This is a genomic window from Haloplanus ruber (assembly GCF_024494725.1).
GTDB classification, from domain to species: domain Archaea; phylum Halobacteriota; class Halobacteria; order Halobacteriales; family Haloferacaceae; genus Haloplanus; species Haloplanus ruber.
In genome coordinates this window covers 1,107,748-1,162,705 of sequence record NZ_JANHDK010000001.1, presented here as the reverse complement: position 1 = coordinate 1,162,705, position 54,958 = coordinate 1,107,748, and the positions used below count along the sequence as shown (strand labels likewise).

Annotated in this window: 61 protein-coding genes (1 of these 61 cut by a window edge); 25 read left to right on the top strand and 36 right to left on the bottom strand. The window is 69.1% G+C overall.

Going from position 1 to position 54,958, the window contains the following annotated elements:
* The 6 genes in view from NO878_RS06245 to NO878_RS06220 are tightly spaced (at most 47 nt apart) and all read right to left on the bottom strand, a layout consistent with a single transcriptional unit that may run on beyond the window.
* A protein-coding gene (locus NO878_RS06245; protein ID WP_256405099.1) for an AAA family ATPase crosses the window boundary here: on the bottom strand, positions 1-508 show its 5' portion. The gene continues 422 nt to the left of window position 1, outside the view; the window shows 508 of its 930 coding nt (coding positions 1-508); its start codon is at positions 506-508; its stop codon lies beyond the left edge, outside the window.
* Entirely contained in the window at positions 505-1,539 is a 1,035-nt protein-coding gene (locus NO878_RS06240) for an XdhC family protein (RefSeq protein WP_256405098.1), read from the bottom strand. The genes NO878_RS06245 and NO878_RS06240 overlap by 4 nt, the downstream gene beginning before the upstream one ends.
* A gap of 47 nt (positions 1,540-1,586) precedes the next feature.
* Positions 1,587-4,082 (bottom strand): aerobic carbon-monoxide dehydrogenase large subunit, encoded by a 2,496-nt coding sequence (locus tag NO878_RS06235; RefSeq protein ID WP_256405097.1) that lies wholly within the window; start codon positions 4,080-4,082, stop codon positions 1,587-1,589.
* Positions 4,079-4,729 carry a (2Fe-2S)-binding protein gene (locus NO878_RS06230; protein ID WP_343218048.1) on the bottom strand — a complete coding sequence of 217 codons (651 nt, stop codon included), beginning with the start codon at positions 4,727-4,729 and terminating at the stop codon, positions 4,079-4,081. Before NO878_RS06230 ends, NO878_RS06235 begins: the two co-directional genes overlap by 4 nt.
* Positions 4,726-5,613 carry an FAD binding domain-containing protein gene (locus NO878_RS06225; protein WP_256405096.1) on the bottom strand — a complete coding sequence of 296 codons (888 nt, stop codon included), beginning with the start codon at positions 5,611-5,613 and terminating at the stop codon, positions 4,726-4,728. The genes NO878_RS06230 and NO878_RS06225 overlap by 4 nt, the downstream gene beginning before the upstream one ends.
* Complete coding sequence (locus NO878_RS06220; protein ID WP_256405095.1) at positions 5,610-6,206, bottom strand: SRPBCC family protein; 597 nt, start codon at positions 6,204-6,206, stop codon at positions 5,610-5,612. Before NO878_RS06220 ends, NO878_RS06225 begins: the two co-directional genes overlap by 4 nt.
* Before the next feature lie 145 nt (positions 6,207-6,351).
* On the opposite strand from NO878_RS06220, the gene NO878_RS06215 reads away from it, so the two are divergent.
* Both NO878_RS06215 and NO878_RS06210 read left to right on the top strand, forming a co-directional pair.
* On the top strand, positions 6,352-7,572 hold the full coding sequence (locus NO878_RS06215) for a molybdopterin molybdotransferase MoeA (RefSeq protein WP_256405094.1): 1,221 nt from the start codon (positions 6,352-6,354) through the stop codon (positions 7,570-7,572).
* Complete coding sequence (locus tag NO878_RS06210) at positions 7,569-8,174, top strand: nucleotidyltransferase family protein (protein WP_256405093.1); 606 nt, start codon at positions 7,569-7,571, stop codon at positions 8,172-8,174. Before NO878_RS06215 ends, NO878_RS06210 begins: the two co-directional genes overlap by 4 nt.
* On the opposite strand, the gene NO878_RS06205 is transcribed toward NO878_RS06210, so the two are convergent.
* Together NO878_RS06205 and NO878_RS06200 are read right to left on the bottom strand one after the other, a co-directional pair.
* On the bottom strand, positions 8,171-8,320 hold the full coding sequence (locus tag NO878_RS06205) for an AbrB/MazE/SpoVT family DNA-binding domain-containing protein (protein WP_256405092.1): 150 nt from the start codon (positions 8,318-8,320) through the stop codon (positions 8,171-8,173). The genes NO878_RS06210 and NO878_RS06205 overlap by 4 nt on opposite strands.
* 55 nt (positions 8,321-8,375) lie before the next feature.
* The gene (locus NO878_RS06200) at positions 8,376-8,663 is read right to left on the bottom strand and encodes a hypothetical protein (protein WP_256405091.1); all 288 of its coding nucleotides are present in this window, start codon (positions 8,661-8,663) and stop codon (positions 8,376-8,378) included.
* A gap of 151 nt (positions 8,664-8,814) precedes the next feature.
* Between NO878_RS06200 and NO878_RS06195 the strand changes: the two genes are divergently transcribed.
* Both NO878_RS06195 and nreA read left to right on the top strand, forming a co-directional pair.
* On the top strand, positions 8,815-9,783 hold the full coding sequence (locus tag NO878_RS06195) for a transcription initiation factor IIB (RefSeq protein WP_256405090.1): 969 nt from the start codon (positions 8,815-8,817) through the stop codon (positions 9,781-9,783).
* Between the two features lie 76 nt (positions 9,784-9,859).
* On the top strand, positions 9,860-11,110 hold the full coding sequence (gene nreA / locus NO878_RS06190) for a DNA repair protein NreA (RefSeq protein WP_256405089.1): 1,251 nt from the start codon (positions 9,860-9,862) through the stop codon (positions 11,108-11,110).
* A 72-nt stretch (positions 11,111-11,182) separates the two neighbouring features.
* On the opposite strand, the gene NO878_RS06185 is transcribed toward nreA, so the two are convergent.
* The 3 genes from NO878_RS06185 to NO878_RS06175 form a co-directional block, all read right to left on the bottom strand.
* Positions 11,183-11,623 carry a DUF302 domain-containing protein gene (locus NO878_RS06185; RefSeq protein WP_256405088.1) on the bottom strand — a complete coding sequence of 147 codons (441 nt, stop codon included), beginning with the start codon at positions 11,621-11,623 and terminating at the stop codon, positions 11,183-11,185.
* 196 nt (positions 11,624-11,819) lie between these two features.
* A complete protein-coding gene (locus tag NO878_RS06180; protein ID WP_256405087.1) occupies positions 11,820-12,482 on the bottom strand; it encodes a CPBP family intramembrane glutamic endopeptidase in 663 nt (220 codons plus the stop codon).
* A 1-nt stretch (position 12,483) separates the two neighbouring features.
* A complete protein-coding gene (locus NO878_RS06175; RefSeq protein WP_256405086.1) occupies positions 12,484-12,771 on the bottom strand; it encodes a DUF5789 family protein in 288 nt (95 codons plus the stop codon).
* A gap of 124 nt (positions 12,772-12,895) precedes the next feature.
* On the opposite strand from NO878_RS06175, the gene NO878_RS06170 reads away from it, so the two are divergent.
* Positions 12,896-13,807, top strand: coding sequence for a cell division protein CdpA domain-containing protein (locus tag NO878_RS06170; RefSeq protein WP_256405085.1), 912 nt, complete (start codon positions 12,896-12,898; stop codon positions 13,805-13,807).
* Between the two features lie 39 nt (positions 13,808-13,846).
* Here the strand turns inward: NO878_RS06170 and NO878_RS06165 are convergent, their stop codons facing one another.
* From NO878_RS06165 to NO878_RS06150, 4 genes are read right to left on the bottom strand one after another with little or no spacing between them, the layout of a single operon-like run.
* Complete coding sequence (locus tag NO878_RS06165) at positions 13,847-14,296, bottom strand: Mut7-C RNAse domain-containing protein (RefSeq protein ID WP_256405084.1); 450 nt, start codon at positions 14,294-14,296, stop codon at positions 13,847-13,849.
* Positions 14,293-16,083, bottom strand: coding sequence for a DNA polymerase/3'-5' exonuclease PolX (locus NO878_RS06160; protein WP_256405083.1), 1,791 nt, complete (start codon positions 16,081-16,083; stop codon positions 14,293-14,295). Before NO878_RS06160 ends, NO878_RS06165 begins: the two co-directional genes overlap by 4 nt.
* Positions 16,080-16,523: a DUF5788 family protein gene (locus NO878_RS06155; RefSeq protein ID WP_256405082.1), complete on the bottom strand. Its 444-nt coding sequence runs from the start codon at positions 16,521-16,523 to the stop codon at positions 16,080-16,082. The genes NO878_RS06160 and NO878_RS06155 overlap by 4 nt, the downstream gene beginning before the upstream one ends.
* 21 nt (positions 16,524-16,544) lie before the next feature.
* Positions 16,545-16,730: a hypothetical protein gene (locus NO878_RS06150; protein ID WP_256405081.1), complete on the bottom strand. Its 186-nt coding sequence runs from the start codon at positions 16,728-16,730 to the stop codon at positions 16,545-16,547.
* Positions 16,731-16,856: 126 nt separating this feature from the next.
* Between NO878_RS06150 and NO878_RS06145 the strand changes: the two genes are divergently transcribed.
* Positions 16,857-18,686, top strand: a complete 1,830-nt coding sequence (locus NO878_RS06145) for a flippase-like domain-containing protein (protein ID WP_256405080.1) — start codon at positions 16,857-16,859, stop codon at positions 18,684-18,686.
* Between the two features lie 6 nt (positions 18,687-18,692).
* Here the strand turns inward: NO878_RS06145 and NO878_RS06140 are convergent, their stop codons facing one another.
* Positions 18,693-19,442, bottom strand: coding sequence for a helical backbone metal receptor (locus tag NO878_RS06140; protein ID WP_256405079.1), 750 nt, complete (start codon positions 19,440-19,442; stop codon positions 18,693-18,695).
* A gap of 86 nt (positions 19,443-19,528) precedes the next feature.
* On the opposite strand from NO878_RS06140, the gene NO878_RS06135 reads away from it, so the two are divergent.
* From NO878_RS06135 to NO878_RS06125, 3 genes are read left to right on the top strand one after another with little or no spacing between them, the layout of a single operon-like run.
* Entirely contained in the window at positions 19,529-20,593 is a 1,065-nt protein-coding gene (locus NO878_RS06135) for a DNA-methyltransferase (protein WP_256405078.1), read from the top strand.
* 3 nt (positions 20,594-20,596) lie between these two features.
* Complete coding sequence (locus NO878_RS06130) at positions 20,597-21,277, top strand: type I 3-dehydroquinate dehydratase (protein ID WP_256405077.1); 681 nt, start codon at positions 20,597-20,599, stop codon at positions 21,275-21,277.
* 44 nt (positions 21,278-21,321) lie between these two features.
* Positions 21,322-21,720 (top strand): DUF7575 domain-containing protein, encoded by a 399-nt coding sequence (locus tag NO878_RS06125; protein ID WP_256405076.1) that lies wholly within the window; start codon positions 21,322-21,324, stop codon positions 21,718-21,720.
* Here NO878_RS06125 and NO878_RS06120 read toward each other — a convergent pair whose 3' ends face one another.
* The gene (locus tag NO878_RS06120) at positions 21,721-21,993 is read right to left on the bottom strand and encodes a winged helix-turn-helix domain-containing protein (RefSeq protein ID WP_256405075.1); all 273 of its coding nucleotides are present in this window, start codon (positions 21,991-21,993) and stop codon (positions 21,721-21,723) included. It lies immediately after the preceding gene.
* A 146-nt stretch (positions 21,994-22,139) separates the two neighbouring features.
* Between NO878_RS06120 and NO878_RS06115 the strand changes: the two genes are divergently transcribed.
* The gene (locus NO878_RS06115; protein ID WP_256405074.1) at positions 22,140-22,844 is read left to right on the top strand and encodes a class I SAM-dependent methyltransferase; all 705 of its coding nucleotides are present in this window, start codon (positions 22,140-22,142) and stop codon (positions 22,842-22,844) included.
* A 44-nt stretch (positions 22,845-22,888) separates the two neighbouring features.
* Positions 22,889-23,791: a glycosyltransferase family 2 protein gene (locus NO878_RS06110; protein ID WP_256405073.1), complete on the top strand. Its 903-nt coding sequence runs from the start codon at positions 22,889-22,891 to the stop codon at positions 23,789-23,791.
* 13 nt (positions 23,792-23,804) lie between these two features.
* On the opposite strand, the gene NO878_RS06105 is transcribed toward NO878_RS06110, so the two are convergent.
* Together NO878_RS06105 and NO878_RS06100 are read right to left on the bottom strand one after the other, a co-directional pair.
* A complete protein-coding gene (locus NO878_RS06105) occupies positions 23,805-24,566 on the bottom strand; it encodes an SAM hydrolase/SAM-dependent halogenase family protein (RefSeq protein ID WP_256405072.1) in 762 nt (253 codons plus the stop codon).
* Positions 24,563-25,078: a nicotinamide-nucleotide adenylyltransferase gene (locus NO878_RS06100; RefSeq protein WP_256405071.1), complete on the bottom strand. Its 516-nt coding sequence runs from the start codon at positions 25,076-25,078 to the stop codon at positions 24,563-24,565. The genes NO878_RS06105 and NO878_RS06100 overlap by 4 nt, the downstream gene beginning before the upstream one ends.
* A gap of 166 nt (positions 25,079-25,244) precedes the next feature.
* Here NO878_RS06100 and lonB point away from each other — a divergent pair, with 166 nt between their 5' ends.
* Together lonB and NO878_RS06090 are read left to right on the top strand one after the other, a co-directional pair.
* Positions 25,245-27,422, top strand: a complete 2,178-nt coding sequence (lonB, locus tag NO878_RS06095; protein WP_256405070.1) for an ATP-dependent protease LonB — start codon at positions 25,245-25,247, stop codon at positions 27,420-27,422.
* 2 nt (positions 27,423-27,424) lie between these two features.
* Positions 27,425-28,168: a CPBP family intramembrane glutamic endopeptidase gene (locus NO878_RS06090; protein ID WP_256405069.1), complete on the top strand. Its 744-nt coding sequence runs from the start codon at positions 27,425-27,427 to the stop codon at positions 28,166-28,168.
* On the opposite strand, the gene NO878_RS06085 is transcribed toward NO878_RS06090, so the two are convergent.
* Positions 28,169-28,612: an MGMT family protein gene (locus tag NO878_RS06085; RefSeq protein ID WP_256405068.1), complete on the bottom strand. Its 444-nt coding sequence runs from the start codon at positions 28,610-28,612 to the stop codon at positions 28,169-28,171. It lies immediately after the preceding gene.
* Between the two features lie 99 nt (positions 28,613-28,711).
* On the opposite strand from NO878_RS06085, the gene trpC reads away from it, so the two are divergent.
* Genes trpC through NO878_RS06040 form a run of 9 tightly spaced genes read left to right on the top strand, consistent with a single transcriptional unit; the run spans position 28,712 to position 36,525 of the window.
* Positions 28,712-29,467 (top strand): indole-3-glycerol phosphate synthase, encoded by a 756-nt coding sequence (gene trpC, locus NO878_RS06080; protein ID WP_256405471.1) that lies wholly within the window; start codon positions 28,712-28,714, stop codon positions 29,465-29,467.
* Positions 29,464-30,711 carry a tryptophan synthase subunit beta gene (gene trpB / locus NO878_RS06075; protein ID WP_256405067.1) on the top strand — a complete coding sequence of 416 codons (1,248 nt, stop codon included), beginning with the start codon at positions 29,464-29,466 and terminating at the stop codon, positions 30,709-30,711. Before trpC ends, trpB begins: the two co-directional genes overlap by 4 nt.
* On the top strand, positions 30,711-31,550 hold the full coding sequence (trpA, locus tag NO878_RS06070) for a tryptophan synthase subunit alpha (RefSeq protein WP_256405066.1): 840 nt from the start codon (positions 30,711-30,713) through the stop codon (positions 31,548-31,550). Before trpB ends, trpA begins: the two co-directional genes overlap by 1 nt.
* A gap of 27 nt (positions 31,551-31,577) precedes the next feature.
* The gene (locus NO878_RS06065) at positions 31,578-32,369 is read left to right on the top strand and encodes a 2-amino-3,7-dideoxy-D-threo-hept-6-ulosonate synthase (RefSeq protein WP_256405065.1); all 792 of its coding nucleotides are present in this window, start codon (positions 31,578-31,580) and stop codon (positions 32,367-32,369) included.
* Positions 32,370-32,414: 45 nt separating this feature from the next.
* Positions 32,415-33,590, top strand: a complete 1,176-nt coding sequence (locus NO878_RS06060) for a 3-dehydroquinate synthase II (protein WP_256405064.1) — start codon at positions 32,415-32,417, stop codon at positions 33,588-33,590.
* A gap of 4 nt (positions 33,591-33,594) precedes the next feature.
* Positions 33,595-34,374, top strand: coding sequence for an MBL fold metallo-hydrolase (locus NO878_RS06055; RefSeq protein WP_256405063.1), 780 nt, complete (start codon positions 33,595-33,597; stop codon positions 34,372-34,374).
* A gap of 36 nt (positions 34,375-34,410) precedes the next feature.
* A complete protein-coding gene (locus tag NO878_RS06050) occupies positions 34,411-35,061 on the top strand; it encodes a YkgJ family cysteine cluster protein (protein WP_256405062.1) in 651 nt (216 codons plus the stop codon).
* A gap of 52 nt (positions 35,062-35,113) precedes the next feature.
* Positions 35,114-35,518, top strand: a complete 405-nt coding sequence (locus NO878_RS06045; RefSeq protein WP_256405061.1) for a TRAM domain-containing protein — start codon at positions 35,114-35,116, stop codon at positions 35,516-35,518.
* A 41-nt stretch (positions 35,519-35,559) separates the two neighbouring features.
* On the top strand, positions 35,560-36,525 hold the full coding sequence (locus NO878_RS06040) for a hypothetical protein (RefSeq protein ID WP_256405060.1): 966 nt from the start codon (positions 35,560-35,562) through the stop codon (positions 36,523-36,525).
* Here the strand turns inward: NO878_RS06040 and NO878_RS06035 are convergent.
* Positions 36,522-38,243: a radical SAM protein gene (locus NO878_RS06035; protein WP_256405059.1), complete on the bottom strand. Its 1,722-nt coding sequence runs from the start codon at positions 38,241-38,243 to the stop codon at positions 36,522-36,524. The genes NO878_RS06040 and NO878_RS06035 overlap by 4 nt on opposite strands.
* 113 nt (positions 38,244-38,356) lie before the next feature.
* Between NO878_RS06035 and NO878_RS06030 the strand changes: the two genes are divergently transcribed.
* Positions 38,357-38,515 carry a DUF7559 family protein gene (locus NO878_RS06030; protein ID WP_256405058.1) on the top strand — a complete coding sequence of 53 codons (159 nt, stop codon included), beginning with the start codon at positions 38,357-38,359 and terminating at the stop codon, positions 38,513-38,515.
* Positions 38,512-38,967, top strand: a complete 456-nt coding sequence (locus NO878_RS06025; protein WP_256405057.1) for an Hsp20/alpha crystallin family protein — start codon at positions 38,512-38,514, stop codon at positions 38,965-38,967. The genes NO878_RS06030 and NO878_RS06025 overlap by 4 nt, the downstream gene beginning before the upstream one ends.
* A gap of 10 nt (positions 38,968-38,977) precedes the next feature.
* On the opposite strand, the gene NO878_RS06020 is transcribed toward NO878_RS06025, so the two are convergent.
* The 3 genes from NO878_RS06020 to NO878_RS06010 form a co-directional block, all read right to left on the bottom strand.
* Positions 38,978-39,577, bottom strand: a complete 600-nt coding sequence (locus tag NO878_RS06020; RefSeq protein WP_256405470.1) for an NUDIX hydrolase — start codon at positions 39,575-39,577, stop codon at positions 38,978-38,980.
* A 74-nt stretch (positions 39,578-39,651) separates the two neighbouring features.
* Positions 39,652-40,134: a DUF7109 family protein gene (locus NO878_RS06015; RefSeq protein WP_256405469.1), complete on the bottom strand. Its 483-nt coding sequence runs from the start codon at positions 40,132-40,134 to the stop codon at positions 39,652-39,654.
* The gene (locus tag NO878_RS06010) at positions 40,134-41,231 is read right to left on the bottom strand and encodes a glycosyltransferase family protein (protein WP_256405056.1); all 1,098 of its coding nucleotides are present in this window, start codon (positions 41,229-41,231) and stop codon (positions 40,134-40,136) included. Before NO878_RS06010 ends, NO878_RS06015 begins: the two co-directional genes overlap by 1 nt.
* Positions 41,232-41,331: 100 nt before the next feature.
* Between NO878_RS06010 and NO878_RS06005 the strand changes: the two genes are divergently transcribed.
* The gene (locus tag NO878_RS06005) at positions 41,332-41,502 is read left to right on the top strand and encodes an HVO_0758 family zinc finger protein (RefSeq protein ID WP_256405055.1); all 171 of its coding nucleotides are present in this window, start codon (positions 41,332-41,334) and stop codon (positions 41,500-41,502) included.
* Positions 41,503-41,540: 38 nt separating this feature from the next.
* Here the strand turns inward: NO878_RS06005 and NO878_RS06000 are convergent, their stop codons facing one another.
* The 12 genes from NO878_RS06000 to NO878_RS05945 form a co-directional block, all read right to left on the bottom strand.
* Entirely contained in the window at positions 41,541-42,629 is a 1,089-nt protein-coding gene (locus tag NO878_RS06000; RefSeq protein ID WP_256405054.1) for an aldo/keto reductase, read from the bottom strand.
* A 39-nt stretch (positions 42,630-42,668) separates the two neighbouring features.
* Positions 42,669-43,826: a DHH family phosphoesterase gene (locus NO878_RS05995; RefSeq protein WP_256405053.1), complete on the bottom strand. Its 1,158-nt coding sequence runs from the start codon at positions 43,824-43,826 to the stop codon at positions 42,669-42,671.
* A 76-nt stretch (positions 43,827-43,902) separates the two neighbouring features.
* The gene (locus tag NO878_RS05990; protein WP_256405052.1) at positions 43,903-44,784 is read right to left on the bottom strand and encodes an SDR family oxidoreductase; all 882 of its coding nucleotides are present in this window, start codon (positions 44,782-44,784) and stop codon (positions 43,903-43,905) included.
* 5 nt (positions 44,785-44,789) lie between these two features.
* Entirely contained in the window at positions 44,790-45,221 is a 432-nt protein-coding gene (locus NO878_RS05985) for a DUF5791 family protein (protein ID WP_256405051.1), read from the bottom strand.
* A 32-nt stretch (positions 45,222-45,253) separates the two neighbouring features.
* Complete coding sequence (locus NO878_RS05980) at positions 45,254-48,304, bottom strand: DUF7286 family protein (RefSeq protein ID WP_256405050.1); 3,051 nt, start codon at positions 48,302-48,304, stop codon at positions 45,254-45,256.
* Positions 48,301-49,149, bottom strand: coding sequence for a DUF7284 family protein (locus NO878_RS05975; RefSeq protein WP_256405049.1), 849 nt, complete (start codon positions 49,147-49,149; stop codon positions 48,301-48,303). The genes NO878_RS05980 and NO878_RS05975 overlap by 4 nt, the downstream gene beginning before the upstream one ends.
* Positions 49,146-49,544, bottom strand: a complete 399-nt coding sequence (locus NO878_RS05970; RefSeq protein ID WP_256405048.1) for a DUF7285 family protein — start codon at positions 49,542-49,544, stop codon at positions 49,146-49,148. Before NO878_RS05970 ends, NO878_RS05975 begins: the two co-directional genes overlap by 4 nt.
* Positions 49,525-49,992 (bottom strand): DUF7283 family protein, encoded by a 468-nt coding sequence (locus NO878_RS05965; RefSeq protein WP_256405047.1) that lies wholly within the window; start codon positions 49,990-49,992, stop codon positions 49,525-49,527. Before NO878_RS05965 ends, NO878_RS05970 begins: the two co-directional genes overlap by 20 nt.
* A 34-nt stretch (positions 49,993-50,026) precedes the next feature.
* Positions 50,027-51,754 (bottom strand): type II secretion system F family protein, encoded by a 1,728-nt coding sequence (locus NO878_RS05960; RefSeq protein ID WP_256405046.1) that lies wholly within the window; start codon positions 51,752-51,754, stop codon positions 50,027-50,029.
* Positions 51,751-53,661: an ATPase, T2SS/T4P/T4SS family gene (locus tag NO878_RS05955; RefSeq protein ID WP_256405045.1), complete on the bottom strand. Its 1,911-nt coding sequence runs from the start codon at positions 53,659-53,661 to the stop codon at positions 51,751-51,753. Before NO878_RS05955 ends, NO878_RS05960 begins: the two co-directional genes overlap by 4 nt.
* Positions 53,662-53,700: 39 nt before the next feature.
* Positions 53,701-54,135 (bottom strand): DUF7311 family protein, encoded by a 435-nt coding sequence (locus tag NO878_RS05950; RefSeq protein ID WP_256405044.1) that lies wholly within the window; start codon positions 54,133-54,135, stop codon positions 53,701-53,703.
* Positions 54,132-54,842 carry a DUF7310 family coiled-coil domain-containing protein gene (locus NO878_RS05945; RefSeq protein ID WP_256405043.1) on the bottom strand — a complete coding sequence of 237 codons (711 nt, stop codon included), beginning with the start codon at positions 54,840-54,842 and terminating at the stop codon, positions 54,132-54,134. Before NO878_RS05945 ends, NO878_RS05950 begins: the two co-directional genes overlap by 4 nt.
* Positions 54,843-54,958: the final 116 nt, after the last annotated feature.

The following is a 54,958-nucleotide window of genomic DNA, read 5'->3' as shown; positions in this document are numbered from 1 at the left end:
CGGTGCCGAGTTCCGGAATCGACACCTGGAAGTCCGAGAGCAGTTCGAGCAGGAACGCCTCGAACGCTTCGTCCGCGCGGTCGATTTCGTCGATCAACAGGACCGGCGGCGTCTCGTCGCCCGCGGTGAGCGCACGGAGGAGCGGCCGCTCTAGTAGGTACTCCTCGTCGAACACCGACCGGCCGCCGTCGTCGTCCGCGACGCTTCCTTCGTCGGCCTGCACCGCGAGCAGCTGTTTGGTGTAGTTCCACTCGTAGAGGGCGTTCTCCGCGGTCAGCCCCTCGTAACACTGCAGACGGATCAGGTCGGTCTCGAACGACTCTGCGAGCACCTTTCCAAGCTCCGTCTTGCCGCTCCCTGGCGGCCCCTCGACCAGCAGCGGCCGCCCAAGCTGGAGCGCGAGGCTGACCGTCGCCACCGTGCGGTCGTCAGCCACGTAGTCCGCCCGCTCGAACCGCGCTTCGAGGTCCGACTCGGACACCGACTCGAACGACGTGTTCCGGGTCATGCTGGGGCCGTCGAGTCCTCCTCCAGATACGCCGTTGGATCGGCACGGAACGAGTCAGCGCAGCCGCGACAGCAGAAGTGGTACGTCTCGTCGTCGTGGTGGACGCTCGCGGCCGCCTCGTCGGGTGTAACCGTCATGCCACACACCGGATCGGTCGCGTCGGCGTCGGTGTCGGGAGCCGTGTCCGTCTCGCCCTCGGCGTCGGCACCCACAGCCCGCGCCCGCACGTCGACCACCTCCGCGAGGATGCTCGCGGCAATTTCCGGCGGGGTGTGGGCCGTGATGTCGACCCCGGCGGGGTTCGTCACCGCCGCCTCCACTGCGTCCGGGTCGCGGTCCAGGAGACCGGCCGCCCGCTCGATCACCTCCGCACACCGGGTGTCGCTGGCGACGAGACCGATGTAGCCTGCGTCGGCGTGGACGCCGGCCGCCACCCCGCGAGCGTCGTAGCCGCCCATCGAGGCGACGACGACCAGCGGCGCCGTCCCCACCTCCGCGGCGATGTCCTCCGGGTCGGTGGTCGCCGTCACCGCCGTTCCCGCCGGCAGGCCGTCGGCGTTGCCGTCCGGGTCCACGACCGTCACGTCGACGGGGAGTTCGGCGGCCAGTCGCGCGAGCGACCGCGCGATTGGCGATCCGCCGACAACGAGCAGTTCCGGCGCCGGCGTCACCGGCTCGACGAACAGTTCGAGGACGCCCTCGCTGTGACACTGCATGGGGAACGCCGACACCCCCGGGCGGTCGACCGTGTCGGGGTCGGGGGCGATACCGAGCAGGCGTGGCTCGCCGTCCTCGATGGCGGCTGTCGCCTGCTCGCTGACGATCGACTGCGCACACGACATGCCGCCGATCCAGCCGTGAATCTCACCCGACCGCGTCACGACCGCCCGATCACCGACGTTCGCGGAGACCGGTGGCTCGCGGCGGACGACCGTCACCCGCGCGTACGCCTCGCCGCGCTCCGCGAGCGCCCGCTCTAAGGCAGCCCCGTCGTCGCTCGATTCGTCCCGTCGCGTGTCGTCCCGTGTCATCTGTGGTGATCCAGTGTGCTCGAAAATGGGGCGGCGGCTCGCCCCGGTTAGTCGTCGGCCGGCTCTTCACTCGTGTCGAACGCGAAGTCGACGTTCGCGCTGGGTTCGAGCGTGAGTTCGGCCTCGTCCAGCGCTTCCCAGACCGCGTCGGGTGTCATCGGCATCTCGACGTGCGAGACGCCGGAGTGACTCATCGCGTCGACGACGGCGTTGACGATGGCCGGCGGCGATCCCACCGTCGGCGACTCCCCGACGCCCTTCGCGCCGATGGGGTGGTGGGGCGAGGGCGTGACCGTATGCCCTGTATCGAAGTTGGGAATCTCCTTGGCCGTCGGCAGGAGGTAGTTCATGAAGTCGCCACCCGTGACGTTCCCGTTGTCGTCGTAGGTGACGTGTTCCATCATCGCGGTGCCGATCCCTTGGGCGAGGCCGCCGTGGATCTGCCCCTCGATGATCATGGGATTGATACGGTTGCCACAGTCGTCGACGGCGACGAACTTCTCGAAGTCGACCTCGCCGGTCTCGCGGTCGACCTCGACGATCACGATGTACGACCCGAACGGATAGGTCATCTCCGGTGGGTCGTAGTAGTTCGTCGCCTCCAGCCCGGGTTCCTCGCTTCCGGGGTGGTTCATGTAGGCGCCCGCCGCAATCTCGGTGATCGTGATCGAGCGCTCCGGGGCGCCAGCGACGTGGAACTCGCCGGACTCGCGGTCCCACTCGATGTCCTCCTCCGCCGCTTCGAGTTCGTTGGCGGCGATGGATTTGGCCTTATCGCGCACCTTCCGGGCGGCGACGGCGGCCGCCGCGCCCGCGACAGGGGTCGACCGCGAGCCGTAGGTGCCGAGTCCGTACGGCTCCGTGTCCGTGTCGCCGTGTTCGACGACGATGTTGTCGACGTCCATCCCGAGTTCCTCGGCGATGATCTGGGCGAACGTCGTCTCGTGTCCCTGACCCTGTGTCTGGACGCCGACCCGCAACACCGCGTTGCCCGTCGGGTTCACCCGCAGGTCCGCGGAGTCGAACATCTCGATGCCCGCGATGTCACACTGCTTGCCGGGGCCTGCGCCGACGACTTCGGTAAACGAGGAGATGCCGATGCCGATCAGCTTGTCGGCGTCTTCCTCGATCCGCCGCTGCTGTTCCTCGCGGTAGTGGTCGTAGTCGGCCATCTCCAGCGCCTTGTCGAGCGCCTTCTCGTAGTCGCCGGAGTCGTAGTTCCACCCGGTGGCGGACTCGTAGGGGAACGCATCCGAGGGGATGAAGTTCCGCCGACGGATCTCCGCGGGGTCGAGGTCGAGTTCGTCCGCGAGTACCTTCACCATCCGCTCGATGAGGTAGACCGCCTCGGTGACGCGGAACGAACACCGGTAGGCGACCCCGCCGGGGGCCGTGTTGGTGTACGCCGCCGTCAACGACCCGTGGGCCGCCTCGATGTCGTACGACCCCGTGAAGATGTTGAAGAAGCCGGCCGGGAACTTCGACGGCTGGGCCGCCGCGTTGTACGCGCCGTGGTCGGCGAGCACGTCGACTTTCACACCCTTGATCTCGCCGTTCTCCGTCGCGGCGAGTTCGCCCGTCATGTCGTAGTCGCGGGCGAACCCCGTCGTCTGGATGTTCTCCGAGCGCTCTTCGACCCACTTCACCGGCCGTTCGAGGACGTACGACGCCGCGGCGGCGACGACGTAGCCGGGGTAGATCGGCACCTTGTTACCGAAGCCACCGCCCACGTCCGGGCTCACGATCCGAACCTTGTGTTCGGGGATTCCCGACACCTGTGAGAACAGGGTGCGGTGTGCGTGGGGTGCCTGCGAGGTCATGTGGACCGTCATCTTGTCGTCGCCAGGGTCCCAGTCGGCCACGCAGCCACAGGTCTCGATGGGTGCCGGGTGGAGGCGCTGGTACTCCATCTGCTCTTCGACGGTTACGTCCGCCGCGTCGAACACCGCATCGGTCGCCTCCGCGTCGCCGGTCTCCCAGTCGAAGATGTGGTTGTCGTCCTGATCGTCGAGTTCCTCGCGGATGACCGGCGCGTCGTCCTCCAGTGCCTCCTCGGCGCCGATGACCGGATCGAGGACGTCGTACTCTACTTCGACCTTCTCGGCCCCGTCCTTTGCGGCGTAGCGGTCGGTCGCGATGACCGCCGCCACCTCCTGGGACTGGAACTTCACCTTGTCGTTGACGAGCACGTCCTGGGTGTCGTCCATGAGCGTCGGCATGGTCGCCAGGCCGTGTTCGAGCAGGTCGTCGGCGGTCAACACCGCCACCACGTCGTCGAGCGCCATCGCCCGCGAGCCGTCGATGTCCTCGATCCGCGCGTGAGCGTGCGGACTGCGGACGATTTCGCAGTGGAGCATCCGCGGCTTCTTGATGTCGTCGACGTAGTTGCCGCGACCGGTGATGAAGCGTTTGTCCTCCTTGCGGGTGACCTCCTCGCCCATTCCGCCACGGCCGTGGCCACAGTGTTTCTCGGGCTGTGGCCCACCGTCGTCGTCGTGTTGGTACTCCGTCGGTTCGGTCGTGTTGTCTGATTCGCTGCTCATGTGTCGTCACCTCCAACGTCGTCGAACTGCGGATCTGCACCCTCGACGTGGGGCGTCTCCGTCGATGGGCCGCCACAGCAGTTCTCGACGCCGCAGTCGAAGTCGTCGTCCGCAAACCGCTGCTCGGCGGTGACAGTGCCGCCGTCCGCGGCCGCTGGCTCCTTGTTCAACTCGTCGGCGGCGTACTCGATGGATTTGACGATGTTCTGGTAACCAGTACACCGACAGAGGTTGCCGCTGATTGCCTCCCGGATCTCGCCCTCCTCGGGGTCGGGGTTCTCGTCCAGCAGGGCCTTCCCCGACATGATCATGCCCGGCGTACAGTAGCCACACTGCAGCCCGTGTTCTTCGCGGAACCCTTCCTGCAGCGGGTGCAGTTCGCCGCTCGCCTCGGGCAGATCCTCCATCCCTTCGACGGTCATGATCTCGCTTCCGTCGGCCTGGACCGCGAAGGTCAGACAGGACTTGATCGGCTCGCCGTCCTTGAGGACGGTACAGGCGCCGCAGTTACCCGTGTCACAGCCGATGTGAGTGCCAGTCAGGTCCAGGTCCTCGCGGATGGCGTGGACGAGCAGTTTGCGCGGCTCGGCCTCGACCGTCCGCTCGGTACCGTTGACCGTCAGCGTGATTTCGCGTTTGTCAGTCACTGTGGAACCCTCCGCTTGACCGCGCCGGCACGCTCCGCGGCGTCGCCGAGCGCTCGCTGCGTCAGCACGTCGACCATCCGCTCTTTGTACCCGGCATCGCCGTGTTCGTCCGACTCGGGGTTCGACGCCTCGGCAGCCAACTCGCCGGCCTCTTCGAACAGGTCGGCGCTTGGCCGCTCACCCTCGAGGTGGGCCTCCGCGTCGGCCGCGCGGGCGTTCGTGATGTCCACGGCGGTCATGCCGATGCCCGCGTCCTCGATCCGGCCGTCGTCGTCCAGGACGAGTCGAGCCGCTACCCCGGCCATGGCGTAGTCGCCGGTCTTGCGTTTCAGCTTGTGGTACGCGCTTCCCTCGCCCTCGACCGGCGCCGGGACGCGAGCCTCCGTCAGGAGTTCGTCGTCCATCAGCGACGTGTCGTACGGCAGGAGGAAGAGTTCGTCTACGGGGATGGTCCGCTCGCCGTCCGGTCCCCGCGCGGTCACCTCGCCGTCGTGGGCGATGAGGACGCTTCCCCAGTCGCCCTTGGGATCGGCCTGTGCCATCGACCCCACGACGGTGCCTTGATTCCGTATCTGGGGGTCCGCGATCAGCGGTGCCGCGTCGGCGAAACTCCCGTAGCGGTCCGCGATGACGTCCGTGTCCTCGACATCGGCGTGACGGGCCAGGGCGCCGATCCGCAGGTAGCCGTCCTCCTCGTGGAGGTATTCGAGCGAGTCGATGCCGTTGATGTCGATGACGGTGTCGGGCCGTGCCAGCCGAAACCGGAGCATCGGGACGAGACTCTGCCCGCCCGCGAGAATCGTCGGCTCGTCGAGACTCTCCAGCAGGCTCACCGCCTCCTCGACCGTCGTCGGCTCGTGGTGTTCGAACGATGCGGCCTTCATAGCATGTTGCGCAGCCTGTCGGTGACGCCGCTGTCGGCCTCCTCGTCGACGTCGGTCATCTGCTGCTCGATGTTGTTGAAGAAGTTGTTCACGATCTTATTGGAGACGGGCTTGATGACCCGGGACCCGAGCTGTGCGATGCGGCCCGAGATGTCGGCTTCGGTCCACCACTCGATCCGCGACCCCTCGCCGTCATCCAACTCGTGGATACGCATCCCCGAGTTCATGCTGAAACTGCTCCCGCTCGCATCGCCGCCACCGCTCGCTAGCATCTCGAAGGTCTCGTCGTCACGATCCGTGATGGTGACCGTCGTCTCGAACTGTGGTTTCACGCTTCCGACGCCCACCTGCATCAGCGCCGCGTACTTCTGGCCGGCGACGAACGCCCGGTCTGCCACCTCGTCCGGGTCGGCCTCCGGGAGCATCTCGACGTCCTCCTCGGCCTCGTACTCGTCGAAATTGAAGTCGTCGTCCATCGGGGCGATATACCGGCACCCCTTCAGTGCGTCGCGAACCGCCATCGGGTCCGAGAGAACACTCCACGCCGTCTCCGGTGGTACACTTTCCAGCTCGAATTCGCCTTCGAAGTTCATCGGCCGATCCCTCCGCGTCGTCGTACATTGAACACCATCATCTTTTATAACCCTCCACTATGTGCATACTATTAGCACGGATCGTAGTATGAGGAATCATAGTAATAAAAGTTAGTGACGTACTTTCGTACCCTAAGTCAACACTATGTCGGACCACACCCACGACGATCTGATCGACTGTGACGAGGCTGCCGAACGGGTCAGTGCCCTCCGCGAAGCGTGGCTGTCACGTCTGGGGATCGAGACGGTTCCGCTCGACCGCATCGCCGGCCGCACCGTCGCCGAGCCAATCGATGCTCCGGTCGATGTCCCCGCACACAGTCACGCCACCATGGACGGGTTTGCCTTCGATGCGACCGATTCCTACCCGTTCGACGTCGTCGACACCGAGGTCTTTCCGGAGGACGACCCTGGCGCCATCGACGCCGGCGAGGCGACCCGCATCGCCACGGGTGCCCCGCTCCCAGCAGGGGCCAACGCGGTGTTGAAACGCGAGGAGGCACGGGTCACGGACGGCCGACTCGACGGGACCGACCTCGACCCCGGGACCTACGTCTACGAGCGCGGGAGCAACGTCGCCGAGGGCGAACGACTGTTCGCGGCCGGAGAACGTCTCGGTCCCAAGGACGCCATTCTACTCGCCGACCTCGGCGTCGAATCGGTGGCCGTCCGCGACCGCTTCTCGGTGGGGCTGCTGGCGACTGGCACCGAGATTCACGAGGGGAGCCAGCGTGACCTCGACTCCGCGATGCTCGCCGGCCTGGTCCGGTCGTGGGGTCACGAGGCTACCTACGAGGGGACCGTCTCCGACGACTACGACCGCGTCGAGTCGCGCATCGCGGCGCTCGCACGTGACCACGACGTGGTGATGACCACCGGCGGGACCAGCGTCGGCGACAAGGACTTCGTGGTACGGGCACTCGACAGCCTCGGCCAGATTCACTTCCACCGCGTGCGCCTGCGCCCGGGAAAGCCCATCGCCGTCGCCGAACTCCCCGATCACGACGCCGTTGCCTTCGCTATCCCCGGCAAACCCGTCGGTGCCCACGCCGTCACGAGCCTCGTCGCCCGCCCGTTTTTCACCGGCGACACCGCACTTCCGACCGTTACGGCACGACTGGCTCGCGCCGTCGGCATCGGCGCCCCCGGCTTCACCTACGCGGTCCCCGTCACCCTCGACGACGGGACGGCCACCCCCCTCGGTCACGCCGACTCCCCGCTGTCGGTGTACGAGGACACCTTCGATCCCAGTGTCCTCTCGTCGAGCACGCGTGCGACACGGGCCGACGGCTTCGTCCTCACCGAGTCGGCGGTCGACCGTGGTGACGCAGTCGAGGTGGTCCCCTACCCGGTCGTCGAGCGATGAGTCTCCCGGTCGTCACCCCGCCGTTCGACGCCACGGACTCGTCGTCGGTCGCCGGTGTCCTCCTCGCCGCCGGCACTAGCGACCGGTACGGTGACCGCAACAAACTGCTCGCGACCCACGACGGCGATCCGCTCGTTCGTCACGCCGCGCGGACGCTCCTCGATGCGCCGGTCGACCCGGTCGCCGTCGTCGTCGGCCACGAGGCCGGCCGAGTCCGTGCCGCACTCGCCGACCTCGACGTGGAACTCGCCTACAACGAGGATTACGCGAGCGGCCAAGCGTCTTCGGTCCGGGTCGGCGTCGACGCGGTCCGTGATCGTGCCTCGGCGGTCGTCGTCGCTCTCGGCGACATGCCGTTCGTCACGCCGGCCAGCGTCGAACGACTCGTCGACGCCCACGCTGCCGGGGTTGGCGACGCGCTCGCGGCCGCACACGACGGCACACGAGGGAATCCGGTACTCTTCGCCGACCGCTTTTTCGACGCTCTCGCCGACGTGACCGGCGACGTCGGGGGGCGGGAACTCCTCCTCGAACACGGGCAACTCGTCGAGACTGGTGACCCCGGCGTCCGGCGCGACGTCGACGAACCCGACGACCTCTAGTCGTCCTGAGGCTCGACGACGATCCGGCCCTCCTCGACGTGCCACTCGACCCGGTCGCCGGCGCCGATGTCGAGAAAGGTTCGTACCGGTTTCGGGACGGTGGTGAGGTTCTTCTCCGAAATCTTCGTATCGCTGAGCTTGCCCATCGGTCACAGCCACGGGCGTAGCGCATACATAGTTTATGCTATACCACCCTGCCGGTCATCCGGTCGACTTCCAGCGGTGGGCGCCGCCGTCGGAAGCCCGGTCGAAGTCCAGGTCGAAGCGGTCGGAGTCGAGCAACACCGGGCCGGGGACGTATGCGTCGTCGCCGACGGGTTCGAGGAGGTCACGCTCGGCCATCGTCGAGAGCACGTCGCGGACCGTCCGCTCCCGCCCGGGGATCAGGTTCGCCTCCTCGATGACGCTGTCAACGTCGACACAGCCCTCGAGAAGCGCGAGCCTGATGGCTGATACCCAGGCGGGTTCCCGCCGCATCTCCCGACACATCAACGAATAGGTGTTAGGTTCACCGGATAAGTCCTTCGCCCGTCACCGGCCCGGCGCCCCGGAGTCTGACATCGGCCCCGAACGCTTCGAAGGGCGGCGTCGGTGGCAGCCAAGGAATTAAGTAACCGCCAGCTACGAGTATAAAAACGCGATGACACGGCCCACCCGCCAGCGGGAAGACAGAACGCGATGGCAGGGCGAGGAGGAGGAAGAAACCGACGACACGGATGTCGATCTCGACGATCTCGATCCCGAGGATCTCGTCAGGACGGCGGATGGCGAACTGATCCACGAGGAGACCGGCCTCATCATCGAGGAAGAGCAGATCGATCCCGGGCCGGAGTGGCGGGCCTTCAACCACCAGGAACGCCAGGAGAAATCGCGGGTGGGCGCCCCAACCACCCAGACGATGCACGACAAGGGGCTGACGACGACCATCGACTGGAAGGATAAGGACGCCTACGGGCGTTCTATCTCCTCTCGGAAGCGCTCACAGATGCACCGACTGCGAAAGTGGCAAGAGCGCATCCGGACGAAGGACGCGGGCGAGCGAAACCTCCAGTTCGCGCTGAGCGAAATCGACCGGATGGCCTCGGCGCTGGGCGTCCCGCGGTCGGTACGGGAGGTCGCCTCGGTCATCTATCGCCGTGCGCTCAACGAGGACCTCATTCGCGGGCGCTCGATCGAAGGTGTCGCCACCGCCGCCCTCTATGCCGCCTGTCGCAAGGAGGGCATCCCCCGGTCGCTGGAAGAAATCTCCGAGGTGTCACGAGTCGAACGCAAGGAGATCGGTCGGACCTACCGCTACATCTCTCAGGAACTCGGCCTCGAGATGAAACCCGTCGACCCAAAGAAGTACGTCCCACGATTCTGTTCGGAACTCGAACTCAGCGAGGAGGTCCAGTCGAAGGCCAACGAGATCATCGAGACGACCGCCGAGAAGGGACTGCTCTCGGGCAAGTCTCCGACCGGCTACGCCGCGGCGGCTATCTACGCCGCCTCGCTGCTCTGTAACGAGAAAAAGACCCAGCGCGAGGTGGCCGACGTCGCCCAGGTGACCGAGGTCACCATCCGCAACCGCTACCAAGAGCAGATCGAAGCGATGGGCATCCACAGTTAGGACCTCCCGCCGGGATGCCCCGCCCGCGGACGACCGACAGCGACAGTATCAAACCCTCGCCACTGCTACCGCCTCCATGCGCCTCGACGACTTCGTCGACATCGAGGCGAACGAACGCGCCGAGCGACGACGCCTCGCCGCGGAGAAATCCTACGAGATCCTCGATCACGTCGAACGCGTCACCGACCGGATCGAACGCACCGTCTCTGGCGACGCAGTCGTCGGTAGCGTCTCCCCTTCCATCTTCGTCGGCCGGTCGAACTACCCGCGGGTGTCGACCGGCATCCTCTCGCCGGTCGGGAACGAGGGCGACGCCGGACGCTTCGTCACCAGCGGCGCGTGGTACGACGAGGGCGTCGACCTGACGGAGGTGTTCCGCCGGCGGACCAGCCTGCTCAACTCCCGCCGCTCGGCGTCGGTCGACGCCGCGGATACTTGGGAGGGCTTCGTCGGCGTCGGCCGGGAGGTAGCCATCGCCGACCGTCCGGTCGACGTCGAAATCGGTCTCGACGCCGACCCGACCGTCGACTTCGACGCCGACGGCGCCTCGGCCCCGACCGGTCCCAGCGCCCCCGCCCGGTCGGCCAGCCTCGGCGAGAATCCTCACGTTCCCCGGGCTGTCGAGAAGACCCTGGAGGACGACGACTGGCGCGCCGAGGGGGCGATCAACTACCTCTATCGCCGCGGGTTCGACGTTTACGAGGTGAACACCATCCTCTCGGCGGGGGCCTTGGGACGGGCGGAGCACCGCCGACTCGTCCCGACGCGGTGGTCGATCACCGCCGTCGACGACACCGTCGGAGGGTTCTTGCGCGGGTCCTTGCGCGACGCGCCGAGCGTGAACGGGGTGGAGATCCACCGCAACGAGTTTCTCGGCAACGCCTACTGGGTGATCCTCGCGCCCGGCCAGTGGGAGTACGAACTCGTCGAACTGAAGGCGCCGGGGAGCGTCTGGAATCCAGACCCCGAGGCTGGCATGTGGCTTGCGGCCGACCGCGAGGGCTACGAGGGGCGCACCGGTTACGTCGAGGAGACGGCCGGGGCGTACCACGCGGCGCGGTTGGCGGCGCTGGAACACCTCGACGACCGGGGCCGGCAGGCGAAGTGTCTCGTCCTGCGGCACGTCTCCGACGACTACTGGGGACCGGCCGGCGTCTGGCAGGTCCGCGAAGGCGTCCGCCACGCCTTCGATGGCGAACACGCCACTGCCGAGACCCTCGCCGACGCGGTGCGGGGTGTCGCTGACTACCTCCCTGCGTCGCTCGCCGACCTCCGGCGCAAGTCGACGATGGTCGCGGGTCTCCAAACCACGCTGGACCAATTTTGATCCCGCGTCCCACCGCCACATCGCTTCGCTGGACGCCGTGACAGCCGCGGGTTCACGGCGGCGGCAACGATCCTACAGCGCGGCGAACGCGGCGTCGACCATTTCGCCCGTCTCGGCGACGACGTTCGCCATTTCGTCGTCGTCGGGCGCGAGGCCGACCAGCCGGCCGATTCGCATGATGCTCACGTGATAGACGACCTGAACGCCCGGCTCCGTCTCCCAGACGACGACATTACACGGGAACAGCGCGCCCATCCGGCCGTCGCTGGCGTCGAGGACGCGGTCGGCCATCGTGGGGTTGCACGCCCCGAGTACGTAGTAGGGGTCCCGGTCCGCGTCCACCTTCTCGTTGAGGAGGTCGGACGGCGAGAACTCGACGGGGACGCCGAACCCTGCCGCCGCGAACGTCTCCCGGACGTGTTCGATGGCCGCCTCGTGGTCCATCTCCAGGGTCGCCCGTTTTTCGCCGATGTCCGCCGCGTCGAGAACCGAGGGGTCGATGGGGAGTGTCACACTCGCCGTAACGCACGCCGGCCGAATAAACCACTGCCGAGAGTCCCGGTGTCTCGTCCTGTTCGGACCGGCGTCGACGACTCCCGACACGCTGTGGTACCCACGAAGGGCCCACAACGTCGTGTGCGCTCTCCGACGAGCCACGGCCGCGACGGCCACCTCGCGCCCACGGCGCATCGTGCGAGCGCGGCCGTCGCTACAGCGGGACTGGAAGCCACGAGAGCAACCGAACGACCGTCGCCGTCGGGACGAGCGGCGGGTTGAGCACCAGCCAATCGAGCAAGGCGAGTCCACCGCCGTGGGCCACTACCGAGGGCAGGATCGACTCGCTCCGATAGTCGACGGCGCCGAAGAAGACGTCGGCCGGCGCGGACAGGAGCAGTTCTATCGGCGGCTTGTGGATGTGATGGAAGGCGTAGACGACGGGGCTGATGAAGACACTCTTGAGTCCGAGTTCGCGGATACCGACACAGAGCAACCCCCGGTAGTACGTCTCGGCGGCGGCGGCGACGACGAACTGAGCGGCGGCGTGTGGCAGGAAGGTTGCGAGTGCGGTGTCGGTCGCCCACATGGGGTAGTACGTTCGGATCGTCGGCAGCGACGCTCCGACGACGTAAAACGGCGTGACGACGAGGGCGAGCGCGACGGTGTTGCGGAGCACGCGCCGGTCGACGCGCCACCCGATGTCGCGGCTGCGACCGACCGCCAAGACACAGGGGAGCCCGATGAAAAGCGTCACGTCCCGAACCAACCGTGCGGGCAGACTGGTAGGCGGCACGCTCCAGAGCGACCAGAGAACCGAGAGACAGAGACCGGCGAGCAGCGATGTTCGCACCCAAGAAAGCCGGGGGCGGTTCACCTCACTCCTCGGCGGTAGCGACTGGTCCCGTCCCGATCACCGACCGCACGGCGGACAGGAACGTCTGTCGCGTATCGAAGTAGGTTTCGTCGACGTCGTCGAGCACCGAATCGAGCGTCCGCGGTCCATCGGGGGTCCGAATCGTCGCCGTCCCCTCTTTCCGTCGCACGTTGCTCGCTTCCTGCGGCCAGGTGAGCCGGGAGGCGACGCGTGCGAGCGGTGCGCCCTCGACCGGTTCGCCCTCTCCGAGTTCGACCGCCGGCTCCGTGTCGTCCTCGTCCTCTGCCATGTTTCGGGCTACTCTCGCCCGGGAGTTAATCCCTTCGAACCGCCCGGAACCGCTCGCTCCGCCGACACGCCGTCACACGCCCGTCTGACGTAGGGTTTTGTGGGTGGGTGGCGTAGTCTTGGCTATGACCAGTCTCGGGGAGGTCTACCACGGAGACGACCGGAGCGGTCCGGGTCTCCGGCAGATCTACGCGGGGGCGAGCCTCTTTCTCGTTGGCATCGTCCTCGTCGTGGCGGGGATCGTCGTCGCCACGACGGACGTGTTACTGGGCGGTGGAATCACCCTCCTCGACGTGCGCGAGTACGGCGGCATCCTCGCCGGTCTCGGCGTGCCCGCCGTCTTTCTCGGCATCTCGGCGGTTCTCCCGGCGGAGCGGTCGACACGCGCCGCCGCCGGCATCGGCGCCAGCGTCGCCGTCCTCGGCGTCGCACTGTTCGCCCACGCCTACCCCTGTCGGTGGTCCGGTGCCAACTGCGCCCCCGGTATGGTCGATCTGACGCTCCCGACCGCCGGCATCTACTTCCTCGGCGCGCTCACCACCTTCTGGTGTCTGTTCGTCGGCATCGCCAACTTCAAGACGCGCAACGATCCCGGCGGCACCGTCACGATGGAGGTGACTCGCCAAGGCGAGACGAAGGTGATCGAGGTGGATCGCTCGAACTCGGGCGGCGGGGTCGGCCTCGGCGGCGGCGTCGCCGGCCCGACGGGGACCGTCGATTCCGGTGTGAGCGACGGCGGGGCCGACGCCGACGATATCCGCGAGGTCACCACCGTCACCTCGACGTCGGACGGCGGGGCGGCTGGGACGTCGCCTCCCCAGTCTCCACCCTCCCCGTCCGGACCGACCGACCGGGCCGACGAGACCTGGAAGTCGACGGCCGCGGCCGACGCGACCACCGACGCCGCCGACCGCTACTGCGGCAACTGCGAGCACTTCGAGTACGTCCGTACCGAGCGCGGCATCCAGCCCTACTGTGGCTACCACGACGGCGTCATGGCCGACATGGACGCCTGCGAGGACTGGAGCAATCGCTGATCACGCGGTCCCGCGTCGTCGGTCTGGACGGAGTCGCCGCTAACCGTCGTTCAGCCGTCGCCGCACGTCGTCCCAGTGACTCCCCATCCAGAAGTGGCCGCCACACCGCCTGCACCGCCAGACGTCGGTCGTCGCGGGGTCGGGCGCGTCCGCTGGCGTCGTTGTCGACGCGTCGACGGGAGCCAGCGGGCCGTTACACCGCCCGCACCGTCGCGGCCGCTCCGGGAGCGAGAGCGACACCCCCGCCTCGCGGAGTTCGTCCAACTGGCCCTCGATATCCCGTGCCGTGAGTCGGATCGCCGCTGCCGTCCGCGCGGCGAGGGCGGCGTCACGGGTGAGGAGCCGTCGGTCCTCGTCGCGTGCGAGTTCCCGGACCGCGTCGTCGGCCTCGACCTCCCGGTCGAGGGCGTAGGCCGTATCGTAGCCGCACATCCGCAGGTAGGTCGCCAGTTTGCCGAGCATCGCGTCACAGAGGAAGCGGTCCGTCACGCGAGAAACGTCGACAGCGACGCGACTGGCCGGCTGTTCACCACGTCGTCGGTCTCGGCCCACCCCCGGCGCGCGGTGTGAACGCCGTACCGCCGGAGGTCGAACTCGTTCACTCCGTGGGCGTCGGTGTCGACGGCGATGGGCGCACCGGCCTCGATGGCGGTCCTGACCCCCGCGTCGTTCAGGTCGAGACGGTGGGGGTTGGCGTTCACCTCCAGGGCCGTGTTGGCGTCGGCGGCCGCCGTGGCCAGTCGGTCGAGGTCCGGATCGAGTCCCGGTCGGTCGTTGATGCGTCGCCCGGTCGGGTGGCCGAGGATATCCGTTTCGGGGTGTTCGACCGCGGCGACGAGCCGATCGGTCGCCGTCTCCCGATCCTGGCCCAAGGCGCTGTGGGGCGAGGCGATCACGAGATCGAGGTCGGCGAGCACGTCGTCCCCCACCGAGAGGTTGCCGTCGGCGTCGACGTTGGCCTCGACGCCGTGGAACACCTCGATGTCGGCGGTGGCGTCGCCCGCCGCGTCCGCGACGGCCGCCATCTGCTCGCGCAGGTCGTCGTCGTTGAGGCCGACGCCCCCGACCATTCCCGGCCCGGTGGCGTGGTCGGTGATGGCGACGTAGTCGTCGCCACGCTCGGCCGCCGCGGCGATCATCGCCTCGACCGATTCGGTCCCGTCGGACCAGTCGGTGTGGACGTGGAGGTCACCGCGAAGGTCACCGGGGGCGAGGAGAGTCGGGAGGCGCCCCGCTCGGGCCGCTTCGATCTCGCCTCGATCCTCGCGGAGTTCCGGCGGGACGAGCGACAGGCCGAGGGCGTCGTACATCTCTGCCTCGGTCGCGCCCCCGACCCGCCGGCCGGCGCGCTGATCGTCCCCGTCCGCTCCGGCGCCCGACGCTGTCCGGCCGTCGGCGTCGCGGTGCGCCTCGCTTACGTCGAACACGCCGTACTCGTTCATCTTCAGATCGCGCTCGATGGCGATGTTCCGGAGATGGACGTTGTGGTCCTTGCTCCCGGTGAAATACTGGAGTGCCGCGCCGAACTCGTCGGGAACGACCACCCGACAGTCGACCCGGAGTCCGCGGGCCCGGACGCTCGCTTTCGTCGTCCCCGACTCGATTACGTCGTCGACGGCGTCCCAGTCGAGAAAGGCGTCGACGGCCGCGGGGGCGTCCTCACTGGCCACCAACACGTCGACGTCGCCGATGGTCTCGCGCCACCGGCGGAGCGACCCTGCGAGTTCGGCGCGCTCGACCGGGTCCGCGCCGCGGAGGCGGTCGCGGATCGCCTCCGCGACCGGGCGGGCGTCGCCGAGGCGTTCCCGCTTCTGGGCCTGGCGCGCGAAGGGGACGTTCTCGCGGATGTTCGCCTCGGTCTTGGCGCCAAATCCCGACACTTCGCGGATCTCGCCCGCCTCCGCGGCCGCCTCCAGTTCGTCGAGGGTCGTGACCCCGAGCGCCTCGTAGAGCGCGCCGACCGTCTTCGGGCCGACGCCCTCGACGCTCGTCAGCGCCGCCATGTCGACCGGGAGGTCCGCTCGCAGTTCGGCCAGTTCCTCGATGTCGCCGGTCTCTGCGTACTCGACGACCTTCTCCGCGAGCGCCTCGCCGACGCCGTCGATTCGCTCGACTGCCTCGACCCCTTCCGCCACGAGGTCCTCGACCGGCGTCGGATGTTCGCGGACGTTCTCGGCGGCGCGACGGTAGCTCCGGGGTTTGTACTCGACGCCGCGGGCTTCGAGCAGATCGGCCATCTCCTCGAAGCGGGCCGCCACCTCCGCGCTCAGGCTCACGGCCGCCCCCGGGTGTTGTGACTCGTGTCCTCGTGACCGAGCGCCTTCCGCAGGAACTTCATCCAGCGCTTGCGATCCGCGGCCTCCTGGGCTTCGGCCTCGTGTTCGAGGTCCGCCGTCCCGAGCGCCTCGAGGGCGTTGAGCGCGCGGTCGATGCCGATGATACTCTCGACCAAGCGCTCGCCCTCGGCGTAGCTCACCTCACCGTCCTCGATGGGTTCGAGCCGCTCGAGTCGCTCGCGGCGGAGGTTCCGCTTTGCCTGTTCGACACGCTCGCGTTCGCCTTGGGGCACCGTGTCGCGGCGTTTGATCTCGAAGACGAACTCCTGAAGATCCACCTCCTCGCCCTGCACGTCGATGGTTTCGGGGATGGTCGCGCCCACCGTCGCCGCCTCACGGTTGACGCGTTCGAGGAGCTGCTTGCGCTCGAACTCTTTCACGCGACCCCCTTCGCGTGCCGCTCACTTCGCTCCTTCGCCCGTGTCGGCGTACGGCTTCCCAACGTCGGAGTTGCCGCCGAGGGTGGCACCCGCGCGTCGCGCGATGGTCTCAGCGATGGCGACCGGAACGAGGATACGCGACGGGCCGGATCGGGCCGTCCCGCGCCTCCACTCCCCGTCGGTGCCCAGTCCGGCGGAGTTCGGCACTCGCGGCGGGCGATCACGCTACCGACCGCCGAACCGGACTCGGGCGTGTCGTCGCACCTACTGGCCCAAAAGCGTGGGACAGCCGAGACAGAAAGTTCTTGAGCACGGCCCGACCATCCTCGCCAAATGGATCGGTCCCGCGACGCCGCCGGCGTCGAGGTCAGCGTCGTCCTCCCCGCCTACAACGAGGCGCGGACCATCGAGGGGACCGTCGAGACGACCCTCACGACGCTCGCCGACTTCCTTCCGCCGAGGGCCTTCGAGGTAATCGTCGCCGAGGACGGCTGTGCGGATCGGACTCCGGAGATTGCGGACCGACTCGCCGCCGCCGACGACCGCGTCCGCCACGTCCACAGCGACGAACGGCTCGGCCGCGGCGGCGCGCTCGAACGCGCCTTCGCCGCCGCCGACGGCGAGACGCTCGTCTACTTCGACACCGACCTCGCGACCGACATGCGGCATCTGGAGGAGCTGATCCAGCGGGTTCACACCGGCGAGGCGGACGTGGCGACCGGGTCGCGGTGGATGCCCGGCCGGGTCGCCGAGCGCCCCGCCAAACGCGGTATCCCCTCCCGGGCGTACAACGGACTCGTTCGCCTGTTTCTCCGCTCACCGCTCCGCGATCACCAGTGTGGATTCAAGGCGCTGAACCGCGAGGCCTTCGAGCGCCTCCACGGCCAGGTCGAGGACGAACACTGGTTCTGGGACACGGAGCTACTGATCCGCGCCCAGCGGGCCGGCTTGGAGGTGGCCGAGTTCCCCGTCGAGTGGGAGCCGAAAGGCGATACGAAAGTCGACCTCGTCCGCGACGTGTTCGGGATGGGTAGCCAGATCCTCCGGCTCTGGTGGCAGGTGTCGGTAAGTCCCCGGATCACCCGTCGGGTGAGCGTCGGCTCCGGGGTGCTCTTGACGCTCCTTGCGCTCGCGCTCATGACGCTGTATCTCGATCCGGGTGCCGTGCTGGCGGAGCTGGAGGGTGCGAATCGCCGGCTGGTCGCGCTCGCGGCCGCCGTCTACCTCCTCTCGTGGCCGCTTCGCGGCGGCCGCTACCGCGATATTCTCGTCGAACTCGGCTACCGCGAGCGCCTCGGCTTTCTCACCGGCGCGGTGTTCATCAGCCAGACCGGTAACCTGGTCTTTCCCTTCCGCGCGGGCGATGGCGTGCGTGCGTACGTGATGAAGGCACGCCGCAACATCCCCTATCCGACCGGCTTCGCCTCCCTGGCCGTCGAGCGGGTGTTCGATCTGCTGACCATCACGGTCCTTGGCGGTGCGGTCCTCGTCGGATACGTCCTCACCGGGGCGACCGACTCGGTGGTGGCGACGCTCTCCGGGAGTGTCCCGGGCGTCGACCCACGGAGCGCCCGGACGGCCCTGACGGTGGCGGCAGGCGTCGCGGCCGCGGCCGTCCTCGCTACCGCCGCCATCGTCGTTTCCGCCCGCCGCGACGGCAACCTGATCCGGCGGCTGATCGCCCGCGTTAGCTCCGACTCCTACGCCGACTACGTGGCAGGCATCCTCGAATCGTTCGTCGGCGATATCCAGGCCGTCGCCGCCGACCGCGGCGCCTTCGCTCGGGTGGGCGCCAGCAGTCTCGCCATCTGGGCGCTGGACGTGGTGACCGCCATCCTCGTCCTCGCGGCCTTCGACGTGGCGCTTTCGACGCCGACGCTCGTCGCCGTCGGATTCTTCGCGGTCAGCGTCGGCAATCTGGCGAAGGTGTTGCCCCTCTCTCCCGGCGGCATCGGACTCTACGAGGCGGCCTTCACCCTCCTCGTCGCGGGACTGACGCCCGTGACCGGTGCCACCGCCTTCGGCGCCGCCGTCCTCGATCACGCCGTCAAGAACCTCGTCACCGTCGCTGGCGGTATCGTCTCGATGCTCGCGCTCAACGTCTCGCTGACGACTGCGGTGGACGAAACGGGCGCCGCGGAGCCGGACCCCGAGGCGGAGTAGCCCGCCTCACCACTCGTGAAACAGGTCGGCCAGCCGTTCGATCCCATCGAGCAGGTTCGGGCTTGGCTGGTTCAAGAGCGCGTCGTCGACGACGTGGACCGCCGGGTCGATAGCCCAGTCCCGGTCGGTGATCGTCGCGGGGTCGACGTCCGTCCCCTGGCCACAGAGGTGGAGAACGGCGTGGTCGGGGTCGGCCGCCTCGACGTCGGCGGGGGTGACCGCCCGCGAGCGCTCGCCGGGGTCGACGAAGGGGTAGTGACCGCCGGCGGCGGCGACGGCCTCGGGTACCCAGTTACCGGCGGCCATCGGCGGCTCCGCCCACTCCTCGCAGTAGACGGTCGGGCGCTCGTCCGGGGCCCGGTCGCGGAGGCGAGCGAGGCGCTCACGACTCCGAGCGGCGAGGGCGGCGCCCGCGTCCGGTCGGCCGACGGCCCGACCGAGTTCGACGAACCCCTCGATGGCGCCGTCGAGCGTCGTGGCGTCGGTGTGGTGGACTGCGGGTCCGCGGCTCCGGATGGCGTCCCGGAGGTCGGACTGCAGGGCGTCACCGGTACAGACGAGGTCCGGATCGAGGGCTTCGAGGCGGTCGAGGTCGGGGGTCAGCCACCCACCCAGGACTGCCGGATCGGCGTCGACGTCGGCCAGTTCCTTCGGGCAGTGGCTCGTGACGCCGACGAGGCGGTCGGCGACGCCGAGTTCCCGAAGCGTCACCGTGGCGGCCGGTGCGAGCGAGACGAGGCGACGAGGCTCGGACACGGTCGATCCACGAGGGCGACTCATATGAACGCCGCGGCGTGTCGCGACCGACACCGATACCTGCCGGGCGCCGGGACGTGGTAGCGATGCGGACCACACACGAACTCCACGTCGGCGACGCGGCCGCGATGGACGCGGTTGCCGACGAGTCGGTCCCACTGGTCGTCACCTCTCCTCCCTACCCCATGATCGACCTCTGGGACGACCTCTTCGCGGGACGGGACCCCGACGTACGCGCGGCACTCGACGCCGGCGACGGTGACGCCGCCTTCGAACTCATGCACGCCCAACTCGACGCTGTCTGGGACGAACTCGACCGCGTGCTGGCGCCCGGGGGCATCGCCTGCATCAACGTCGGCGACGCGACCCGTTCGGTCGGCGGCGAGTTTCAGCAGTTCCCGAACCACGCACGGATCGTCGACGCTCTCCGCTCCCGGGGACTGACCCCGCTTCCCGACGTGCTCTGGCGCAAGCCGACAAACAGCCTCGCGAAGTTCATGGGGTCGGGCACGCTCCCGACGAACGCCTACGTCACCCTCGAACACGAGTATATCCTCCTCTTTCGCAAAGGTGGGACCCGCTCGTTCCCACCGGGCGACGACGACCGGTACGAGAGCGCCTTCTTCTGGGAGGAGCGCAACCGGTGGTTCTCGGACCTGTGGGAGGTTCGCGGCGAGAGACAGGGCGAGAACGGGGACACGGAGCGTCGGGACCGCTCGGCGGCTTTCCCCGTCGAGATTCCGCTCCGTCTCGTCCGGATGTTCTCGGTGCAGGGCGACCAGGTGCTCGATCCCTTCGCTGGGACCGGGACGACGGCGCTCGCGGCCATGCTCGCCGGCCGAAACTCGGTCGGCTACGACCTCGACGGCGACCTCTTTACCGCGCTCGACGACCGGGTGGACGACCTCCCGACGATTTCGCGCCGGCGCGTCGCCGACCGCCTGGCGCGCCACCGGGAGGCGATGGCCGACCGAGATGGCGGGTACGAGGCCGAACACTACGACTTTCGTGTCGTCACGAAGGCCGAGCGTCGGATTCGACCGTCCACCGTCTCGGCCGTGACCGCGGCGACGCTCGACGACGGCCGGCGCTATCTAGTGGATCACGAGCCGGCCGACGGGAACGACTTAATCCCGGACGACGAACGGTAGCCCATGGACTTCGACTCGCTGGTGCTCGCGGCGGCGACGGCTGACCTCGACGACGAACCCGCGGCCCGCGCCCACGCCGACGCCGTGGAGTTCCGGATGGACCTCGCGTCGGATCCGCTGGTCGCTCTCGACGACTACGACGGCGACCTGCCGATCATCGCGACGAACCGCGACCCAGCCGAGGGTGGCGACGCCGACGGGCCGGAGCGGGCGCGTCTCGACGTTCTGGAGACGGCGAGCGGCTACGACGCGGTCGAGGCGGTCGATATCGAGGTGTCGAGTCTCAGGGAGCCGCCCGGTTCGACCGTGGCGGCGACGGCACGCGACCGCGGGGCCGCGGTCGTCGCCTCGGTCCACGACTTCGAGGGGACGCCCTCGGAGTCGCGGCTGGACGACCTGCTCGTGACGGCGGCGGACCTGGGAGACGTGGGAAAGGCAGCGGTGACGGCCACCGACCGAGGCGACGCGCTGACGGTCCTGTCGGCCACCCACGCGGCGACGGCCCGTGGCGACCGGGTGGCGACGATGGCGATGGGCGAGGCCGGGCGACACACGCGTGTGGTCGCCCCCCTCTACGGGTCGACGATTGGATACGCGCCGGTCGATCCCGCCGAGGCGACCGCGCCGGGACAGTACGACCTGGCGACCCTGGCGACGCTGATCGAGCGATTGGGCGGGCGGTGAGACCGACCGAGAGTATAAGCGAGTGGCGCGTCGACTTCGGAGCGATGATCGACGCGGAACGCCGGACGCTCCTCGCCGTCGCGATCAGCGTCGGTGGCGCCGCCGTCGGCGTCGCCGGGGCGGGACACGCCTATCTCCGGGAGTGGGGACGCGCGTTCGCGTGGTTTTCCCTCGTCCTCGGGACGGGACTGGTGCTCGTCGCAGCCTTCGCGGACCCGGAGACGGCGACGCTTTCGACCCTCCCGCTTCGGGTGACCGGCCCGGTGGTCGTGCTTCTCGCGCTGAACACGGTCGATACCTACGCCGTCGCGCGTCGGGAGCGGAGCGTGACGGCCGTCGATGCCGACGAGCCGACGGTTCCGTGTCCCGCCTGTGGGCGCGAACTCGACCCAGACCTCTCCTTTTGCCCGTGGTGTGCCGGGTCGCAAACCGAAGAGGAGTAACTACGTCCGCAGGAAGTAGACCTGCTTGCGGGCGTCCTTGAAGCTGTACCGGGAGCCGACGATGTCGGACTCCTCCAGCCGGTTCAGCGCGTACCGAACCGTCCGGTCGGGGAGCAGTGACTCCTCGGCGAGTTGGCCCTGTGACAGCGGCGAGTCGCTCTCCAGCACCTTAGCGACGAGCTTCGCACTCGGGGGGAGTTCGCGAAGCCGCTCGCGGTATTCGCTGGTCGTCAACCGGTCTTCACCGACGGAATCTGCCGCTGTGGTGCTCATAGCCGTACCTCCCAGCCGGTAGTGGTAAAGGTTATCTCCATATGCGTGCATATTCCGGGAATACCTTATATGTCCTAATCTATCACGGCCGGCCGTCGCGCCCGCATCCAGTACGGTTTTAATCTTCGGGCAGAGAGACGCGAACCGTGAAAGGAGAGGAGTGGTACCAGACGGACGAAGTCGCCCAGGCGTACGACGCCAAGCGGTTCTCGCGTGGCGGGCGACTGATCGACCGCCGGGAGAAACGGGCCGTCCTCGAAGCGCTGACCCCCATCGAGGATCGGCGGGTACTCGAAATCGCCTGTGGAACGGGACGGTTTACCGTCATGCTGGCCGAGCGCGGGGCGGACATCGTCGGTCTGGACATCTCCTCGGCGATGCTGTCACAGGGACGGGAGAAGGCCCGGGCGGCGGGTGTGACCGACCGCATCGAGTTCCTTCGCGGCGACGCGGCGCGACTCCCGTTCCCCGACGACCACTTCGATACCGTCTTTGCGATGCGGTTTTTCCACCTTGCCGACACGCCGGCGAAGTTCCTCGCAGAGATGTGTCGCGTCTCGAAAGAGCAGGTGTTTTTCGATACGTTCAACGACCGTAGCACCCGAGTTCTCTACAACTGGCTGCTCCCGATGGGGTCGCGGCTCTACGGTCGCGAGGAGGTCGACCGACTCATCGGCGGCGCGGGCCTCGAACTGGCCGACGCGAGTCACGACTTCGTCCTCCCGTACGGGTTCTACCGAAAGATTCCCAACCAGTTGGCCGGCGCCTTCCGGTCTGCCGATACCGCCATCGGCGACACACCCCTCGGGAACGCCCTCGCATCCGTCTCCTACTGGAACACGCGCGTTTGAGGCGAGTGGGAATCGTTATAGTGTCGGAGGCGGTGTGACCGGATATGGATCTCTCGGTAGTGATACCGACACTCAACGGCCGGGACCACCTCGCGGCGGGGCTCGACACCCTCGCCACCCACGTCCCGGACGCTGAGGTTGTCGTCGTCAACGGTCCGTCGACGGACGGCACTACCGGGATGGTTCGCGAACGCGACGACGTCGATGTCCTCGTAGAGGTGTCGACCCGCACCGAGAACGTCTCCCGCAACGCCGGGTTAGAGGTCGCGACCGGTGACGTGGTGGCCTTCCTCCGCTACGACCTCGTCGTCGAAGCCTCGTGGCTCGACGGTCTGCGCGACGGGTTGGCCGACGCACCGGTCGCCACCGGCCCGACCCACCGCACCCTCGGCGGCGGGATGACCACCGAGGAGTCCGAGCGCCGAACGATCGGGTCCCGCGAGGTGACGTATTTCAACGGCGGCAACGTCGCCTTTCGGCGACGGGTCGTCGACGCCCTCGACGGCTTCGACGAATATCTCGAAACGGGCGGCGACCGCGACGCCGCTCACCGACTGGCCGCGCTGGATTTCGACGTGGCTTGGCGACCGGAGATGGGCGTCCGACGGGAGTACTCCGCCGACGGCGGCGTGGCCACCGGCGACCGTGGCGCCGAGTTCCGGGCGCTCTCTTACCGCCTCGTCAAAAACTACGGGATCAGGCCGGCCGTGGCCACGGGAACGATCCGACGGGCCGCCCGGGACGCCCTCGCTGCGGGCCGAGACGTCCTCCGCGGTGATCTCGATCCGACAGAGTGGTTCGCCACCGGCCGTGCTGTCGTCGGCGGCGTCGCCCGCGGCACCGCCGACGGGGTGATCGCCCGCGTCAAGGACCGTTCGCCCACGCGCAACCCGCACGGTATCTCGGATCGCTCCGACCGCGCCGTCGCGCGATACGACTGGCGCTGATCCGTCGCGCTCGCTACGCCATCCGGACCGCGTCGCCGGCCGTCAGGTCGAACTGTTCGTCGCCCCGACCCCGATTCACGTCACACTCCACGTAGCCGTGACTGCCGACGGTGACGAGCGGCTCACCCGGGGCGACCGACGCGAACGTCTCCGCGACGGGAACCTGCTCGCCGTTCACCGTCACCGCCTCCCGGCCGTCGAGGAAGTCTCCGGGGACGTTCGTGACGACGTTGCCGAAGTCGTCGACAGCGAGGACGGTCCCCGCGGCGGCGTCGGCTTCGACCGTCGCCTCGGGCAGGTCGACGGTCGTCGGGTCGGCGGGCGTCAGGCGGTCGTGGGCGTCGAGTGCGCCGTACCCCTGCGATCTGACGACTTCGTGGACCCTCGCCGCCAGGGGCGCGAACACGTCCCGGCCGTGGAAGGTGGTGGACGCCGGGTCGCCGGGATCGGCGTGGAACCAGTCGACGCCGTCGTCGCCGGCAATCCGTCGCGCGGCGGGGATCAGCAGGCCGTTGTCCGGGCCGACGAACGTGTGACCGCTCGCCCGGCCGACGAGGACGCCCCGGTCGGTGCCGACGCCGGGGTCGACCACGGCGAGGTGGGTCGCCGGCGGGAAGGTCGGCAGCGTCTCACGGAGCCAGAATGCCGACTCCCGGACGGCACCGCGGGGTAGGTCGTGGGTCACGTCGACGAGGCGAGCCTCGCTCTGCCGGCAGATGACACCCCGCATCGCCGCGGGGTACGGCGAGCCGAAGTCGGAGGCGAGCGTGATCACGTCTCGTTGGTGTCGGTCTCGCTCACGCGCTGAATCCGCTCGATGCCATCGATCTCTTCGATCACGTCGACCACCGGGTCGGGGACGAGGTGGCGCCACTCGCCGCCCTCGTCCATGCGTTCCCGGAGTTCCGCACCCTCCAGTACGCCGCGGTTGAACATGGGCGACTGGCGGACCTCGACGCCGGCCTCCGTGAACAGTTGGATGACGAGCGGGTTGTTCGAGTACGCCACGTCGAAGGAAGGCGACATGCTCCGGACGTGACTCACCCAGACGGAGTTCCGGTCGAGGTCCTCGATGGGGACGACGTAGCTCGTACAGTCGAACTCCGCGACCGACTTGGTGACCATCATCACGCGTTCGCCCGCGGTGAAAGGATTGCGGCGCGAGTGGGAGTGGCCGGCGGAGCCGATTCCGAGGACGAGTTCGTCCACCTCCGAGACGATCTCCCGGACCATCCGATGGTGGCCGTCGTGATACGGCTGGAACCGGCCGATATAGAACCCACGCATGATGACGACGTGCGCACGAGCATTTATAAATTCGACGAGTCGTGAAATGGGGCGTATTTCCACCGTAGACGGAGTGTCACGCCCGATCCGTACACTTCGACGCTGATACTGGGGGGAGAAAGTATATCAGTTGCGCACCCTTCAGTCTGACCAACGATACCGTTCTATGAACGACGACACGAACACGGACGAGCGCCCCCCCGATGGCGAGGAACACAGTTCCTCGAACGGCCGGACGCGATCCGGCGACGAACGGGACCGGGTCGACCCCGACCCGTCCCGTGACGATCTTGGTGGGGCCGACGACTGGGAGGACGACGTCCCTGTCCCGTCCGATGGACCGGAATCCGGCAACGGCCAGGCCGACGCGCCGGCCGACGAACCGGACGAGCGGACCATCGACGACCTCGGCAGTGACGTCCAGATCGACGCCGAAATCGACGAAGAGTCCGAGGACGGCCTCCTCGGCGGCCTGCAGATCGATTCGACCGCCGAGATCAAGGTCCCCGACCGACTCGTCGATCAGGTGATCGGCCAAGAACACGCCCGCGACGTGGTGATGAAGGCGGCCAAACAGCGCCGTCACGTCATGATGATCGGCTCCCCCGGGACGGGGAAGTCGATGCTCGCGAAGGCGATGAGCGAACTGCTTCCCAAGGAGGAACTGCAGGACGTTCTCGTCTATCACAACCCCGACGACGGCAACGAACCGAAGGTGCGGACGGTGCCCTCGGGGAAGGGCGATCAGATCGTCGAGGCCCACAAGGAAGAAGCCCGCAAGCGCAATCAGATGCGCTCGTTCCTGATGTGGATCATCATCGCCATCGTGCTGGGCTACTCGCTCATCATCGCCGGCAACATTCTGCTCGGCATCCTCGCGGCGGGGATCATCTACCTCGCCTTCCGCTACGGCTCCCGTGGCTCCGATGCGATGATCCCGAACCTCATCGTGAACACCGCCGACCAGCAGACGGCGCCGTTCGAGGACGCCACCGGTGCCCACGCGGGTGCCCTGCTCGGCGACGTGCGCCACGACCCGTTCCAGTCCGGCGGCATGGAGACGCCGTCCCACGACCGTGTCGAACCCGGCGCCATCCACAAGGCCAACAAGGGCGTGCTGTTCATCGACGAGATCAACACGCTCGACGTGCGCTCCCAGCAGCATCTCATGACGGCCATTCAGGAAGGCGAGTTCGGCATCACGGGTCAGTCCGAGCGCTCCTCGGGTGCCATGGTCCAGACCGAACCCGTGCCCTGTGACTTCGTCATGATTGCCGCGGGGAACCTCGACGCCATGGAGAACATGCACCCCGCGCTCCGCTCGCGGATCAAGGGGTACGGGTACGAGGTGTACATGGACGACACCATCGAGGACACCCCGGAGATGCGCCGGAAGTACGCCCGCTTTATCGCCCAAGAGGTCGAGAAGGACGGCCGCCTGCCCCACTTCACCGACGATGCCATCGAGGAGGTCATCCTCGAAGCGCGGCGTCGTGCGGGCCGGAAGGGCCACCTCACGCTCGAACTCCGGAACCTCGGCGGCCTCGTCCGGGTCGCGGGCGACATCGCTCGGGCCGACGACGCCGAGTACACGACCCGCGAACACATCCTGCAGGCGAAGGGTCGCTCCCGGAGCATCGAACAGCAGCTCGCGGACGACTACATCCAGCGGCGCAAGGACTACGAGCTCCAAGTCGCCGAGGGTTACGTCCCCGGCCGCGTCAACGGCCTGGCTGTCATGGGCGAGGACTCCGGTATCGTCCTCCCGGTGATGGCCGAGGTGACTCCCTCGCAGGGGCCGGGTGAGGTCATCGCGACCGGTCAGCTGAAGGAGATGGCACAGGAGGCAGTCTCGAACGTCTCGGCCATCATCAAGAAGTTCTCCGACGAGGACATCACCCAGAAGGACATCCACATCCAGTTCGTCCAAGCGGGCGAGGGCGGCGTCGACGGCGACTCCGCCTCCATCACCGTCGCCACCGCGGTCATCAGCGCGCTGGAAGGCGTCGGTGTCGACCAGTCGCTCGCCATGACCGGATCGCTCTCGGTCCGAGGCGACGTCCTCCCCGTCGGCGGCGTCACCCACAAGATCGAGGCCGCCGCAAAGACCGGCTGTGATCGGGTCATCATCCCCGAGGCTAACCTCCAAGACGTGATGATCGAAGACGAATACGAGGACATGATCGAGATCATCCCCGTCAGCCACATCAGCGAGGTCCTCGACGTGGCGCTCGAAGGCGAACCCGAGAAGGACTCGCTGGTCGACCGCCTCAAGACGATCACGGGCTCCGCGCTCGACAAACAGAGCGTCAGTCAGGGCCCGAGCAGCCCCAGCCCGCAGTAAACGTGCCCGAGTGGGCGGCGTTCGCCGGCTTCGTCGGCGTCGTCCTCGTGGGCCTTCTCGTTCTCGCTCGCCTCTCCACTACGACGTTCGACGCGCCCGATTTTCCCGCCACCCTCTCCGACCGTGTCGTCGGGGCGTCGCCCACACCCTCGCCGGCCGTCCGCCGTCCAGCGACGCTTTCGACGCCGACGCTCCTCGCGAACGTCGTCATCTCGCAGGGTGCCTTCGCGTCGATTTTGGTGGTCGGAACGTGGCTCACCGGGGTCCCGGCCGCGGCTCTCGGTCTCGCGGCCGATGCGTTCGCGCGACCCGACCTACTCGTCGGTGTCGCCCTCGGCGTCGGACTCCACGCGGTCAACGCCGTCGGCTCGCGGCTGACCGACCGGTTCGAACTCGGCGACCCCGAGCGCCTCCGGCGGGCCATGACCCCCGAGACGGCCGTCGGCTGGGTGGGTCTTCTCGGAGTCGTTCTGCCGCTCGTCGCCGGGTTCGAGGAACTTCTCTTTCGGGGGGTCCTGATCGGCGCCTTCGCGGTGGGCTTTGACCTCTCCCCGTGGCTGCTCGCGGCCCTCTCCTCCGTCGCGTTCGCCCTCGGGCACGGTGCCCAGGGGCGACTGGGGATCGTCGTCTCCGGAGCGCTCGGGTTCGTCCTCGCCGTCGCCTTCGTCGTGACCGACAGCCTGGCGACCGTCGTGGTCGCTCACTACCTGGTAAACGCGATGGAGTTCGTCGGCAACGGTCGGTGATCACGCTTCGAGGTCGCGAAGGCGCTCGGCGACCGGCGGCGGCGTCGCACCCCGCCCCTCGATCCGGTGGTCGGGGATGAACAGCGGCACCGGATTCCCCCGGAGCGCGGCGCGGACGGTGTCGAGGTCCTCGGCGTCGTCGTCGTCGAGGCCGGCCAGTCGCGCCAGCCGCGATACGTCGACCGTCTCGCCGTAGGGGACGTTCCGCGCCGCTTCGAGCACTGCCCGCCGTTCGGTCGGGACGGTGAGCGCCACCTCGACGTCGTCGAAGTGGTCTTCGGCCCCGTCGAGGTAGGCGAACACGCGGTCGAGTAGTGGATGGTCGGGGTCGGCGTCCGCCGGCACTGTCTCGGGGAACGAGACGCTGATAACGCGGTCGCCGGCCAGTCCCACCTGCACGGCGCGGCCGAGCGCCGGCGTCTCGCGAGCGTAGAGTCCTTCCATGGCCGAACGGAGGGTGGCGCGGCCCATATGGATTGCCGTCGGCGGCCGCCGGCATGGGGCGCAAGTCTTATGTGCAGATACGTCCGTTAGTGTACAATGATGGACGCTAATGGTGAAGAACTGGCGCCCGCGGTGCGGTCGATTCTGTCGGCCGCCCGCGACCGGACCGGCGGCGGGGAGCGCGTCTCGGTCGACGCGCGGTCCGTCCCCGAGGCTTTCGCCGCCGCCGAGGCCGACGGCCGGGCGCCGGTGATCGCGGAGGTGAAGCCGACTAGCCCGACGACCGACGGACGGCGGGACGACGACCCGGTCGACCTCGCGCGAGCGATGGTCGACGGCGGCGCGGCGGCGCTGTCGGTGTTGACCGAATCCGACCACTTCGGCGGATCGCCGGCGTCACTGGAGCGGATCCGGGCGGCGGTCGACGTGCCAGTGCTTCGCAAGGACTTTATCCTGACGGAGGCCCAACTCGATGTCGTGGAGTCGGACGCCGTCCTGTTGATCGCGCGGTTCGTCGACGACCTGCCAGCCCTCGTCGCGGCGGCACGCGAGCGTGGCTTCCAGCCGCTGGTCGAGGTACACACGCGGGCGGAACTGGACCGAGCGGTCGCCGCGGATGCAGACTTGATCGGGATTAACAACCGCGACCTGGCGCGCCTCGAGGTCGACCTTGACACCTTCGAGTCGCTGGCGCCGTCGGTTCCCGACGACGTGACGTTGCTCGCTGAGAGTGGCATCGCGTCGACTGCGGACGTCCAGCGGATGCGTTCGGCGGGTGCCGACGCCCTGCTGATCGGCAGTGCGATCATGGATGGCGACGTGACAGCGAACGTGCGGCGATTGACCACAGCATGAGTTCTCACACAGGCAAGTTTGGCGAGTACGGTGGACAGTACGTTCCCGAGGCGTTGATGCCCGCTATCGAGGAACTGGAAGACGCGTACGAGCGGTACGTCCTCGACAACGAGGACGGCTTCATGGACGACTTTCGCGAGCGACTGGCCGACTTCGGCGGCCGACCGACGCCGCTCCAGAAGGCCCACCGCCTCTCGGAGCGCTACGACCGTGACGTCTACCTCAAACGCGAGGACCTGCTCCACGGCGGCGCCCACAAGCTGAACAACGCGCTCGGACAGGTGCTCTTGGCGAAGTACATGGGCAAGGACCGAATCATCGCGGAGACGGGCGCCGGACAGCACGGCACCGCGACGGCGATGGCGTGTGCCCACCTCGGTATGCCCTGTGAGGTGTACATGGGGCGACGGGACATCAACCGCCAGCGACCCAACGTGTTCCGGATGCGGCTCAACGGCGCGGAGGTCACCCCGGTGACCGTCGGCCGCGGCACGCTGAAAGAGGCCATCAGCGAGACGATGCGCGACTGGGCGACCAACGTCGAAGACACCCACTACGTCATCGGGAGCGTCGTCGGTCCCCACCCGTTCCCGGCGATGGTGCGTGACTTCCAGCGCGTTATCTCCGAGGAAGCGCGCGAGCAGATGATCGAGAAGGCGGGTCGACTCCCCGATTCCGTGCTCACCTGCGCCGGCGGCGGCTCGAACACGATGGGGCTTTTCGCGGAGTTCGTCCCCGACGAGGAGGTCGACCTCTACGCCGTCGAGGCCGGCGGCAGTAGTCTGGAAGTCGACGAGGCGGAGGGCGTCGCCCCCAACTCCGCGACGCTCTCGACCGGCACCGAAGGCGTCCTCCACGGCTCCCGAACGCGCGTGTTACAGGACCGTGACGGGCAGATCATGGAGTCCCACAGCGTCTCGTCCGGCCTCGACTACGCCGGCGTCGGTCCCGAACTCGCCAATCTCGTCGACCGCGGGCGCGTCACGGCGGTCAACGTCGCCGACGACCCGGCGCTCGAGGGGTTCCACCGCCTCTCGCAGCTAGAGGGCATCATTCCGGCGCTCGAATCCGCCCACGCCGTCGCCTACGTTGAGGAGAACCACGCGGACCTCGGCGAGGTCATCCTGCTCAACATCTCCGGCCGTGGCGACAAGGACCTCGAAACCGTTCTGGAGGAGACCCACGACCGCGACGTCGAGAACGCACCGGAGATGGAGACGTTCGCCGGAACGGGAGGGTTCTGATGAGTCGCATCTCCGCGGCGTTCGCCGACGGGCCGGCTTTCGTCCCCTACCTCGCGGCCGGCGACCCCGACTACGAATCCTCGCTGTCCTACGTCGAAGCGCTGGAACGGGGTGGTGCGGACGTTATCGAACTCGGCTTGCCGTTCTCGGAGCCAATCGCCGAAGGGTCGACCATCCAGGGCGCCATCGTCCGTGCGCTGGAGGCGGGCATGACGCCCACCCGCTACTTCGAGTTCGTCGAGGACCTCGATGTCGACGTGCCGCTGGTCTGTATGACCTACTACAACCTGATCTACCAGTTCGGCGAGGGCGGCGGCCCCGAGGACTTCGTCCGCCGGGCGGCCGCGGCGGGGATCGACGGCTTCGTCGTCCCCGACCTGCCAGCCGAGGAGGCCGAACCGCTCCGCGAGGCCTGCGACGAACACGGCTGTGAACTCGTCTTCATCGTCGCCCCGACGACGAAAGGTGAACGCCTGGAACGCATCATGTCTCAGGTGTCGGGATACGTCTACGTCCAAGCGCGACTCGGGACGACCGGTGCCCGCACGGACCTCTCGGGCCGGGCCGAGGAGAGTCTCGAACGCGTCGCTGAGTGGGACGTGCCGAAGGCCGTCGGCTTCGGAATCTCGACCGGCGACCACGCCCAGCGCGTGATCGAGGCGGGCGCCGACGGCGTCATCGTCGGCTCCGCACTCGTCGATATCGTCGCACAGGGCGTCGAGCGCGGCGATCCAGCCGTGACCGTCGCAAGCCGACTGGAGGGCAAAGCCCGCGAACTCAAGGAGGGTGCGCTCCGCGGGGCGGCGGCGAACGAACGTCCGCATCCGGAACGTACATAAGCACCACTGGTACAGGGTAACATATCGATGAACACGGGAACACGAGCGCGCCTGCGGCGCATCTCGACAGATGACCGCTACCTGATCGTCCCGATGGACCACGGCGTCACGCTGGGGCCGGTGAAAGGACTGGTCGACATCGAATCGACTATCGACGCGATCACCGACGGCGGGGCCGACGCCGTCCTCACGCAGAAGGGGGTCGCCTCCCGCGTCCACGACAACAAAAACGAGGCGGGCTACATCGTCCACCTCAACGGCTCGACGAACATCGGTCCCGACGAGTCGGACAAGCGCCGCACCGGCACCGTTGAGGCGGCGCTCCGGGCCGGGGCCGACGCCGTCTCCTTCCACATCAACGTCGGCTCCGAGTACGAACCCCAACAGATGACCGACCTCGCGCGGGTGACCGAGCGCGCGGAGGAACTCGGCGTCCCGACGCTCGCGATGGCCTACGCCCGCGGCCCGGATATCGAGGAGGACGACCCGGCGGCGCTGGCCCACGCCGTCCGCCTCGCGGAGGAACTCGGCGCGGACGTCGTCAAGACGGGGTACAGCGGCGACGGTGACAGCTTCGCCCCGGTCTGTGACGGCACACGCCTGCCGGTCGTCATCGCCGGCGGAAGCCGCGGGACCGACCGCCAGACCGTCGAGATGGTCCGCGGGGCGATGGACGGCGGTGCCGCCGGCGTCTCCATGGGCCGGTCCATCTTCCAACACGACGACCCCGGCGCCATCACGCGAGCCATCTCCGCGGTTATCCACGACGGCGCTGGCATCGACGAGGCGCTTCGGCGCGGCGGTCTCCTCGAAGCATAGCCCCCATCCGCCACGTTGAAGCCCGGTCCCGTTGAGGTGCAGGTAATGACACGGAGCGTGTGGCTGAAAGCCGACGGGACGGTCGGCGACTGGGAGTCGCGAACGGAACGCATCACCGCCGGTCTCGAAGCCGGCGTCGACTGGGTGCTCGTCGACGAGACGGACGTGGCGAAGGTTCGCGAACTCGGCGACGTGAACGTTGCTGCCTTCCGCTCCGACGCTGACCTCGTCGAGGACGCCGAGGATGAGGGCGCCGTCCCCGACGCGTACGTCGTCGGTAAGAACGGTGAGGGCGACGGCACGGTCGACCTTCCGCCGGATCTCTCGGGGTCGGCCGACCTCTCGACGCTTCGCCGCGACGACCGGTCGACTCGGGGCGCCTACGTCCGCATCCTCGGCAAGGAGTACGAGACGTTCGCGGAGGCGGCCGCCACCGACGCCGACTACACCTTCGTCGTCGGGGAGGACTGGACGATCATCCCCCTCGAGAACCTCATCGCCCGTATCGGGGAGGAGACGGAACTGATCGCCGGCGTCACGACCGCCGAAGAGGCCCAGACTGCCTTCGAGACGCTGGAGATCGGTGCCGACGGCGTCCTGTTGGACTCGGACGACCCCGACGAGATTCGGGAGACCTGTGAGGTCCGCGATGCCGCCGAGCGCGAACACCTCGACTTGGAGTACGCCACGGTGACCGCCGTCGAACGGACGGGCATGGCCGACCGAGTCTGTGTCGACACCGGGTCGCTCATGGAGGGATCGGAGGGGATGCTGGTCGGCTCGATGTCTCGCGGACTCTTTTTCGTCCACGCGGAGACCGCCGAGTCGCCGTACGTCGCCTCCCGGCCCTTCCGGGTGAACGCCGGCGCCGTCCACGCCTACGTCCGCACGCCCGGCGGCGGCACGCAGTATCTCTCCGAACTGACGAGCGGGGACGAGGTGCAGGTGGTCGACACCGATGGCGACACCCGCGAGGCCGTCGTCGGTCGCGTCAAGATCGAAAAGCGACCCATGTTCCGCGTGGAGGCCGAAGTCGAGACGGAGGAGGGCGTCGACCGCGTCGAGACGCTCCTCCAAAACGCCGAGACGATCAAGGTCCACACCCGCGAGGGGCGGACCGCCGTCACCGACCTCGAAGCCGGCGACGAGATGCTCCTCCACTACGGGGACGGCGCCCGCCACTTCGGCGAAACCGTCGAGGAAAGCATCATCGAGAAGTGACACCGTGACGCGGACGGTCACGCGCGTTCCGGTTTCGACGGACACCTCGGCCCCGGGCGGCCGGACGAACGCCTATCTCGTCGACGACCCGGCCGGCGCACTCCTCGTCGATCCGGCCGGGCGCACCGACGACCTCGACGCCGCCGTCGCCGACCGCGAGGTGGCCCACGTCGCGATCACACACGCCCACCCCGACCACGTCGACGGCGCCGCCACCTACGCCGCGGAGACGGGCGCGACGCTCTGGGCACGCCGCGGACGCGAGGCGCGGTTCGCGGCCGCGACCGGTCACCCCCCCGACCGTACCTTCACCGAGGGCGACCGGGTCGGCGCCGTGACCGTCGTCGACACCCCGGGCCACGCGCCCGACCACGTGGCCTTCGCCACCGACGCCGGGATTCTCTCGGGTGACCTCGCCGTCGCCACCGGGAGCGTCGCCGTCGCGGCTCCCGAGGGCGACCTGCGAGCGTATCTCGTCGCCCTCCGTCGCCTCCTCGCCCGCGATCCACCCCGCCTGTTTCCGGGCCACGGTCCCGTGATCGACGACCCGCGGGCGACCCTGGAGCGCCTCTACTTCCACCGTCTCGACCGCGAGCGGCGGGTCGAACGCGCCGTCCGTGCGGGTGCCGACTCCGTCGACGCCGTGGTCGACGCCGCCTACGACCGCGAACTCGGCGACCATCGACCTCTCGCGGCCGCCACCGTCCGCGCTCACCTCGACAAACTCGCTGTCGAGGGACGGGTGCGGTTCGACGCCGAGACCGGCGGCGTCGCCCCGCGGTAGCGACGACGTTTTTCACGTCCGTCCCTCAGCGGGGGTATGGACTCGCTCGAAACCGAACTCGAACGGGCACGAAGCCTCGACGTGAGCGACCTCGCCGACGCCATCGAGTCCATCGGCTTCGAGTGTACCCGGTGTGGCGAGTGCTGTAAGAGCGAGGCCGACGATCCACACACTGCGACGGTGTTCCCCGACGAGGTGCGGACCTTGCAGGTGACGACCGGCGACGACTGGCGGGACGTGGCGCGGCCGATGCCGTACGGGCTCTCGGCGGGTCCGGACGGCCCCGAGGGCGAGACCTTCGAGTGGGCGTTGGAGACCGACGCCTGCGGGGACTGTACGTTCTACGAGGAACGCGAGGGCGAGGGTCGGTGTACCGTCCACGAGGACCGCCCGCTGATCTGTGAGACCTACCCCTTCAGCGTCGCGCTCGGCGGGACGAGCCAGCCGATGGGCGAGGCCGTCGACGAGGCGGGAGTGGTCCGCGCCCACGAGTGTGAGGGCCTGGGTCGCGACATCTCCCGAGCGGACGCCGAGGATCTGGCTGCGGCCCTCAAGACGCGGGCGGTCCGCGAACTGGAGGAGGCCATCGGCGTCCGCGAGGCCTACCGTCCGGTCGAGACCGACACCGGCGAGGTGGTCGTCCACGACTCCGAAGGGCCGAAAACGCCCGACGGACACCCCCGATGAGGGCGATACACCTTTAACGATTCCGCCACAGGTGGGTATGGAGGTTTAGATTGTGGAGATCTCAGATAAACTGCTGTGTCTGTTCAGCGAACGCGTACGGGCGGAAGACGACACGTACGTGATCGAAGTACCGCAACGCGAGATCGAAACGGGGTCCATCGATCCCGACGAAACCTACCGTGTCGCACTCATCTCCCGGGAGCGAACGGAGGCAGCCGACGACGACGAGACGGCGACCGAGACACCGTCCTCGGAGCCTCAGCCGCCAGTCGAGGCCGGCGAGATTCGATACGTCGAGATCGAAGATATCGGCAAACAGGGCGACGGTATCGCGCGCGTCGAGCGCGGCTACGTCATCATCGTCCCCGGCGCCGAAATCGGCGAACGCGTCAAAATCGAGATCACCGAGGTCAAGTCCAACTTCGCGGTCGGCGAGATCATCGACGAGGACATCTAGGCCGACACAAGGGCCTTGTTGCCGTGCGTTCGAGATCCGGTATGTACCGACGTGCCCTCCTCTCTACCGGACTGGCGCTCGCGACGGCCGGCTGTTCCGGCCTCCCGCTCGGGTTCGGCACCGACTGTACCCGCGGCGCCAGCCTCCGGTTGCGACCCGTGACCGACGCCGAGATTGCGGAGCGAGCGAGTGAGCCGCTCGCCACCTTTTCCCCGCCCGAACGGCGCGCCCTCAGCGCTGCACGACGCGGTGACACCGCGACGATCACCGCCGCCAGCACCCCTTTCTCCCGTGGTAGCGCCGAGTACGTCGTCGCCGACGGGGCGTACGTCGCCGTCGAGATGTCGACCGTCGCGACGACAGAGCGCACCGGTTACCGGTTCTCTCTCGACACCGACGGCGCGACCGCCGACGGGACCGGCCGACCTGCCGCCTTCGACGACCTACCCGCGGCCGACCGCGCGGCGCTCTACGCCGGGCTCGGCTTCCCGAGCACCCGCGAAATCGAGCGGTTCGACCGCGCCCACGCCATCAGCATCGGTGCCACCCTCACCTACCCGGACGACGAGGCGGTGGCGGCGTCCGAACTCGTCCCCGAGTCCGCGTACGACAGCCTCCGGATCGGCGGCCGCGCCTTCCGGTTTCGCTTGGAGGGTCGGGAGTCGGTCACCGTCGAAACTCACCGGATCGCGGTGCGTGACCTCGCGGACGACCCCGCGGGATTCGCGTCGGTCGTCCTCGACCAGCGTGGGATCGAACTCGACGACCTCTCGCCCGAACAGCGCGACATCGTCGAGACGGCCATCGAGGACGGGTACGACGAGTGTGCGCCCTACTCCCAACCCTACGCCGACCTCCAGGGGTCGTTCGGCCGGCCGCCGACGCGGGTGACCGGCGACGGCGACGGCGTCGCGTCCACGCCCGACGCCGAGACGCCGGACCAGGTCGACTACGCCCGCTACGAGACACGGTGGTACGCCGTCGACTTCGGGGAATACGTCGCCTAGTCGGCCGACTCCACGACCGACGCGAACGCCGAGAGGTCGACCCCGAGTTCGTGGTCGAGATCCGCGACCGACCCGTAGGGTCGGTTGACGACGATGTCGCCCGCGGTCGACTGCCCAACGCCGGGCAACAGTTCCAGTTCGTCCATCGACGCCGCGTTCGGATCGAGTGGGTGGGAGACGCCCGTCACCGACCGGTAGCCGTGGTCCACCACGGCCACGTCGAGGGTCGTCCCCAGTTCCCGCTCGCCGGGGATGGCCACGAGTAGGGGGTAGGTACCGAGTTGCCGGCCGAAGGTCTTGCCGTCTTGGTGGTACTCCAAGTGGACATCGGGCAGGACTGTTCCCGCCGGGACGACCCGTCGAAGCATCGGGCGGTCGATTTCCTCGCGCACCTCGCGTTTGTACTCCGTGAACAGTTCCTTGTGGTCGCGGGCAACCTCCGCGCCGGTGTCGCTCATCTCCGTCCCCGCGAAGGCCATCACCTGCCGGATGTTGATCCGGCGAAGCATCAGCCCCTCGTCGTAGACGCGCTGGAGGAACTGCTTGTTGTGCTCGAAGGTTTCCCGGCGCTCGCCCTGGAGACCGTGGACGAGGTTGATTCCCGGAAGGAGTTTGGGCAGGCGGTCGGCCGCCGCGTCGCCGACGGTGGGAGCGTCACCGGGGTCGTCGCCCGGGCGCCACCCCGCCTCCTCGTTGACAACCCGAACCGCCTCCAGACACTCGTCGGCCGAGACGAGGAGATTGTTCTCCTCGCGGACGACGGGGTCGGCGGACTCCAGGCCGAACGCCGCGGTGTCTCCCGCCGTGTTGTGTTCGGCGATGATCCGGATGGCCTCTCGGGAGCGCTCGGGATACTCGACGATGGTGACGGGGTTCATGTTGTCGAGGTGGAGCGTCTCCAGGTCGGGCGCGACCTCCCGAATCCCGGCGTAGAGGCGTTCGAGTGCGTCGGGGTTCGGCGCCTCGCCGTCGCCGCCGAACGCGAGGATATCGGCCTGTCGACCCAGACGGAAGTGACGGACACCACGTTCGTACAGGGACGCCACCTCGCGGACGACCGACTCGGCCGACCGGAAGCCCGGATCGCCGTACAGTGGCTCCGTACAGAACGAACAGCGGTACGCGCATCCACGAGAGGTTTCGAGTTCGGCGATCAGATAGTCAGGATGATTGGGGTGATCCTCGACGACGAAGGCGCCCTTCGCGGCCCAGCGGTCCAGATCCTCGTTGTCGCGCATGCGGTCGCCAAACCCCTCCAAGCCGCTGGCAACGAGGTCGTGGGCCGCCGCCTCGACGTCGCCCTTGGCGACGAAGTCGTAGTCGAGGTCCTTGCGCTCCATCTCCTGTGCGCCAGCGTTCTCCTCGCCGACGCCGAAGCGGACGGGACCGCCCATCAGCGTGATCCCATCGGCGGTCCAGGCGAGTTCCCGCACCTCGTCAGGTTCGGCGGGCGTCCCGCCGACGTACTTCCCGGGAACGGTCATGCCACCGAGATAGATCATGAGGTCGGCGTCGGCCACGTCCGCCCACTTTCCCCGGTCATCGCGGAGTTCGTCGATGGTGTGGTACGTGATTCTCTCGGTGGGGACGCCGGCATCGACCAGCGCCCCCGCGGTGAAGCGGGGGTACGTCGAGACGTACGGCGGGACCCCGAAGTGTGCGGGTTCGTCGACGTAGCCGTCGACGATGGTGACGGTGAGTGCCGCGGGGTCGGTCATAGACGCCGGTTGGCGGCCGACGCGTAAAACCGTGTTCGTGCGCGTCGCTCGGTTACGGCGGCGCCCTCACCGCCTCCACGCCACTTATGACGGTCGCGGCACTACCTCCGCGTATGCCCGCCACGAAGGAGATCAAGTGTACCAGCGACGACTGTGAACTCGATATGTTCGAGAACCACTACACCTACGACATCGCCGACGACCACACCGTCGCCGACCTCTCCTGTCCGCTCTGTGGAGGGACCGACTGCCTCGACGAGATCGAACTATGACCGGGTTCAAGGAGTTTGGAAAGTCGGCGGCCAACGCCGTTCTCGAACGCGTCGGGCGTGGCGTCGGGAAGGTCCAGGAGCGCCGGCCACTCTCCTACGACGTGCTCGAATCCGAGGACGCGTACCTCGTCGTCTTCGACGCGCCGGGAGTCACCCGGAGCGACGTGCAGGTGCGCTACGTCGAAGGCGAGGTGCAGGTTCGCCTCGACCGCTTCCGTGACTTCCACGAGGGCTTCGAGATGCGGTTCCCGGGACGAGGGCTCTCCCTCGATGGCCGCGCGCGCCTGCCGCCGGACGCCCACGTCGACGCCGACGGGGCCTCGGCGACGCTGACCGACAACGGGACGCTCAGCGTCGAGGTGCCAAAGCGGGCACACGGGACGGACGTGGCGGTCCACACGGAGGCGGAGGCGGACGAGGGAGACGACGAAACGGACGCCGACGCCGAGTAACTCCCGGCGATCAGACCGGAAAGTCGGCGTCGGAACCAACGACCCGGTCGACCTCGGGCGGCATCTCCCAGTCGGTCGCGAGTTCCAGCAACTGGACGAGCATCCGACCGGTCGCGCCCCAGACGGTGTAGCCGTCGACGCGGAAGAAGTGCAGACGGATCTCCCCGTAGTGGGGGTGATCCCGGCGTTCGGATTCGTAGTTGTCGAGGTCGGTGAGCGCCGCGACCGGTAGGACCGCGATTTCAGCGACCTCGCGTTCGTCGGGGACGTAGGTTCGATCCGGGACCCGCGAGACGAACGGGCGGACGGCGTACTCGCTGACCGTCGGGATATCGTCGAGGCGGCCGACGACCTCGATCTCGTCGGATCGGAGGCCGATCTCCTCGTTGGCCTCGCGGCGAGCGGTCGCCTCCAGGTCGGCATCACTCGGTTCGCGACCGCCGCCGGGGAAACTCATCTGTCCTGCGTGTTCACCGAGGTGGTCGGCTCGCTTGGTGAACAGGAGCGCGTCGCCGTCGCTCCGGTCGACGACGGGCGCGACGACCGCCGCCTCGCGTCCGGCGTCGTCGATACTCTGTGGGGTGTGATCGACGACAGCTGACAGGTCCATGCGCATGGTGTGGTGGGTGTCGGTTCGGGCGCCGAACTCGTGGCTCGTCACCACCTACACACGGAGGGGTGGTTTCAGTTGTGGTTTGCCGTCGCGTCGTCGAGGCGGGTGCGGACGTCACCGACGTCCCCCCCGCCCCACGTCTCCAGGTCGTAGCTCACGTCGAGCAGTCGCTCGATCCGCTCGGCGTCGTCGTCGTCGACCGCGCGGGCAGCGTCGGCGCGAAACCGCTGTTCCGCGGCCGCGACGAGCGCCTCTCGATCCGGGTCCCGGTCGGGGACATCGAGAATATGCGGTAGATCCTCCGCACTCTCGGGGAGCGCGGGGAAGGCCGCGGGTCCCGGTGCGAGCAGCGTCGGCGCGTCTCCGTCGGGTTCGAGGGTGACGAGGTAGTAGTTCTCGACGGCCGCGTCGACCGCCTCGCTCGCCGCGTCGGTGTCGACCGCCTCGCCGCGCTTGAAGGCGAGTTCGCCCAGTGCGGACTCGAGTTCTTCGCGGGTCACCGCGCCGAAGAGGTCCGCGACGCCGGCGAGTTCGTCGCCGGTGTCGGTCGGGATCATCGGGCCGACTCCAGGTCGGCTTCGGCGGCCGCGGACACCTCCGCCGGCGACACCGGCGCGTCGGCCCACGCCGGGAGTCGGCGGTCCGGTCCCAGTGGCTCGATGGCCGCCGCGTAGGTCTCTACCTGTTCGAGTTCGTTCCCTCGGTCGTATCCGAGTCCGTTGAACCCCGCGTCGAGTTCGTAGCTCCGAACGAGCGAGCGGGCGGCCTCGCGGTAGCGGTCGGGGAGGGTGTCGTAGTTGGGATCGACCCCGTGGTCGGCGACGGCCCGAAAGAGCGCCGCCGCCACGTGACGACTCATATCCGAGAGTCCGGTTGGCCCGCTCACCGCCCGGTGGTCGTGTTCGTACGTCCCGAGGTCGACCTGTGCGCTCCCGGAGAAGCCGGCGTGGTCGAAGGCGTCGCCGAGGGTGCCGACCTCCAGCCCCCACGACCGCTGGGTCCGCAGGCGTGCCGCCAGCTCCGTCGTCGCCGCGAACTCGCCCGCCAGCGCGTACCGAAACGACTCCAGATACCGCAACACCGGCGAATCATAGCCCGTCGCATCTTGGAGCGCCCGCACCAGCGGGACGAAAAAGAGCCGGAACAGCCGACCGTAGAGGCGTCCGTTCTCGACCCGGGCGTAGTAGCCCTTCGAGAAGTCGTTGCCCTCCGCGAGCGGGTAGAGCAGGCGTGCTACGTCGGCCCGAGAGTAGCTCTTCGTGTCGGCGTCGTGAACGACGACGTACTCCCCGTCGAGCGCCTGTCCCAGTCCAAGCCACACGTCTCGCCCTTTGCCGGCTTCGCCGTCGAGGCCGTGGTCGTCGAGTAGCCCCTCCAGTTGCGGTCCGTTACACCAGAGGACCGACAGCGGAAGGTCGTAGTCGGACAGCCAGTCGGCAAAGGGCGCGACGCGGTCGCTCGGCGCTCGAAGCGGCACGACGACCTGGGCCGGATCGACCTGCTCCAACTCCGAAAGGACACGATCCGGCGCCAGCCCGGCGTACTCGCGTTCGGTCATCGGGACGACCACCGTCGCCCGGTCGGTCGGCGCCGCCGGCGTCGGATCGGTGAGGTCGTGGAGCGTCGTCACGCGTTCCTGGACGTACTCCATCACCCCCGTTTCGGGACGGGGCGGACAAAAGCCCGCGGGTGCCGAGACAGCGGCGCGGTGGCCGGATCGTTTTTTAAACCGGGGCGCACAAGAGTGGCACATGAAATCGACCCGCAAAGGGCTCCGTGACGGCGAACTCGTCAAGGACACCTACGAGCGACTCACCTGCGCGGAGTGTGAGAAGGTGCTCAAAAAGCAGGACGATCCGGACGAGGTGTTCGCGGTTCGCTCCTGTCCCGAGTGCGGGCGAGAGTGGAAGGACTTGCGGTAGTCGCCGATTCCAGGGATTTCGACGCTTCGCTACCCCGGTCACTCGAAGACGGCGTCGAACGCCCGCGCGCCGAGCGGGTCGAAGGTTCCCGCGGCGACGTTCTCGGCGACGTGATCCGGGTCGCTCGTCCCCACGAGCGCACAGGTGACTGCCGGTGCACTCCGGGCGAAGTTGAGCGCCCGCTGGGCGGGCGTATCGCCGCCGAGTTCGGCGTCGACGCCCGCCGGAAGCCCGTCTATCAGGTCGCCCTGTGCGAGGCTGGCGCTGGTGAAGACGTCCACATCGAGCGCGTGAGCCACCGCTAGGGCCGACCGTCGCTCCCCCTTGAAATCGTGGGCCTGCGTGGTGAACGCGTCGGCCATGACGACGTTGAAGGGAAGTTGGATCGCCGCGAACCCACACTCGTCCCGGCCGACCGTCTCGGCGGCCCGGCGGGCGCGTTCGATCACCGTCGGGAGCGACAGGTGGTCGTCGTGGTCCGGCGGTCGCCGGAACGCTTCCCAGGTTGCCACTCCGTAGCCCCCGACCTCGCCGGCGTCGACCCGGCGTTCCAGCCGCTCGAACGTCGCTTCGAGCTGGTCGTACACCGCCGCGCGCGAGCGCGTCCGAAGCTGTGTCTCGGGGTTGTGGACGTAGTAACAGTCGACCGTCTCGACGCCGAGTCGGTCGAGTGAGCGGTCGACCATCGCATCGATGAAATCGGGGGCGATGCAGTGCTGACCGGCTACGAGGTCCGCGGGGTCGACCGGGCCGTCGTCGACGAACCGCTCTCTGAGGGCGGCGGCGGGGTCGTCGGGCTGGTCGCCGTCGAAGGGGAGAAATCCGCCCTTGGTGGCGACGACGACGGCCGACCGGTCGACCTCGGCCCGCTCTAGCGCCCGCCCGACGACACGTTCGCTCCGTCCACACCGGTAGTTGGAGGCGGTGTCGACGACGTTACACCCACCTTCGAGGCCGGCAACCAGTGCCCGCTCGTATCCGTCGTCGACGGCCTCGCTCGCCTCGCCCAGATACGTGCCGAGGCCGACGCTGGAGACGACGCCGGGACCGAACCGCCGGAAGTAGGTCCGGCCGAAGCCGTCACCGAAGCGGTCCCGATACCCCCAGGTGCCGCGCGAAGTCGCCATGTGCTCGCTACGCGTGATCGGAATAAAAGGGGTGGGCCATCACACGTCGCCTTCGAGCGCCCGACGCAGGCGGTCGGTGAGCGTCGCCCGCCGTGCCGGCCAGACGAAGTCGCCGTCGTCGATGGGCACCTGTCCTCCTCCCATACGGGCGTGGCCCCCACCGCTCGCGTCCGGGACGTCGTCGAGTGCGGCCTTGATCGCCCGTCCCATGTGAACCCGGTCGTCACGGGATCGCCCGGAGAGATAGAGCGTGCCGTTACGGATGCCACAGACGATGGCGGCCGTGATCCCTTCGAGGCGGATGAGTTCGTCGACCGCTTGCGGGATCGCATCCACGTTCGAGACGGTTCCGACGTCGCTGATCGCGAAGGCGCCGCTCACCTCGCGTTCCTCGATAGCGGTCGCCTTGACCTCCAACACCTCCGCACTCACCTGCGGGTTCGCGATGCGGTCGAGTAGGCTCTCGTCGACGCCAGGCGAGAGATAGGCGCTCGCGTCGAGGTCGGCCGAGACGGTCCCGCTCGTGAGTCGGTTCGTGTCGGTGAGCACGCCGAAAAAGAGGCCGGTCGCCACCTCCGAGGGCACCACGTACGACGCGTCTATCTCACTCTCGCGGTCGTCCGGTGCGACCGGCGTCGCGTTGAGATCCTGGAAGTATTCCGCGATCACGCTCGCACAGGCGCCGTACTCGCTCCGTACGTCGGTGAACGCCTCGCCGCGCCCGTCGCTCGGGTGGTGATCCACGACTGCCAGCGGGCGAACCTCCTCCGACCCGATGAACCCCCGCGGGTGGCTGTGATCGACGAGAATCACCGCGCTCGTGTCGAGATCCGCCGCCCGTTCGATCCGTTTGAGAGTTACGTCCAGGACGTTTCGAAACGTGCGGTTCTCTTGGTGGCGGATCTGCCCTGGAAACCGGATGGTCGCCGCCGTATCGACCTGTTCGGCGAGTGAGACGACACCCATCGCCGCGGCCATCGCGTCCGGGTCGGGGTTCGGATGCGTGAGTACCACCACCTCCTCGCGGTCGGCCAGCAGCGATGCGAACCGAACCCCGGACGGGCGGGTGAGCCGGTGGAGGAGGAACCCCCCGCCGACCAGCACGACAGTGACGACGAGTAGCGTGGCCACCAGTTCCGGGTGCGACCGCGCGACCGTCACCGCCCGCTCGACGACCTCCGCGGGTGCGACCGACATACCCTCCCCGACAGTACCGAGCGGTAAGAGTATTCTCCTATTATGTCGCTCCGAACCCGACGCAATTTGCGTCCGTTCAGCCCTCTCGAAACGCCCGGATCGCCGGCCGATAGCCCTCGCGAACGGTCGGATAGCGGAAGTCGTACCCGAGTTCGCGGAGCCGGTCGTTGGCACACCGCTTGTTGGCGCGGGCACGGCGACTCACCCCGCCTTCCGCCGCCGCGCGTTCCGCTACCGTCCACTTCTTCGGCGGCGAGACGCCACACTGCTCGGCCAGCCAGTCCGCGAACGCCCACTTCGAGACCGGTTCGTCGTCGACGCCGAGTACCACCTCGTCGCGGGCGGCGTCCGCGGTCAGAAGGTGGGCCACGGCACCCGCCGCGTCGTCGCCGTGGATCGAGTTGAGGTAGCCATCCGTCACTGGGCCGTCGAGGTACCGGTCCATCCGGTAGCGGTTCGGGCCGTAGAGCCCACCGAACCTGACGACCGTCCCGTCGATTCCCCGGTCGGCCGTCTCCGACAGGGCGACCCGTTCGGCCTCACGCAGGACGCGCTGTCGCTCCGTCGCAGGGTCGGGCGTCGTCGACTCGTCGACCCAGTCGCCGTCGTGATCGCCGTACACGCCGGTGCTCGACGTGTACACCAGTCGATCCGGCGGTGACGCCCGCTCGCCGAACGTCTCGACGACGGTTCGTAGCCCCTCGACGTACGCCGCGCGTGCCGCATCGCTTCCCCGGCCACCCGCGCTCGCGGCGTACACCAGCCAGTCGGCGTCGGGGACCGCGGTGAGCGACGCGGCGTCCGTCAGATCCGCGCGGACGGCTTCGAACCCCGCGTCCGCGATGGCGTCGAGGCCGGCGTCCGACCGGCGGACGCCGACGACGTCGTGACCCTCGTCAGTCAACTGGCGCCCGAGGCGGAGACCGACGTATCCACACCCTAAAATGGCGACCTGCACGGTGATTAGGGGGACGACCGCTCCGCCACGTAGCGGTGGATCGATGCGAGTTCGTCGAGTGTCAGCCGAATCCGCCCCTCGATGGCCTGTTGGATCTCCTGCCCAGAGAGGTCAAGGTCGACGTTCGAGGCGATGGTGTCGACATCGAGGACGCCAGTCGTCATTCCCATCAGCAGGTAGTCACGGACCTCCTGTACGATGGCGTTCGCGTCTCGGCCCTCGGAGTCGGCCGCGAGAACCGCCGCGGCTTCCGACAGCGTCACCGACGGGGACTCCCCGCCAGCGAGCGCAGCGACCGTTTCGGCCGGGAGGTCCGCCGCCGTGGCGACCCGTTCGATTCCTTGTGCATCGATCACGGCACGGAGTTCGGCGTCGTAGGCGTCGCGAAGTTGTTGGGGGGACAGCGTCTCCGGTTCGTCGACCGCTTCGTGGAGCATACGTTCGATGGGTGCCCCGCCATCAAAAGGCTTCACTCCGCGGCGGGACAGTCCTCGACTGCCCAAGACGTACATCCAGGCTCCGGCCAACTCCCCCCTCGCTCGTCGGCGTTGCCGTTGACGTCGCCCACGCCGCTCCGACCGGGTGGAACCGCGACGGCGACGACCGTCCGCGTCCGGAAGTCGATCCGTTCGTCGCGGCCGAGACGCTCGGCTCGTCCGTCGCCGTCGACGTCCACCCGAACCGTCGAGCCGTCGCGCACATACCGGATCGCACCCCCGGGTGTCGGCGCGCCGCGTTGGGTTCGGAGCGTGAACCGCGCGTAGGCGCCCCGGACCTGCACCGCCCAGACGTTGACCGTCGCGTACCAGTACCCCGGGACGGGGGCGACCGGAAACCCGGCTGGCACCACACCGAGCGTCTCGTTCAGACGGCCACGGGCGAGTCGGTCCGTCGCCGCCTCGCTCGCCCGTGCCAGTGCCCGGTCCCGCACCCGCGTCAGTGTCCGCGCCACCACCGTCTCCGCGACAGTCGTCGCGTCGTGACGTAGACTCTCGGCGATGGCGGCGTCGAGTCGCCGCTCCAGTCGACCGACGCGATCCGACCGTGGGGCCTCATCCCGGCGACCCGCGGCGACGGCTATCGCCGCGGCGAGCGAGCCGTTGGTCGCGGCGAGCGCCCGCCGTCCGGGCCCCTCCCACCGGTCGAAGCCGGCCGCGACTGCCGCCGCAGCCTCCGGTCGCGTGAGTCGCGTCTCGTTCTGGACGGCACGGCGTGTCCGCGCCCGCACCCGACCGACCGACGACGCGACGGCCCGCGAGAGGGCGCGCCGTTGCTCGCGAACCGAGTCGTTCGCAACCGGTTCGGCCGCCACGAGCACCCGTGCGGCGGTCCGTAGCCGAACCCGCGAGACACCGTCGGTCGCCGGCGCCGACACCACGTCCGCCGCGTCCCCGTACGGCGCCACGAACAGGTTGACGTTCTTCGTCGCCAGCGGGCGATACGAGCGCGACGGCGCCACGGCATGCGCCCGGTCGTGACTCACCGACTCGACGGTGAGGTAGGCTGGCGAGCCGTCGGGGACGACGCCGACGGGGCCGCCGGGCGGCCGACCCGCGAGCCGACCCTGCGGAGCCGTGATCGGCGTGTTGCGCGCCTCGAAGATCTGCCCGAGTGTCTGGGGAGATTCGACGCCAACTCGACCGAGGACGTCGCCAAACGCCTCTTTCGTCCGTTCGTGTGCCTTCGCGCGGCGATCTAGCCGAGCTATCGTCGCGTTGAGCAACGCGACCCGTGCGTTGACGCGCGCCCGATCCGCCACGCCCTGGTACCGTTCGGGCGGGTCGACGAGCGTCGCCTGCCGTTTGCGGAGGGTGGTCGACAGGCTTCCCGGCGGGTTGACTCCGTAGGTCGCGACTGCCCCCGCCCGAACCTCGACAGATCGGTTGCCGAGTCGCGCCGCGACCCCCCTCAGATCGGCGTACGCCCACGACCGAAGATCGGACGGCCGATCACCGTACACTGTTGCTTCGGTCGTGTCGAGACTCTCATTGGCGACGGCCGCCGCCACGGCGTTCCGCCCGCCCTGTCGGTCGAGTAGCCGCTCTCGCGCCTTCCGGGGCACGTCGGCGAGGTTCGGACCGTCGAGCGGTCCGCCCCGCTCGAACCGCGGCGCCGTCGGGCGGGCAGGGGCCGAGCCGTTCGGCGCGTACGACCCCACGACGGTCACGCCGACCCGATAGCGTTCGGTCCACTCGCCGGTCGTGACTCGCGTATCGTTATCGCGCCGCCAGACCCACTTGATTCGACGGTTGAGGGTCACGTGCCGAGCGAACGAGCCGAACCGCCGTTCGCCGTCCCTCGCCTGAGGGGCTGTCCCGACGCTCGATTCCACCTCATGATCGGTCGCGACACGCGTCTCCGTCAGGAACCACTCCGGGCCTGGCGGCTCGGGGTCCGGTCGCGGCTCGGAGTCGAGTCGCTTCCGGGTCGTCCGTAGCGCCGCCTCGACGCGATAGGCGGCGCGGAGCGCGTCGGCGAGTGACCGGTTCGACCGGATCGACTCCGTCCGCAACCCCGTCAGTGCGCGGTCAGCCAGTGGGGCCACCTCGACGTCGAACCGGCGGTCCGGCGACATCCCACGGCGCGGCGGGAGCGGCGTCGACGCGTTCACGCGTCGGTTTGGACGCGGAACGACGCCTTTCGCCCACTCCCCGTCTACCGACGACGCCGCCGTCAGGTCGTCCACGCCGAGCTCCAGTGTCGCTCGACGCATCGCCTGGCGGCCGGCCGGGTCGCTCCGCCCGAACACCGCTCGCTGGGTTTCGAGCAGCGCCCCGTTCGTCGCCGTCTCGACGTGTCTGGTCCCGACGACGTTGGCGACGGGCAACCCGCTATACTGCGCGTATCCCCGTGCCCAGGCGACCGGGTAGAGTCGGGCAGTCAGCCGTCGCCCCAGCCCCGGACCCGCCAGTGGACGGCGGTTTAGCCGCGTCTCGAACGCCGACGCGCGGTCGTGGAGCGCGAGCACGGGCGTCGAGACGGTGACGGTTCGAGACCGGTTCTCCTGGGCGACGACGCGCTCCCCGTCACGAACCATCACCGTCAGGTTCCGCACCGTCACCCGGAGGGCCGTTCCGTTCTCAACGCCGGTTACCCGCACCCGATCCAGCGCCCGCCGAACCCCCGTCGGTGTCGTTGCTTCGGGAACCGACGCGACAGCCGTCACCGATCCCCGGCGATAGCGGGTCGTCTCCAATCGCTCGCGGAGGCGAAGATAGATCCGAAGCCGGAGTGCGTCGCGGAACGGGTCTCGGTCGCTCAGTACGCGTCCGAACGGCGTCGCGGCTGGCTCGGTGACCGGCTCGGCCGCGGCCGCTCGCGCCGCCTCCCCGACCGCCGAGCGCAGGGCTGCCGTCGATCCGGCCGATACACGCTCCATCGCCGCCGCAGCCCCGCGGTCGACGCGACTCGGACCCTGCGTGCTGATCGTCGCGGCGTACGTCGATGCACCGACCAGCAGCAGGACGCCAAGCAGGGCAAACGGGATCCGCGCCCGCCGATCCTCGGCCAGTCGGGTCACGGCCACGTCCTCACGACGATTCGTACACGCCCGACGCCGACGCGCTCGGCGGCCGTCGACGCGGACACGTTCGCGCCGCGGAGGTCCCGGGCCACCCGATCCGAGAGCGCGGCGGCAAGTCGGTCGTTCGCGGCGTCGACGTCGCCGTCGGACAGAGTCGTGTGTCCGTCGACGCCGAACCGACGCTCTGCGAGCCGATACCGGTGCCGGACGAGCGACGACGCCCGCTCCCCGGCCGCCAAACGGGTCCGGGTCGGCGGGAACAGCCCCTCGACGATACCGGCCGCAACGGCGTCGGCGACACCCGCGATGCCGTTCGTCGCCCCGGCCCGCCGTGCGTCGATTCGTGTCGTGGGGAAGCCGCTCGAAACCGTGAGCGTCGCCGTGTGGACCGGCACGTCCGGCGGAGGGCGACCCCCGACGGTGATCCGCCCGGTCACCGACGCGTTCGGGTACGGCCGCCAGACTGCGGTGATCCGCGTGTGATTGGTCCGGACCGCCCCCTCGACGGCGCGGACGACGGCTCGAGAGAGCCCCGCGTGGTCGCGGGACAGCGGCTGGCCGCCCACCGTCAACTCCCCCACTGTCGCCCGCGCCAGGAGTTCGGCTAGCGTCCCGTGGGCCGTCCGGGCGAAGGCGTCGCTCTCTGGTCCCTCGACGGGAGTCCGGTCGAACCGTGGCGCGAGCGTGTAGTTCACCGCCGCCGTCGTCGTCGCCACCGTTGAGGCCACGTCCGGTGCACGCCCCTCACCGACTGGCTCTCGCGGCGTCGCCGTCGTCACCGTCACCACCGCGGCGCTGACCAACAGCAGGCAGAACACGCCGTCGAGGATGGTGCTCGTCACGACCACACCTCCACGCGGACGCGACCGGGTCGGACCCGCCCCGGAGCCAGACGGACGCTCATGGCACGACCCGCCGCGTCCGTCGTCGCTCCCCGTGGCGGGGTCGCACCCGCGTACCACCGCCGGCCGGCCGCGGCGACGGTCACGTTCAGCCGATAGCCGTCGGGACCGGTGCGGTGGGCGCGTTCCGTTCGTGTCGGGGCGGCGACCCCTCCGGTCACGAGAACACTAGTGACACGGTCGAGAGTCGGGCCGGCCAGCGCTCGGTCAGCCTGGTGTTCGGCACCCACACCGTTGAGCGCGACGGCGTAGGCCGAGACGGCGCTCGACACCGCCAGCAGGACCACGAGGGCGGCGGTCGGTTCGACCTGCCCCCTACCCGACGAGCGTGACATCACACCCCTCCCAGATGACGCGTCTGACGAGTAACGACCCGTCGGCCGGCCGCCACTGTGGAGGCCGATTGCGTGCGCTCTCCGCGGCGTCACAGAGCGCCGCTGGTGACTCGAAGCGTGACGACGGCGGGGCTCCTCGGAGGACGTCGCCAAGTGGCCCGCTTCGGACGGCTGGCGTCACCGGCCCGAACGCGAACGTCGCGTGGGTGGTGCCGGCGTCGTTCCGGAGGCCGAGTCGGCGCGGCGCGACCCGAACCGCCCGCGCCCCGAGCGGATGTTCCGCCGTGACGGGGCCGGCCGACCCAGCCGCCCGGTCGACCGTGTCGGCGGCGTCGGCCGCGGCCGGCGGTGGGGCCGTCGGCAACGACGCGCCGACGCCGAACAGCGCGACGCTCGCGAGCGACACTCCGAGCCAGGTGTACCACGCGTCGACCGAAACGTCGAACATGGAACGGGGTGGTCCCGTCACCCTACTTGAGTCTTCACAGGAAGACACCGGCCCCGACGTACGCCGCGAGGTAGGCGACGGTCGCGAGACAGAGCGCCACGCCGACGCGATAGCCGACGAGTGTGCGGTCGAGTCCGTACGTCAGCCCGGTCGCGAGGGTCGTGAGCGCAGCCGCGAGCCAGAGCACGTACGCTCCCACCGCGACACCCAGAGCACCGGTCGGAAGGGGTGCAGCACCGAATCCGGCGCTCGTTCCGGTGTGTGCGACGCGGGCCGACAGCGCGACCGTTGCGCCGCCGACCAGCGGACCGAAGACAGCCGCGGTGTTGGCGAGCGTGTCGGTCACCTGCGATAGTTCCCGTCGTGCCGTCCGTTCGACCCGTCTCAGCTCCTCGACGTGTTCGGCGGTCGCGACCAGCGCGTCGCCGGCCGGCTCACCCTCGGTCGCCGCAAGACCAATGAGGGTCACCATCTCCTCGGTCCGACGGCTCGGCAGAGCGTTCGACGGCCCGCCGTCACCACGAAACGCCGCTGTCACGGTGAGTCCGAGTCGCCGCTGGCGACCCACCGCGTCGCCGAGGAAGTCACCGGTCGCGCCCTCGACCCGTCCGGCGGCCGCGTCGAGCGCCGACTCGACGGCTTCCCCGGCCGCCACCCGTCGGCCGATCAGATACAGCGCGTCGTCGAGATTGGCCTCGACCGCTCGCACCCGCGTTCTAACCGCGTTGGCCGCGTGAAAGCGAACCACGAGCACCGTGCCGACCCCGAGACCGATCCCAGCGATTGGCACCGCCCACGGCGCGACCACCCGTGCGGCGGCGAGGCCGCCGCCCACGCCGGTGACGGCGCCCGCCGCGAGCGCGGGGAGGGGGCTATCCGGCGTCTCGGGGTGTGTCGAGTCGATCCGCGGCGGTGGGAAGGCGACCGGTCGGCGGGCGAGTAGCCACGCCCCCGATCCGACCACGACAGCCGGGAGAACGGCGTTATACAGAGCGACGACGGCGGTCAGCGAGAGCCGTACACCCGTCGCTCGCGCCGCCGGCAGGACGCCCACCAGCGCCAGCGGCAGGAGGACGCCGAAGGCGTACAGTCCCGTGACCGGGCCGCGAATCTCGCTCGTGAACGCAGCCAACTCGTCTCTGGCACCGTCGAGTGCCGCCGATACGGCGCGGTCGAGGTGTCGTTCCCGTTCGTCGGGCGGCGCCGTCGCCGCGGCCCCGAGTCGTGAGACCGCACGCTTGAGCGCCGGAAAGCGCTCGCCCCACTCGTCGGCAAAGCCGTCCAAGCCACTCTCTGGGGTGCCCGTGGCCCGCGTCACGTGACCGTCGAGGCTTCGGGCGAGCACTCCCCGTCCCGTCCGTGCGGCGAACGCGGCCGCCCGTTCCAGCGTCGGATCGAGCCGTAAACACATCGCCGCTCGGCCGACGAGCGCCGCGGTCGATCCGAGCGCCCGCGTCCGCGCCAGGCGTGCCGCCAGTCGGGGACCGCGGTTCGCGGCGAGGGGGACCCCGATACCGACGGCGAGTCCGGTTCCCGTGACGACGACGCCCCACCTGGGCGTCGTCGCGACGCCCACCAGCGCCCCGAGGACTGCGCCGACGACACAGACGAGTGTCCCGGCGACTCGGGACGCACGCTCGAGCGTCGAGGCGCCGACCGGGACACGGAGATACGCGAGCGCCCCGTCGAGAGTTGGGTCGCCGGGCGTGGGCCACGGCCACCGCCTCGCGAGCGTCTCGACGACGGTTGCGTAGTCGATCATTCGCCCACCCGCTCGCGGTGGGCCGCGTCGACGGCCGCCGGGTCGGTTCGGTCCGTCCTCGCGAGGTCGGCAAGTAGCGAGGCTCGGTCGTCGAGGACGTCGAGAACGTCGGCGTAGGACTCGCCCGGTCGAGCCAGCGACGCGACGAGCCGGCTGTTTCCGCGGTCGATAACCCCTGTCGCCTCGGCACCGTCCGTTGCAGGCTCGAACAGCGGCTCGAACGCGACGCCGTCCCCGGCGTCGCGCACCTCCTCGACGCTCGCCACGGTGCGTCTCTCGCCAGTCGAGAGCGTGACGAGGAAGTCCGTCGCCGCGAAGGAGGACGCGGGGACGCCGAGGTCGGTCACCACCCGCTCGAACACCGCGTCGGCGCCGTCGCCGTGGATCGTTCCGAGGACGGCACTACTCGCAGCCCCGACGCGCATCGCCTCGTAGAGCGTCGCCGCCTCCTCACCCCGCACCTCCCCGACGACCAGCGCCCCCTCACCGAGGCGGAGCGCGGTTCGGAGCGCCGCCGTCGGCGAGAGTGCAGGTCCATCGCCGGTCTCGATGCGCACGGACTGGACGTCACGGCCAGCGGACTGGAGGCGGGCCGCGGGGAGTTCAGGCGTGTCCTCGACGACAACGGTTCGCGTCGCCGGCGGAAGTTCCCACAGCAGCGCCGAGAGGAGCGTCGTCTTCCCGGCACCCCGCGGTCCAGCGATCAGCCCCGCGCCGGCACGCTCAACGGCGACAGAGCAAAGCGCCGCGGCGTCGGCCGGAAGCGTCCCGTTGGCGACAAGCGCCGGGAGCGTCCACGCCGTCCGGTCGCCGGTGCGAAAGACGAAAGCGTAGCCGTCGCTCGCCGGATCGGCGACCCCGGCCACCCGGACCTGGCCGTTCCGGGTGCGCGTCGCCGCGTCGAGGGTCGGCGCCGCCCGCGAGAAGGCGCGCCCGCTCTCCCGCCGGAACCGGGAGGCCAGCGCCGCGGCCCCCCGTCGGGTCAGGTGGACGTTCGTCGATACCCGCTTGCCGTCGACGGCGACGCGAACCGGATTGTCCGTGACCGGCGCCGTCACCAGGACCTCGGACACCCGCGGATCGGCGAACAGATCCTCGAAGACGCCGTGCCCGCGTGTGTGACGCCGGAGGACGCGCTCGACTGTCGCCACTGCCACCGACTCGTCGTCGGGTGTTGCCGTCCGAACGGCGCGGGTAATCGCTCGTCCGCCGTCCTCGGCGGTCGTCTCGGCCAGTCGGTCGTGCGCGTCGGCGAGGGTGGCTAGCTCCGCGTCGTCCAGCCGCCACCCTGGCGGATCGAGCAGGTAGCGCTCGTCCGTCCCCGTCCGATATCGTCGCACCGTTGCGCCGGTGTCGAGTTCGCGACGGGCGACCAGTTTCGCGTCGCGGGGTGGACGCCGATCCAGACGCGCGTCGGCGACTGTTGGCCCCGTCCGTGCTCCAAGCGCCGCCTCGTATCCGTCGACCCGGTCGGCGCCGGCAGCCAGGCCGGTGCTCGCGGCCAGCGTCGATACGGGTCCCGCGCGACCGGTCGCGGTCCGGGCGGCCTCGAGCGGGTCGCGGCGCGCCAGGTCCGCCAGTCGCTCGTCGTGAACGGCGACCCGGACGGCAAACCGGCCCGCCGCGACGAGCAACCCGACCGCTCCATCGTCGTACACCCGTTCGCGGCCGTCCGCTCTGACGTGGATGACGTCGACGCCGGTACCGCCGAGCGCGTCGATCACCGTCGCCCGACAGTCCGGGTTCGCGATTAGGTCGCCGCTGGCGGGGCAACTGTCGGCCGTGACGACGAGCGTGCCGCGTCGGTCGGGGTCGTTCCCGCGTGGCGACCGCACCGTCGGCTCACAGCCACACTCGCCGCTGGCCTCGCTATCGCCCCCGTCCCGTAACCGATCCAGTAGGCGCATGCGACGCCGTGGTCCCCCGATCACCCTTGAATCTCGACCTCAGTCGCGGGCGATCACGACGCCGACGCCCCGGTCACGGACCAGCGAGACGACGAGTCGGTGCTCTCCCGGGCGTTCGAGGGCGACCGGTCCCGCAGGCGTCCGGAGGTCGAGGCCCCGGAGTGTGGTCCAGTGGGGCGGCCGGCCGTCGAGTCGGTAGCCGATCCGGTCGCCCTCCCCTTCGATTCGCAGGGTCGCCCCCGCGGCGCTCCAAGACGTGGCCGGAACACGAACCCGAACGACGCGCCGTGCCCCGGTCACCCCCGGACGCGTGGGATCCTCGTGCGCACGCAGCGAGTGGGCCGCCCGTTCGATGCGGTCGGTCGCGTCGTCGAGGTGGGTCGCCGTTCGCGACCGGCGCCCTTCGTCGATTCCTGGGGCGACGGCGGCGAGCAAGGCGACCGACAGCAGGACCGCGAGGACCGTCCGGATCACAGGAGCCGACGGACCCGTTCGGCGAGTGTCGTGTCCGCCTCGGTCGCTCCACCCGCTGGCTCACGCTCCTCGTCGGACACTGCCGGCTCCGACGCCAACTCCGTCCGGGCGGTGTCGGCCGCCGCTGCGGCGAGCGTCGAGACGGGTGGCTCGTTTGCTCCCGCGTGCCGTCCCACGCCGGTCGAGTCGTGGGGGTTCCGGTCGTTCCGGCCGGCGTCGACTTCTCCGTCGGCGGGCGCGGTGCGACCACCGTGTTCGTGGCCGACGCTCCGTGCGGCGTCGGTGGGCGCGCGGTTCGCGGCCGGTCGGCCGTCGTCTCGCCGCATACGGCCGTCAGCGGCGCTCTCGTCTCGCTTCGAGCTGCTGGTGTCGTCGTCACCCCGCCCCGGGTCAGGCTGGAGTGTTCCTGCTTCGGCCCTCCCTTCGCGGACTTCGGTTTCGAGTCGTTCGACCCGGGCGATAGCGGCGTTCGCCCGCCGTTCGACCGCCTCGTCGACGGCGTCGACGCCGCCGACGAACCCGCGGAGGGCCTGCACACCCGCCTCCAGTTCGGCCACCCGGTCGTCTATCGTCTCGACGGTGGCTTCGAGTTCGTCGAGCCGTTCCGCCAGTTCGGCCGCTTCGGAGAGACCATCCACGTCGGCCGTTCGTCCGTCGGTGAGCGCCCGTTCCAGCGCGTCGACACGTTGCTCCAAGGTGTCGCTCATGGCCCGCGGTGGGCGCGGTATCCCTCCTAAAGTCTCGGCTCGGTGTGACGGCTCCCGTCTCGGACGCTGGGTCGCCCCTCGCTCCGAGACGCGGCGGTGATTTGAAGAGGCGCAAG

Coding starts and splice junctions, on each gene's coding strand:
- NO878_RS06240 (WP_256405098.1), bottom strand. CDS start 1,539: ATGACACGGGACGACACGCGACGGGACGAATCGAGCGACGACGGGGCT.
- NO878_RS06235 (WP_256405097.1), bottom strand. CDS start 4,082: ATGAGCAGCGAATCAGACAACACGACCGAACCGACGGAGTACCAACAC.
- NO878_RS06225 (WP_256405096.1), bottom strand. CDS start 5,613: ATGAAGGCCGCATCGTTCGAACACCACGAGCCGACGACGGTCGAGGAG.
- NO878_RS06220 (WP_256405095.1), bottom strand. CDS start 6,206: ATGAACTTCGAAGGCGAATTCGAGCTGGAAAGTGTACCACCGGAGACG.
- NO878_RS06215 (WP_256405094.1), top strand. CDS start 6,352: ATGTCGGACCACACCCACGACGATCTGATCGACTGTGACGAGGCTGCC.
- NO878_RS06210 (WP_256405093.1), top strand. CDS start 7,569: ATGAGTCTCCCGGTCGTCACCCCGCCGTTCGACGCCACGGACTCGTCG.
- NO878_RS06205 (WP_256405092.1), bottom strand. CDS start 8,320: ATGGGCAAGCTCAGCGATACGAAGATTTCGGAGAAGAACCTCACCACC.
- NO878_RS06200 (WP_256405091.1), bottom strand. CDS start 8,663: ATGTGTCGGGAGATGCGGCGGGAACCCGCCTGGGTATCAGCCATCAGG.
- NO878_RS06195 (WP_256405090.1), top strand. CDS start 8,815: ATGACACGGCCCACCCGCCAGCGGGAAGACAGAACGCGATGGCAGGGC.
- nreA (WP_256405089.1), top strand. CDS start 9,860: ATGCGCCTCGACGACTTCGTCGACATCGAGGCGAACGAACGCGCCGAG.
- NO878_RS06175 (WP_256405086.1), bottom strand. CDS start 12,771: ATGGCAGAGGACGAGGACGACACGGAGCCGGCGGTCGAACTCGGAGAG.
- NO878_RS06170 (WP_256405085.1), top strand. CDS start 12,896: ATGACCAGTCTCGGGGAGGTCTACCACGGAGACGACCGGAGCGGTCCG.
- NO878_RS06145 (WP_256405080.1), top strand. CDS start 16,857: ATGGATCGGTCCCGCGACGCCGCCGGCGTCGAGGTCAGCGTCGTCCTC.
- NO878_RS06135 (WP_256405078.1), top strand. CDS start 19,529: ATGCGGACCACACACGAACTCCACGTCGGCGACGCGGCCGCGATGGAC.
- NO878_RS06130 (WP_256405077.1), top strand. CDS start 20,597: ATGGACTTCGACTCGCTGGTGCTCGCGGCGGCGACGGCTGACCTCGAC.
- NO878_RS06125 (WP_256405076.1), top strand. CDS start 21,322: ATGATCGACGCGGAACGCCGGACGCTCCTCGCCGTCGCGATCAGCGTC.
- NO878_RS06120 (WP_256405075.1), bottom strand. CDS start 21,993: ATGAGCACCACAGCGGCAGATTCCGTCGGTGAAGACCGGTTGACGACC.
- NO878_RS06110 (WP_256405073.1), top strand. CDS start 22,889: ATGGATCTCTCGGTAGTGATACCGACACTCAACGGCCGGGACCACCTC.
- NO878_RS06100 (WP_256405071.1), bottom strand. CDS start 25,078: ATGCGTGGGTTCTATATCGGCCGGTTCCAGCCGTATCACGACGGCCAC.
- lonB (WP_256405070.1), top strand. CDS start 25,245: ATGAACGACGACACGAACACGGACGAGCGCCCCCCCGATGGCGAGGAA.
- NO878_RS06085 (WP_256405068.1), bottom strand. CDS start 28,612: ATGGAAGGACTCTACGCTCGCGAGACGCCGGCGCTCGGCCGCGCCGTG.
- trpC (WP_256405471.1), top strand. CDS start 28,712: ATGGACGCTAATGGTGAAGAACTGGCGCCCGCGGTGCGGTCGATTCTG.
- trpB (WP_256405067.1), top strand. CDS start 29,464: ATGAGTTCTCACACAGGCAAGTTTGGCGAGTACGGTGGACAGTACGTT.
- trpA (WP_256405066.1), top strand. CDS start 30,711: ATGAGTCGCATCTCCGCGGCGTTCGCCGACGGGCCGGCTTTCGTCCCC.
- NO878_RS06065 (WP_256405065.1), top strand. CDS start 31,578: ATGAACACGGGAACACGAGCGCGCCTGCGGCGCATCTCGACAGATGAC.
- NO878_RS06060 (WP_256405064.1), top strand. CDS start 32,415: ATGACACGGAGCGTGTGGCTGAAAGCCGACGGGACGGTCGGCGACTGG.
- NO878_RS06050 (WP_256405062.1), top strand. CDS start 34,411: ATGGACTCGCTCGAAACCGAACTCGAACGGGCACGAAGCCTCGACGTG.
- NO878_RS06040 (WP_256405060.1), top strand. CDS start 35,560: ATGTACCGACGTGCCCTCCTCTCTACCGGACTGGCGCTCGCGACGGCC.
- NO878_RS06035 (WP_256405059.1), bottom strand. CDS start 38,243: ATGACCGACCCCGCGGCACTCACCGTCACCATCGTCGACGGCTACGTC.
- NO878_RS06030 (WP_256405058.1), top strand. CDS start 38,357: ATGCCCGCCACGAAGGAGATCAAGTGTACCAGCGACGACTGTGAACTC.
- NO878_RS06025 (WP_256405057.1), top strand. CDS start 38,512: ATGACCGGGTTCAAGGAGTTTGGAAAGTCGGCGGCCAACGCCGTTCTC.
- NO878_RS06020 (WP_256405470.1), bottom strand. CDS start 39,577: ATGGACCTGTCAGCTGTCGTCGATCACACCCCACAGAGTATCGACGAC.
- NO878_RS06010 (WP_256405056.1), bottom strand. CDS start 41,231: ATGGAGTACGTCCAGGAACGCGTGACGACGCTCCACGACCTCACCGAT.
- NO878_RS06005 (WP_256405055.1), top strand. CDS start 41,332: ATGAAATCGACCCGCAAAGGGCTCCGTGACGGCGAACTCGTCAAGGAC.
- NO878_RS06000 (WP_256405054.1), bottom strand. CDS start 42,629: ATGGCGACTTCGCGCGGCACCTGGGGGTATCGGGACCGCTTCGGTGAC.
- NO878_RS05995 (WP_256405053.1), bottom strand. CDS start 43,826: ATGTCGGTCGCACCCGCGGAGGTCGTCGAGCGGGCGGTGACGGTCGCG.
- NO878_RS05985 (WP_256405051.1), bottom strand. CDS start 45,221: ATGCTCCACGAAGCGGTCGACGAACCGGAGACGCTGTCCCCCCAACAA.
- NO878_RS05970 (WP_256405048.1), bottom strand. CDS start 49,544: ATGTCACGCTCGTCGGGTAGGGGGCAGGTCGAACCGACCGCCGCCCTC.
- NO878_RS05965 (WP_256405047.1), bottom strand. CDS start 49,992: ATGTTCGACGTTTCGGTCGACGCGTGGTACACCTGGCTCGGAGTGTCG.
- NO878_RS05960 (WP_256405046.1), bottom strand. CDS start 51,754: ATGATCGACTACGCAACCGTCGTCGAGACGCTCGCGAGGCGGTGGCCG.
- NO878_RS05955 (WP_256405045.1), bottom strand. CDS start 53,661: ATGCGCCTACTGGATCGGTTACGGGACGGGGGCGATAGCGAGGCCAGC.
- NO878_RS05945 (WP_256405043.1), bottom strand. CDS start 54,842: ATGAGCGACACCTTGGAGCAACGTGTCGACGCGCTGGAACGGGCGCTC.